Below are 55063 nucleotides of genomic sequence, written 5' to 3' on the forward strand. Positions count from 1 at the left end.
ACTCTAACCCGGTCCCTTCACGACCAGCGGTTTTGCGATCCGTCCCCTTCCGTCCGGTCCGGGGTGGCCACCCCGGACCGGACATCGCATCCTGACCCGAACGGACCACAAAGTCATAAGACAAGCGTTTTTCAGTCAGATGGCATCATCTGACGATTCAGAAATCTCGGTAAAACAAAGAATGAGAGCAGACTATCCGATTCGATCAGATCGAAAACGGCACTAATTTCTCGGCACCGCAAGAGTGACTTCTGAAAGGGCAATGCCATGCTCGACAGATGCTTCCAACGCTGTGCCTTCCGGAATGACAGCGCTACGACCGGTAAAGCCTGGCGAGAGAACAGCCAGACCAATGACAGCGCCAGCTGTAACACTGCCCTTTTCCGAAACCGCGCCTCCCATTCTTACAAAATCGTCCCCCATCCGAATGTAGAGCGGACGGAGCGCTAGCTTACCGTTCATGCCCATGGCGCCTTTGGCGCGAGCCTCAACAACCTGTCCCACCACTTCGGCCCCCTTGGGGATAACGACATGTCCATCGACCATGATGTCTGCAGCAGTTTTAAGCTTTACCAGATCACCTTTTACATGAGTTTTGCTCGATAGCGGCTGCGCAGTAACCAGAGGAATAGATGTTCCGGCACGGAGCAAATATCGCATGGGTTCCTGCGCCAGTGGGACCGTCGGAACAAGCAACATCATGGCGACGGCTATGGCTAAAAAACGGAAAGGCGATTTCATTGCTGGGGCACTTGTGTGGCTTGCAGTGCAGATACACGTTTGATCGGTGCCGATGACAAATCCAGCGATACGTCTTCGGCAATAAAGCCGGTTAAAATTTTTCCGGCCTTGATCTTGGCATTGTTACCACGATGAAAGAAGCCTGCCCAACCCGTGAACAGGATCGCTAATCCAGCCGAACCGGCACCTGTGCCTTTATCACTGGTTTCACCTTCCAGCGGAATCTCCGCATCGCCGAGTTTGAGATAGAGCAGTTTGGCTGTCATGCGGCCTGATTTTCCAAGACCGCCGGAATCTTCTGCAGCCGTTACCATACCATAAGCGAGACTGCCTTTAGGGGCTATGATTTTGCCCGCTACCGTAATCGGTTGGTTGAGCAACAGTTTGAAACGTTTGCCTGGAGCAGAGTCGGCTGTACTGACCTCGCTATAGGCCATCAGTTCAACGGGCGTATCACGCTTGATCGTCACAAGTGATTGTGGCGAGGGAGCAGTGATCTGGTCAGAGCCAGCAACTGTGAGAGCAGCGTCGGAAGGAGTGGTCTGCGCCTCAACACATACACTTAAATTCGCTAGCACAATTGCCAGCACCAATGGTCTTCCCATGTTACACCCCCCCCCGGTTGTAATTCCTGCAGCGTGCATGCTTCCTACAAGCCGCATCGTCAACAGGCACTTTCTTGTCAAATTGACATAGTCAGAATTCTTTGCTCAATCCTTGGCTCCATGTTGGAGGGACCAAAATGAAAACTCTGAAATATTTGCCTCTCGCCGCGATGCTGGCGATCTATCCCGCATCCTCGACCTTCGCCAAAGAAGCGAAAACCTATGCTGTCGTGAATGAGGATGTCGGTGTACCGGTCTTTCCAAACGACATCTCTGATCGCCCCTACACGGTCATCGGAGAGGTGACTGCGGGTGTACGCAAGGCCACTGTGTTCAGCAAGGAAGCTTCGCAAAGCAAAATCTATCGCGAGCTTTGGGAGAGAGCAGAGAAACTTGGCGCCGATGCCGTTATCAATGCAAAATATGGTGATTCCCATATTTCAGCATTTAGCTGGGGCAAGACAAATGCAACCGGAACGGCTATCAAGTTCACGGCTGTGCCAGCGGCTCCTGCGGAGGCCGCTCCGGCATCGACTGCTGCAGCACCAACCGTCCAGTAATTCTACACGGGGGCGGGCTTCACCCGCTCCCGCTTGAATATCCATTACTCTTAGCCCCTCTTGGAGTCAGCCAAGAGTTCCAGCCTCAGCTCCAACCCGCACCACTCTGCTCTTACCAATCGTGCGATATGGCATGGAGAGAAAATCGCGATCCCAGATTATGCCATTAGCTATGTGTATTGAGGCTATCAAGATTACAGGAAGTCGCCAAATCTGTTTCGCAAAGGTGTGTAAACAAGGCTGCTTACGCACACAAAATTGGGTGGACTAAAGGGTGAGCGGGATTTTGAACAACTCGCTAACACCTTGAATTTCTTTGGTGAATTCAAGGGATTGGTGCGGTCGAGAAGACTCGAACTTCCACGGCCTTTCGGCCACAACGACCTCAACGTTGCGCGTCTACCAGTTCCGCCACGACCGCACATCACATAGGAAACCGGCCCTTTAACAATAAGGCGCGGCCCCTGGTAGGCGGTGGCCATTAGCAAAGCGGGGGGGGGCATGCAAGCGCCCTGTTAGGATGTAACTGGAAATTGGCTTTCCCAGCGACTCCGGACGTAGTTTCAGCCTTCCTCGCTCTAGGTACTGTGGGGATTCAGTTCAGATGGAACCACGGCCGCAGGCGACCGCAGAGCAAAAGGGGTTTTCGAGCATCGGAGCGGTGCGTGAGCACCGAAGCACAGAAAATAGCGCTTTGCAGGGCCATATGGGCTGAATCCCCACAGACCTTAGTGCGCAGTGACGAAGGCGAGGGTTATATTCTCAACACTCTTGGGAATATCGAGCCGGCTTTCATTGAGATTGGCTTCTTCGCCCGGCTTCAGCTCAGCCTTGTCGGCACGGGTGGTCCAGCTGAAGACCAGCCGCCCCTGCCTATCGCGCAATTGCACCTCAACTGGCGGAACCGGCTCTACATTTGCACCGCTGTTGAGGATACGCGCACTGAATGCGAAATACTCCGCCCCGTTGGATAGCGTGCGCCACTCGGCAGGCTTGGTCAGACTGAACAACAGCACTGGCTCGTCATTATCGGCCAGCAGCCCGGCACGCACCGCCCACTGCGGAGGGCCGAAATAGCTGAGCGCGCCTGCTGCGGCCGCGATCGACAGCGCGAACAGGATTGCTGCCCATGTCCACAGCTTCGCAGGGTTACGGCGCGGGCGGAATGGCACATCATCGTCGGCGTCGTAACGCGCATCTTCAGCAAGATCAGCAGCCCGCTTACCCGCCATCTGGTCTATCACGCGCGGATTAGTGGGGCCGACATTGGCGACATCCACCTCTTGCACATGGCCCTGCGGGGGGGCACCGGCTGCTCCGTCTGCCACCGCCTCGAAGCCGAACTCATCCGCAACGCTATCGACCGGGATCGCTGTCCCTGCAACGTTCGCGTCGGCCTGAGCGGGAGCGGAAGCCGGAGCGGATACCGGAGCCTGAGCAGGCGCGGCGGGCTTTTCTTCACGCGGGGCGAGGACGACGCCCTCCTGAAACCAGCTATGTTTGCATGATGCGCAGCGCACCTGCCGCCCTTCAACGCCAATTGCCTCGTCCGGCACAAGATAGCGCGTCGCGCAATTGGGGCAGTTCAGGATCATGCCTCTTATTAAGCGCGCATCGGACTGGCGCGCAAGCCATATGAAGAGACGTTAACCATTGTGTGCTCCGGACGCACAGGCTTTACCTCTAACGGGGCTTGTGCGATGGCATAGACGCATAAGGGTTCGGGCGGGGTCGTAGCTGGTTGCACATGGAAAGGATCATCCAGTTCGAGAATATCGGCCTGCGCTATGGCGCGGATGCAGAGGTGTTGTCCGACATCAGTTTTTCCCTCACCACAGGCGGCTTTTATTTTCTCACCGGCGCATCGGGCGCGGGCAAGACCTCGCTCTTGAAATTGCTCTATCTGGCCCAGCGGCCTACGCGCGGCGTACTCCGGCTGTTTGACGAGGATGTGGTGATGATGCCCCGCAGCCGCCTGCCCGGCTTTCGCCGCCGTATTGGGGTGGTGTTTCAGGATTTCCGACTGGTGCCGCATCTGTCCGCCTTTGACAATGTGGCTTTGCCGCTGCGCGTGGCGGGAATGGACGAACGCGAGATCGCCGGGCCGGTGGAGGAGATGTTGACCTGGGTCGGGCTGGGCGGCCGGCAGGGTGCGCTGCCCGCGTCGCTTTCCGGTGGAGAGCAGCAGCGCATCGCCATCGCTCGCGCGGTAATCGGCAGGCCAGACATTTTGGTGGCAGACGAGCCGACGGGCAACGTCGATCCCGATATGGCGAAGCGTCTTATCGAGCTGTTCGAAGCGCTCAACCGGCTGGGAACAACAATCGTCATCGCGACGCATGACATGCCGCTCATTGGCCAGATCAGCCACGCGCAGATGATGCGGCTGGACAAGGGGCGGCTCATAGATCCGACCGGTGCATTGCGCTTTCCCCCCGCTTCTGGCGGGCGTGACGAGCGGGCAGGCCTGCCGCTGGGCAGGCCGCAATGAGCGGCGCCCGCCCTGCCCTGCTGTCCGCCAAGGCCGCCCAGCGCCGCTGGCTGCCGGAAGGGCGTCGCGGGCCGATGCCGTGGATCATCGCGATCATGATGTTCCTGACGGTGCTGGCCGCCGCCTGTGCGCTGGGGCTGGGGCATGCGCTGTGGAAAATGCGGGGCGATATGGCGGGCGGTTATACCGTCCAGATCGTCGAGGCCAACGCGGCGAAGCGGGCGGAGATGGTGCGGCAAGTAGAGGGCTTTTTCCACGCAGAAACGTCTGTGCGATCCTACAGGGTCGTGTTGGAAAGCCGGTTGCGCGAACAGCTCGCCCCGTGGCTGGGCGAAGAGGCGCAATCGGGCGACCTGCCGATCCCCGCGCTGATAGACCTGAGCCTGAAGCCTGACGTAAGCCCTTCAAAAATAGAAGAAATCCGTCGCGAAATCATCACCCGCGCCCCCTCGGCGCGGATCGATGCGCACCAGAGCTACCTCGCCCCGGTGGAGGCGCTGATGCGCGCGCTGATGTGGGCGGCGGCGGCGCTGGTGGCGCTGATGCTGCTGGTGACGGGCGCAGTGGTCGTCCTCGCCGCGCGCAGCACGCATGACGCGCATCGCGGCACCATCGACATCATGCACATGCTCGGCGCGACCGACCTGCAAATCGCCCGGCTGTTTCAGCGCCGCATCGCGCTCGATGCGCTGCTGGGCGCCATTGTCGGCACCATTGCCGCCGCCGCGCTGTTGTGGCTGCTTGACCGCAACCTTGCCGCCGCCGGGTCAGAACTCGCCGCGCTGATCGCCCTGCCCTGGCGCTCTGCCGCCGTGCTGCTCGGCCTGCCGATCTTCGCGATGCTGGTTGCCGCCGTTACCGCACGGATCACGGTGATGCGCGCGCTGGAACGCAGCCTGTGACGGCGCGCCTTTCCGCGCTGATACTGCTGGTGTGGGCGCTCGGCTTTGGCTGGTTCGCGCTGTTGCTGCCCCAGCCGCTCGATGGGCGCACGACCGACGCGATCGTGGTGCTGACAGGCGGGCCGGGACGGCTCGACCGCGGCCTCAAGCTGATGCAGGATGGCGCGGCGCGGCGCATGCTGATCTCCGGCGTCGACCGCGCGGTGAAGCCGCACGAGCTGGCCGTGACCTATCAGGTGCCGGACACGCTGTTCGCCTGCTGCATCACGCTGGGCCGCGAGGCGATAGACACCCGCTCCAACGGCATCGAAACCGCGCAATGGCTGGAGCGGCGCGGTTATGACACGGTGCGCCTCATCACCAGTGACTGGCACATGCGGCGCGCCGCGTTTGAGCTGAGGCTGGCGCTGCCCGCCGATATCGTGCTGGTCTATGATGCGGTGCCGAGCCAGCCGAGCTTTTCGACGCTCTTCATGGAATATAACAAATATGTGCTGCGCCGGGTCGCGGCCCTGATCGGGATTTGAGGCGAATGGCAGGCACAATGCTGGCGGCGGCGCGATCTGCGCTGTTTGCGCTGTTATTTTATCCGCTCACGGCTGTGACGGTAGCGGCATGTGGGGTTGCGGGGCTGTTTTCCGCGCAGCTGCTGCGCCGGGTGGCGCGGCTGTGGGGGTTCATACACCGCTTTTTGTGCCGCTTTGTGCTGGGCCAGACAGTGCGGATCATCGGCACGGTGCCGACCGGGCCGGTGCTGATCGTGTTCAAGCATGAGTCGATGTTCGAGACGATTGACCTGCTCTGCCTGTTTGCCGAGCCGGTGGTGATCGCGAAGCAGGAGCTGCTCGACATTCCCGGCTGGGGCTGGGCCGCGCGGCGGCACGGGGTGATCGGCCTCAAGCGCGACGATGGCGCAAAGGCCATCCGCCACTTGCGCACAGAGATTGCGAAGGCAACCGGCTCTGGCCGCCCGATATGCCTGTTCCCCGAAGGAACCCGCGTGCCGCATGGAGAGCGCCCGGCGATTCGCGCGGGGTTTGCCGCGCTCTATCAGTTGCTCGGCCTGCCGGTGGTGCCGATAGCGGTCGACAGCGGGCTGATCTCGCCGCGCCGCAGCTTTATCAAACGGCCGGGCATCATCACCTACAAGGTGGGCGAGACCATTGCCGCAGGGCTGCCCCGCCACGAGGCGGAGGCGATGGCCCATGCCGCGATCAATGCGCTGAACCCCACAGCCGATTGACCTGAATCAAGGACATTGCGGCCCATCGCCGACATGATCCGCCCTCCAACGAGGAGGGTTATGTATGAACATTCTGCACGAACTGCCGCTGATGGGCGCCATCATTGCCGCCGGAATTTTCATGGCGGTGATGATTTTCGTCTCGGTGGAAGACGCCCTCAAGCACTGAGAGAGGAGGGCCGCCCTCAGCAGCGGCGGCCATCACCCTTGTCTATGGCGTGGCCCGCCACCGCGCCGATAGCCGCGCCTATTACCGTGCCAGTGGTCCGATCTCCACGACCGGCAACCTGATTGCCGAGCAGGCCGCCCGCAACCGCGCCGATCACCGCGCCGCCCTTGCCTTCATCGCGGCAGCGATAGCGGCCCTTGCTGTCATAATATCCACGGTCATAATTGTAATAGCGGCCATCGCGCCGATAGTCCGCGCGGCGATAATCGCGATAATCGCGATCATAGCCGTTCCAGCCATGCCCGCGGTTATACCCGCCATAATAATCGCCGGGGCGATAATCATGACGATCATGACGCGCCATCGCAGGGGTGGCGCTCATGGCGCCCGCGCACACCAGCCCCATAGTGACTGCTGCGATCATCTTTTTGCTGAATATGTGTGCCATCGCGCCGCTCCTTTTCATACTGAACTCTGCCTAGATGCCTTTTGTGCCTGAACCGGCTTGAGCCGATGCTGAATAAGGCTGTCAGCCTATGTTCAGCATTGTACAGGCGATATTTGCGTGAATTCCCCAGATTTATAGCCTATGCCCGCCACACATGCGCTGGTTCCTCAGTCTCTCCGTCCTGCTTATCATGCTGTCTATCGCAGCTTCGTCGATCAATACCAAGCCGGCGACGCCTACGCCCGGCCCGGTTGCCATCGCGATAGAGCCGCTGGTGCTCAACCCGGATGATCCCGCGCAGCTGACGCTCGGCGCGCTGCGCTATCTCGGCGGGTGGCGGCTGACGAGCGGGCGGACGCTGTTCGGCGGCCTTTCTGCGCTGGCGGTAAAGCCTGACGGGCAAATCTGGGCGCTGAGCGATGGCGGTGTGGTGTTCGAGCTGCCCCAGCCCGGCCCGGCGGCCAAGGTGATTGTGCAGGCGCGGCTCTTGCCGATCAACAAGCCCAAGAAGCACTGGATGCCCCGCCCGGAAGACAGCGAATCGATGACGGCGGACGGGGACTTCACCCATGTCTGGGTCGGCTATGAGCTGTTGCAGCTCATCTGCCGCTATGACACCGGCCTCAAGCAGATCGGCCCATGCCGCCGCCCGCACCAGCTCTCCGGCTGGCCGGAGACAGAGAGCATCGAAACGCTCGCGCGGCTGCCCGATGGGCGCTTCATCGCGATATCGGAGGGCGGATCAGGCCCGGCAGGCGGGCGCGACATGCTGGTGTTCGCGGGCGACCCGGTCAACATCGCGACACGGCGGCCGCTGCGCATGAGCTATATGCCGCCCGTGGGGTATGACCCGACGGACGCGGTCTATATCGGCGACGGCAAGCTGATCGTGCTCAACCGCCGCGCGACGCTGTATGACGGTTTCACCGCCGTGCTGAAGCTGATCGATCTGCGCCAGATGCGCGAGGGCGCAGCGCTTAACGGCCCGGAGATCGCCCGCTTCGCGCCGCCGGTGCTGGCCGACAATTTCGAGGGGCTGGCGCTGGAGCGGCACGGGAAACAGCGGATCTTGTGGATGGTGTCTGACGACAACCATCTGTTTTTCCAGCGCACGCTGCTGTTGAAATTCGCGCTGGATGAGGATCTGTAGGGGGGCGGCACCAGTCCTCTCCCCCTCCCAACCTCCCGACAGGGTATCTTATGGGAGGCTGGGAGGGGGAGAGGGCTGGTGCCGCATATCCGAGCGCCGCGCAGCGGACGCGCTCGGATCAAAAAAAGCGGCCCCAAAGGACCGCTCTTTGAAAGCTTATGCTGATTCGCGCGAATCAGGCAGCGGCGGCGCTGGTGCCCTGCTTCTTGACGATGTCGCGCTTCAGGCGGCGCGCCTTCAGCGAGAGCTTGTCGTCAGAGGTCTTGAGCAGCCAGTTGTCCAGCCCGCCATTATGCTCCACAGAGCGCAGGCCCGCAGTCGAAACGCGCAGCTTCACACTGGTTCCCAGCGCCTCGGACATCAAAGTGACGTTCTGGAGGTTGGGCAGGAACACCCGCTTGGTCTTGTTGTTGGCGTGAGACACATTGTGGCCCACCATGCGGCCCTTGCCGGTCAGTTCGCAAATGCGCGACATATCTACAAATCCTGTTGCTCGGAAATTTCCGGGAAGCGGGGCCGATAGCGGGAATGACCGCGCGCGTCAAGCATGGGATCGGTTGCAAGCGGGGCTTTTTCCGTCGATAGGGTGGGCATGAGCCAGCCCTTTCCCTTGCCCCTGCCCATGCAGCGCGCGCTCCAGCTTGCCCGTGCGGCGGAGCAGGCGGGCGAGGTGCCGATCGGCGCGGTGGTGGCGCGCGGGCAGGAGATAGTCGGCGAGGGCGAAAACCGCAACCGGCGCGACAACGACCCCAGCGCCCATGCCGAGATCGTCGCGATTCGCGCGGCGGCGGCTCGGCTCAATGACTTCCGCCTGACGGGCTGCGACCTCTATGTGACGCTGGAACCCTGCGCGATGTGCGCGGGCGCGATCTCCCACGCGCGGATCGAGCGGCTCTATTATGGCGCGAGCGACCCTAAGGGCGGCGCGGTGGAGCACGGCGCGCGCGTCTTCACCCACCCGCAATGCCACCACAGGCCGGAGGTTTACGGCGGACTGGGCGAGGGCGAAGCGGCGGGGTTGCTTAAGGGGTTTTTTGGGGGGAAGAGGTAGGGGTGAGGCGGGGTTGCAGTCCTGCCCACCCCGCTGCGACTAGCCACGCCTGCGGCTTGGCAAGTCTCGCTCCCCTCCCGCTTGCGGGAGGGGCTGGGGGTGGGCCTCATTCAATCCGATACAGCCGATAGGGCAGCGCAAAGCCGCTTTTCAGCTCCACCGGCGTGAGCCACTTGGGCAGGTCGCCCCGCTCGATCCGGTCATACATGCCGCCTTTGCTCCGCGCGCGGTAGATGGTGCCTTCGGGGAAATCCGGGCACAGCAGAAAATAGCGCGCGCCATGCCGCCGGGCGGTGTTTAGGAAGGCGGCTTCGTCGCCATCATAGGCGTGGTGCAGATCGAGGATCGCCGTGCCGTTGCGATGATACGGCCCGGCAATCGCGCTGTGATGCGTCACGGCGATGAGGCGGGGGCCGAGGTCCACCAGCGTCATGATCGTCGCGGGCGGGAGCTGATTGAGCGCGACGAGCGCGGGTTGGGTGCGGCAGCGGCCATTGGCCTGATTGATGCGCTTGAGCCGCTCGGCCCGCGCCTTGGACGCGGGGGTTGCGGGCGCGGGCTTGGCGACGAGGCCTGCATTCTGAAGCTGAGGATAGACCCAGCCGCCGTTGAACGAGAGTGCGACGACGCCGATGCCCGCCAGCGCGGCAATGCGCTCTCCCCATGATCCGCGCACCAGCCATTCGAGCGCGCCATAGCCCACCCACGCCACCGCCGGGATCGCGATGAGCTGTGCCGCCGGGGCGGAGCGGATCTGCCAGAGCATCAGGATGAGCGCGAAGCCGACCATCAGCATCACGCTGGCCCACGCCCACAGCCGCTCCCTGTCTCCGCGCGCGGCGATGCACCCCAGCACCGCCGCCAATAGCCCGCCGATAGGCAGCGCCAGCATCGGGATGGCGGCGGAGAGCGTCTGGCTGGTGATCGGCTTTGCCTCGCGGATGTGCGAGAGCCAGAGCCGGTCCAGCTCCGGCTCGATCTGATAGGCGCTGGTGAGGCATTGCGGCCAGAAATAATAGCTGAACGCCATCACCACGCCGCCGACCACCGCGCCGGCCGCCAGCCGCCGCGGCCAGCCTTTGAGGCCCAGCAGGCTCAGCAGCACCATGCCGCCTGCCGCGAGGCCGAGCGTCGCGACCCAGTTGAGCGAGATGGAATCACACACGATGCCGCGATTGTCATGGCTCGCGAAGGCGACATAGAGCAGGCCGGTGCCGCTGCCCAGCGCCAAGGCATAGGGCGCCATCCGCCGCGCCGCGCCCTCCTTGAACACCCAGCGCAACGCGATGAGGCCGCCTGCACCCGCAAGATAGACCATCATCTCCATGCCGATCGCGACCGAGAGCGCGCTCGCCGCCCCGGCGACGAGGCCACCGCGCAGCCATTTGCGGTCGACGATGCCCGCGAGCATGGCGACGACGAGAGCAAGCTGCCAGCCATGATGATCGACCCGCAGCGGCATATACATGCCCAGCCCCATCGGCGCGCCCAGCGGCCCGAAGGCGGCAATGATCCATGCCGCGCTGCGCGGCGGGGCCAGCCTGCGCGCGATGAAGGCGAGGCCAAGCATCAGCGGCAACAGGGGGAGCAGCGGCGCGACCGCGCACGCCCATTTGTCCGCCAGCGGCGCGCTCATGAACAGCCGGAAGAGCAGCATCAGCGCCGCGATCGGCAGATCGACGATGCGCGACCAGTGGATATTCGCGCCTTCCGGCGGATTCATATGGTGCTGGCGCAGATCGAACCAGCCTTGGCCGTTCAGCCAGTCCCGCACCTGCGCATAGCGCATATTGTCATCGGTATCGCCCAGCGCGAACCAATGCACTGCGTCTGCCCGAAGGCTGAGGTAATATGCGCTCACGCCCATCCAGATGAGGAGGACGATGAATTTCCAGTTGGCATTGGCCCAGCCAAGCGCCGCCGCTCCGCGATTTGCGGCTGGCCCCCGTCCGTACATCATGGCGCTTTCCCTCATGCCTATCAGGGATTAGAGGGCTTGCACCAAAGCGCAATGGGATTGTTGCGCTGCAACTGCGGGGAGCCGCCGTGCATCTGGCCGGACTGTGGAAGAAAGTTGCCCCTGCGCGGCGCGCGCTGATCGCCCAGCTGGTGCGCTATGCGCTTGTGGGCCTTGGCGTAACCAGCGTTCAGGCGCTGGTATACTGGCTATTGGCGGAGCAGGCCCAGCTGCACAGCCAGATTGCGAATTTCGCGGGCTATTTATGCGCGGTGGGCTGCGGCTATGTGCTTCACGGGCGCTATACCTTCTCCGGCGCGGCAATGCCCGAAGGCGGCGCGGCCCATGTTGCGCGCGGCGGGCGGTTCGTCGTCGCTTCGCTGGTGAGCTGGGGGCTGAACGCGCTGTGGGTGTGGCTCTGTGTCTCGTGGCGCGGCTGGCCGACATGGACGCCGATCCCCGCGATGCTTTTGGTTACGCCCGCGCTGGTGTTTGTACTCAACAAGAAATGGGTCTTCAGATAGGGCGGACGAAGTCGCTCTCTGAGCGTACCTAAGGGGCGACAAGCAAATGATCGTCATGCTGAACTTGTTTCAGCATCCATTTGGCCGCAGGCTCGGTTTTATCATAGCGAGAGATAGCTGCCGTCGGCGACCTTCCAAAGCCTGCTCTGGCTTCGCCCCTTTGGGCACGATGGATGCTGAAACAAGTTCAGCATGACGCAGGTAAGCGTAAAGAGAAGCGGGACCCCGGATCAAGTCCGGGGTGACGAAGGTTAGGAATTAAACGGCAATCCCGTTCGCCCAAATACCAGACTGCTTCAATGCACGAACCGGGCGACGACATCGCGGTAAGACCGGCTCACCTTCACCTGCGCGCCCGATTCCAGCACGAGGAAGCACTCGCCATTGGTATGGGGTTTTACCTGTCGCACCTGGCTGAGGTTGACGATGGTGGAGCGGTGGACGCGCTGGAAGTTGCGCGGATCGAGCCGTTTTTCCAGATCCTTCATCGTCTCGCGCAGGATCAGGGAATTGTCCGCCGTGTAGATGCACATATAGTCGCCCGCCGCATCGATCCGCTCGATGCTGTCCACGTCTACCCGGAAAATCTGGCCACGATCCTTGATGTTGATGAGCTTTTCAAAGCGGTTGGCGGCGGGGGCATCATCCTCGCCCGCGTCGAAATGCTGCATGGCATCGGGCGCGACCTCGGCGAGCACTTCGCGCAGGCGCTCTGCCTCCTGCGCCTGCCGCTTGTCCGCAAGGCGCTGGCGCACCCGGTCGAGCGCGTCGGCAAGGCGCTGTTCGTCCACGGGCTTGACGATATAGTCCACCGCCTGCGCCTCGAACGCCTTTAGCGCATGATCCGAATAGGCGGTGACGAACACGAACAGCGGCGGCTCCACATCCATCGTGCCCTGCACCACCGAGAAACCATCAAAGCCGGGCATCTGGATATCGAGGAACACCAGATCCGGCTTGTGCGTCTTGATCGCGCGGATCGCCTCGCGCCCGTTCTGGCAGGTTTCGACGATTTCAACGTCTTCATGCGGTTCAAGGCGCAGCTTAAGCCCCTGTATCGCGAGGCTTTCGTCGTCTACAAGGATGGTGCGGATCGTCATGGCGTCACTCTTGTTGTTGCTTGAGGTGCGGCAGCTCGATCGTCACGACAAAGCCTCCGCCGGGGGTAGAACGCGTTTCGAAGCGATGTCGTTCCCCGAAGGCCTGCGATAATCTGTCGCGGATGTTGGCGAGGCCAACGCCGGTGGACACCACATCGATGGGGAACTCCGCGCCAAAGCCCGGCCCGGTATCCGAGACGGTGATGCGCACATTCTCGCCCGCCGGTTGCGCGACGATGCTGATGTCCGCCCCTTCCTCGCGCGGGGTGACGGCATATTTGATCGCGTTTTCCACCAGAGGCTGGAGCAGGAGCGAGGGCAGATGCGCCTTTTCCACCATCGGATCGATGTCAAAGCTGGGGCGCAGCCGGTCCTCGAACCGCATCTTCTCGATATCGAGATAGAGCTTCAGCGTCTCTATCTCCTGATGCAGCGGCACCAGAGCCGTCGGCTCGTTGATCAGGGTATAGCGCAGGAAGGAGGACAGGCGCGAGAGCATCGCGTTTGCTGGCTCCGTCTGTTTCAGCAGCACCAAAGTCGAGATGCTGTTGAGCGTGTTGAACAGGAAATGGGGATTGAGCTGATACCGCAGCATCGCGAGCTGGGCAGAGGAGGCCTGGCTTTCGAGATGCTGGAGCTGGTCCGCCTGCTCCTCCACCGTGAGGTAGAAGTTGATCGCGTAATAGAGCGCAGACCATGCGAACAGCAACGTCACCGTCAGATAATAAGCGCCAAGCAGCAATTGCAGGCTGGCAAGGCCGCCGCCCCGGTTCTGCATCGTGAACACCCATGCGTCGATAAAGGCGCCGATCGCGGCGGCGACGAGCACCACGAGGATCGAGACCGTCCAAGTCACCAGCGGGCGCTGGTTGAGCAGTACGCGGAAGATCACCGCCATCACCAATGTGAGCGAATAGCCGGTGATCGTGGAAATCAGCACCGGGGCCAGAAACGAGATCGGCTGGCCATTGGCGAGGCCGGAAATGCCGCGCAGGATGAACGCGCCCGCCCACCCGGCAAGCTGAAGGTTCCAGAACGCACGGTTCTTGTCCTGAAAGAAAGGCTTGGGCTGAAACGGGTTCACGGACATCGCCGTTTGTTCATAACCGCGAAAATCCGATATGCGAACCCGTTTCGGTACATTGCCAGATTTACGGCACAGGTAGCGGATTATTATGGGAAATCGGCGCATCGCGGGATTTTTTTGTTGCGTCGCAACGGCATGAGGCCGCATCCTCGCGCGATATGTTGCGCCAGTATGAACTTGTCGAAAAAGTAAAACGCTATGATCCGCAAGCGGACGAGGCGATGATCAACCGCGCCTATGTCTTTTCGGTGCAAAAGCACGGCAGCCAGAAACGCGCGAGCGGCGACCCCTATTTCAGCCACCCGATCGAGGTGGCGGGCATCCTCACCGACTTTTACATGGACGACAAGACGATCGTCACCGCGCTGCTGCACGACACGATCGAGGATACGCTCGTTACCTACGAGGAGATCGAGGCGCTGTTTGGCGAGGAGGTCGGCCGGCTGGTCGATGGCGTGACCAAGCTCTCCAAGATCGAGGCGCAATCGGAAAACGAGCGCGCGGCGGAAAATCTGCGCAAGTTCCTGCTCGCCATGTCTGACGACATCCGCGTGCTGCTGGTGAAGCTGGCGGACCGGCTGCACAACATGCGCACGCTGCACTTCATCGCCAACCCGGACAAGCGCCGCCGCATCGCGCGCGAGACGATGGAAATCTATGCGCCGCTGGCCGAGCGGATCGGCATGTATGACTTCATGCGCGAGATGCAGCTCCTTGCCTTCAAGGAGCTGGAACCCGAAGCCTATGACAGCATCACCCGCCGCCTGACTCAGTTGCAGGAGGGCGGGGGAGACAAGGTGGCGCGCATCGCATCCGGCCTGCAATTGCTGCTGGGCAGCGCGGGCCTCAAGGTAACGGTATCAGGGCGAGAGAAGCACCCCTACTCCATCTGGCGCAAGATGCAGGAACGCCACATCAGCTTCGAGCAGCTGACCGACGTGATGGCCTTTCGCGTCATCACCGCCAATACCGACGATTGCTATCGCGCGCTTGGGGTCATCCATGGGCGCTACAAGATGGTGCCGGGCCGCTTCAAGGACTATATCTCCACCGCCAAGCGCAACGGCTATCGCTCGCTTCACACCACGGTGATCCATGGCGAAAATGCGCGCATCGAAATCCAGATCCGCAGCGCGGAGATGCACCGAGAGAGCGAATTCGGCCTTGCGGCGCACTGGGCCTACAAGACTGGCGGCACCGCCACGCCCGATGGGCAAGCCGGGTGGCTGCGCGATCTGATCGAGATCCTCGACCAGAGCCATGATGCCGAGGAGCTGCTGGAGCATACGCGCCTTGCGATGTATCAGGACCGCATCTTCGCCTTCACCCCCAAGGGCGAGCTGCATCAGCTGCCCAAAGGCGCGACGACCGTCGATTTTGCCTATGCGATCCACACCAGCCTTGGCGATCAGACCGTAGGCGCCAAGGTCAATGGCCGGGTGGTGCCGCTGCGCACGGTGCTGGAAAATGGCGATCAGGTCGAAATCCTCAAAAGCGAGGGGCAGGAGCCTCAGCCCGGTTGGCTTACCTTCGCAATCACCGCCAAGGCGCGCGCCGCCATCCGCCGCTATATCCGCCACAAGCAGCGCGACGAGACGGTGGCGCTGGGCGAAAAGCTGTATGAAGATATTCTCGAACGCCTGCCGGTGGAGGTGGGCGACAAGGCCGTGAAGGCGGCATTGAAGCGGCTGAAGCTGGAAGATCGGCCTGCACTGATGATCGCCATCGCCACCCACCGCGTGACCGACGGCGAGGTGATGGAGGCGCTGATCCCCGGCTCTACCCAGAGCGAGGGCGTGGACCCGCATGGCCAGCACAAGCCGGTCTCGATCCGCGGCCTGACGCCCGGCATCGCCTATCAGCTGGGCGATTGCTGCCACCCGGTGCCGGGCGACCGGATTGTGGGCATCCGCCAGACCGGCGAGCCGATCGAGGTGCATACCATAGACTGCCTGGCTTTAGAGAGCGGGCAGGACGCGGACTGGGTGGACCTCGCGTGGGACAGCAAATCCAAGGGCGGCACGGCACGGTTGCAGGTGATCGTCAAGAACCAGCCGGGCGCGCTCGCCGCCGTCACCAATATCTTCGGCGTCAACAAGGCGAACATCCTCAACCTGCAACTGGTGAATCGCGAGGGGCCGTTTCACACCGACATCATCGACCTAGAAGTGGCCGACGCCCAGCACCTGATGCGGATCGTCTCGGCGCTCCGCGCGCTGGAGTGCGTGGCGCAGGCGGACAGGGTTTAGGGGGGCTGTCTGGAAGGGCGACCACGCCCGCTATCCTTAGCGTCACCCTGAACTTGTTTCAGGGTCCATTTCTCCAGATTAGACAAGGCTTTGTGGTGCGCGATGTGTTGTCGAGGCACGTGACTCGACAGCACTGAAACAAGTTCAGCATGACGAATGAGGCAACGTCTCCTTCCCCCAACAAAGCAGACCTGAACCCCCTTCAAAAACTATCCTTCGCGCTCCTTAGTCGCGCCAGTTCTTCCACGGTGCCTGCGCGCATGAACGGGTTGGTGGCGCGCTCCTGCGCGATTGTGGTGGGCACGGTCGGTTCGCCGCGTTCGCGCATGGCGGTGACTTCCGCCACGCGGGCCGCGATCTCCGCATTGTCCGGCTCCATCGCGGCCGCGAATTTGGCGTTGGAGAGCGTATATTCGTGCGCGCAATAGACGCGGGTTGCGCCATCGAGCGTGGCGAAGCGCTGCATATTGGCGAACATCTGATCCGCCGTCCCCTCAAACAGCCGCCCGCAACCCATGGCGAACAGCGTGTCACCGACGAAAATCACCCCCGCGCTCGGCAGATAATACGCGATGTGGCCGGCGGTGTGCGCGGGCACATCCCACACTTCGGCGCGCAGGCCTCCGATGGTCGCGATGTCGTTGCCCTTCACGGTCGCGTCGAGCGTGTCGATCTTCGCCGCCTCGTCTGCCGGGCCTGTGATCCGGCATCCCGTCGCCGCCTTAATCTGCGCGTTGCCGCCGACATGATCGGGGTGCCAGTGGGTGTTCCAGATCTGGCTGATGCGCCAGCCGCGCGCATCCGCCTCCGCCAGCACCGGCTCAGCCACGGCAGGGTCTATCACCACCGTTTCGCCGGTCACTTCCTCGTGCATCAACCAGACATAATTGTCATTGAGCACCGGTACGCCCACGATCTCGATCGTCATCACCATTCCCCTGTATTGGGCATCGACGCCCACGGCTCTTGCGGCGCCAGCGCGCCTCCCCCCTGCAACAGCTCCACAGAAATACCGTCAGGCGAGCGCACGAACGCCATATGCCCATCGCGCGGCGGGCGATTGATCAGGACTCCCCCGTCCATCAGGCGCTGGCAGGTCTCGTATATATTCTCAACCCTGTAGGCGAGATGGCCGAAATTGCGCCCGCCGGTATAGACCTCTCCCACGCCGCCTTCGGGTGGCCAGTTATACGTCAGCTCCACCTGCGCATCTTCATCGCCCGGCGCGGCGAGGAAGATAAGCGTGAAGCGGCCTTGCGCGCTGTCCACGCGGCGCACTTCGCGCAGGCCGATAAGCTCGAAGAAGCGGACGGTGGCATCGGGATCCGACACACGGATCATGGTGTGGAGATATTTGGGCATGGCCAGCATTTAGCAAAGCTGCCACGCAGATACCATGCCCTTACGACTAAAGCGTTTTGCCTTTAGCGCCCCTGATTGCGCCAGCGGTGGATAGTGCGGCTGAGAATATCCTCTTCACCGCCGCACTGCTTCCACAGGTCAGAGAAGCTGGGATCGGCCGACGCCGGGCGCTTGCGCTCCTCCAGATCATCGAGCGAGACGCGGATCGGGATAGACACACCCTCGCCGCAGATAATGCACTCACGGTTGCGCAGCGCGGGGATCGAATCGAGGAAGCCGCGCGCGCCTTCGGGCATGGCTGCGCGGACGAACGCCTGGTCGCGGTCGTTGTTGAGGCGCAGCGAGATGATGGTGCCGCATTGCGAGAGGACGCCCTCGGCAAGGTCTGACGGGCGCTGGGTGATGAGGCCCAATGACACGCCATATTTGCGGCCCTCCTTGGCGATGCGCTCCAGAATCTTGCGCACGGATTGCCCCACGCCGATGGTCGAATTGGGGATATAGCGGTGCGCCTCCTCACAGACGAGCAGAATCGGCCGCTTCGGCTCGTTGCGCGCCCAGATCGCGTAATCGAAGATCAGGCGCGATAGCACCGATACGACCACCGAGGTGATCTCAGACGGCATAGCCGAAGTATCGACAATCGAGATCGGCTTGCCATCCGCCGGCATGCGAAACAGCTTGGCGATGAAATCCTGCATCGTATCCGCCACCAGCATGCCGGAGAACATGAAGCTGTAGCGCGGATCGGTCTTGATCTCGTCGATCCGGCCCTTGAGGCGCATATAAGGCAGCGAGTTGGTGCCCTTGTCGAGCTTGCCCATCTCGTTGGAGATGATGGTGGTGAGGTCCGAGAGCAGATAGGGCACCGGCGAATCGACGGTGAGGCGGGCCATGCCCTCCGCCGCGCGGTTCTTGGCGCGGGCGGCGAGCAGGCACTTGGCGAGGATCTCGCTGTCGCGCGCGTGGTCGTCTCCGGTCGAGGTGACGAACACCTCGCAATGCTCCTCGAAGTTCATCAGCCAATAGGGTAGCGCGAGGTTGCTGGCGTCATACAGCGCGCCGTTCTGGGTGAAGGCGGCGGAATATTCGCCGTGCGGGTCGATCATCACGATATGCCCCTTGGGGGACTGTTCGCAGATCTTGTGGAGTATCAGCGCGGCCGATGTCGATTTACCGGTGCCGGTGGAGCCCAGCAGCGCGAAATGCTTGCCCAGCAGCGCATCGACATACAGCGCGGCGCGGGTGTGGGTGGTGGGATAGACGGTGCCGATCTGCACATGCGACCGCCCGGTGGCGGCGTAGATCTGGTCCATATCCGCGCTGGAAACCGGGAAAATCGGTGTGCCGGGCGTGGGATAGCGCGTTACGCCCCTGCGGAAATTGACGATGACGCCAGTGCCGAATTCCTCGTTACCTTCGCCCAGAAAGTCTATGTCCGCCACGACGCGGGTGGAATCGCGCCGGTCCAGCACCATCGATCGGATGTTGGCGATGATCCACATATGCCCCAGCCGCATCTTCACCTGGCTGCCAACCTGGCCGGTCATGGCGATGCAGGGATCCGGATGATGGCCGAGTGCGTCGATGCTCTTGAGGTCGATCAGTATCTGGGAGCTGCTGCCCGCCACCTGAAAGACGAAGCCGATATCCTCCAGCGGGGTGTTGTCGCTCCGCTGCTCCGGTGCGTCTGCCTTCGCCGCACGAAGCTGCGAAGCCAGCGAAAAAGTACCGGTCATGTCATTCATACATCATTCCATCGCCCACGGCGCCGCTCTGGGCGACCGCAAAGCAATAGACAATCAAGGTAAAGAAGTGTTTTAGACGACGAGAAATAGTTGGTGGCACCAGATGGTGCGAAGACGCGTCTACGCCAGATGGGTGCGAAACCAGTCCGCCAGTTCTTCTTCGCTCAGTTCTCCGGCGGCGAGGGCGAGGAACACCACGACCAGCTCGGCATCGGATGCGGAAAGTGCGTAGCCATTCAGCACCAGAAACGTTTCGCTGACCACTGCAGCCGTACGCTTGTTGCCGTCTACGAACGGATGATTGCGGGCAATTCCAAAAGCATAGGCCGCGGCAAGAGCGGCGGCATCTGGTTCCCCATAAACCGCCAGGTTGCGCGGACGCGCCATGGCGCTCTCCAGCGCTCCTGGGTCGCGGACACCCTCACCGCCGCCATGCTCCGCCAATTGCTCGGCATGCGCCGCCATCGCCACCGCATCGGCGACCCAGATCCAGTCCTGCGCCATGATCTTACTTTGCGAGTTCGCGCAAAGCGCGCTTGCGCCGCGCCATAACATCGCGCGCAGCAGCCATCTGCTGATCGAAATCGGGATCGGCAGCGCTCAGCTCTATACCGCGCGTGGTGAACACCACGGTCAGGTTCTCACCAACGGCAGCGTTGAGATGCGCAAGCACCTCCTTGGGCAGGATAAGACCGGCGCTGTTGCCGACTTTGGTGATCTTGAGCGGCGCGTTCATACGGATGTTATAACAGAAGGCAGCGCCGGAGGCAATGGGGCGACAGGATGGCGTCGCCCCGTGCCGTGGTGCTTATTGCACCGTGACCGTCACCGCGCGGCGGTTTTGCGCCCAGGCGGCTTCATCTGACCCCAGCGCGGCGGGGCGTTCCTTGCCATAGCTGATGGTAGTGATGCGCGCGGGGTCCACACCCAGCGAGGCGAGATAGTTCTTGGCGGCGTTGGCGCGGCGCTCACCCAGCGCGAGGTTATAGTCGCGCGTGCCGCGCTCGTCTGCGTGGCCCTCGACCGTCACTTTTGCCGCAGGGTTGGCGGCGAGCCATTGTGCCTGACTGCGCAAAACGTCCTGATCCTGCGCATCGACATCATATTTGTCGGTATCGAAATAGATTTTGTCCGCTGCCACGCTCGCGAGGAAATCTTCCTGGCTGCCCTTCACCGGTCCTGTCGGCGTCGTTGCCACGGGCGCCGTTTCCGCCGGGCGGGCGGTTTCGACGGGCGCGGGAGGAAGCTCCTCAGGCGCTTTTTTGGAGCAGGCAGAGAGCGCGATGAAGGCGGATGCCATCATCAAAGTGCGGGCGAGCGGAGTCGCGATAAGGGTCATGGGGCGTTTCTCCTTCTTTTACAGTAACTAACATAACGGCATTCGGTTTCAGGGCAAGAGCGGGCCCCAGGCGGGGTCGGAGCCGCTCAGGGGTGTGGGGATGCGCCGCTCGTTGACGCCGGTGAGATCGACCTGCCAGACCTGGGCCACGCCTGATGACCCCTGGCTGGTGCGGAAGAATTGCAGCACCCGGCCATTGGGTGACCATGTCGGCGCTTCGTCCTGCCAGCCGCGCGTGAGCACGCGCTCGTTGCCGCCATCGGGGGTCATCACCGCGATATTGAAATCTCCCGCCATTTTGGTGAAGGCGATCAGGTCTCCGCGCGGCGACCATTCTGGCGTGGCATAGCGCCCGCCGCCATGGCTGATCCGCTGCTGGCCGGAACCATCGGCGTTCATCACATAGATTTGCTGGCTGCCCGAACGATCGCTCTCGAACACGATCTTCGAGCCATCGGGCGAATAGCTGCCCCCCACGTCGATGCCGGGAGAGCTGGTGAGCCGCACCGGCACGCCGCCACCCGCTGGCACACGGTAAATGTCTGTATTCCCGGCAATTGCCATCGAAAACAAAATAGAGCGGCCATCGGGCGACCATCTGGGCGCGAAGGTGGGGTTGGTGCTTTCCGTCACCAGCCGCTGTTTGCCGGTGCCGATGTCGTAAACGAATATCCGCACCCGATCCTGAACATAGCTCACATAGAGCAGAGAGCCGTAATCGGGCGAGAAGCGCGGGCTGAGCGCAATCGCCTGGCCGTTGGTGATGAAGCGGTGATTGGCGCCGTCTGAATCCATGATGGCAAGGCGCTTGACGCGGCGCTCCTTCGATCCGCTCTCGGCGATATAGGCGATGCGGCTGTCGAAGAACGGACTCTCGCCGGAAAGGCGGGCGTAGATGGCGTCGGCGCATTTGTGCGCGGCGCGGCGCCAGTCACGCGGGGCGACGACATAGCCCTTGCGATCCAGCTCGGTTGTGAGGGCGATGTCATAGAGATAGCAGCCGACCGTGATGTCGCTCTCTCCGCCCGCCGAACGGACAAAGCCCTGCACCAGCGCCTCATAGCCGCCCCAAGAGGGATAATTCGGCGCCATCACCTCGGTCATGGCGATGGTGCGCGTGCCTTCTGGCCCGGTGGGGGCGAACAGGCCGGAATTGCGCAGATCATCCGCGATCACCTGCGCGATCTTGACGCCCAGCTCGTCGGTCGTGCCGGCGGGGGTCGAGACGCTCTGGCTGGTGGGCAGGGCAGGCACGGCGATCTTGAGCGAGGCTGAGCCGCTATCGTCCGTCACGTCGACGGAGAGCTGCGCGGCGGCAGGCGCGGCGAAGGCCAGCAGGACGAGGGTAAGGAACGATGCAAACCGGATCATTGCGAGAGCTTCCTGTCCACGGTGACACTGAGCGACTTCCAGCCCTCATACAGGTCTGGCGGCAAACGGAAAGGCGCGGCGAGGCGCACCGCCTTGATTGCCTGCTCCTGATGCAGCCGCACCTGCCCCCTGTTGCTGGCGGTCTGGCCGGTGGTGCTGATGATCTGCGGATCGCCCACCAGTGCGCCATCGCGCGCAAGGCGGACGGCGAGGGTGGTACGCAGCAGGTCGGCATCCGCGCCGGTGGGGGCTTTCCAGAAGGGCTTGATCTGACGGCGGATCTCGGCGGCGAGCGCGCTTTGCTGGGCCGGGCCTATGCTGGAGGCAGGCGCTCCATCCGTGGGTTTGGCCTGCGGGTTCGCGCCTGCGGAGGGCTTGAGCCAGTCGCTCGTATCCAGCTTGAGGCCACCCGCTTTCGGCTTGGGCGGCGCGGCGGGCGTAGCCGGTTTGGCGGGCTGGCGCGGGGCAGCCACCGGCTTTGGCGTAGGAACGGGGGTTGGCTCCGGCACGGCATCTCGCGCGGCGGGAGCGGGCGGGGCGGGGTCTGGCTCTGTCACCGCCTGATCCGCGCCGGAAGGCGGCGGCGGTGCGTCGGCAATCCTGGGCGCAGCGGATTGCAATGCCACTTCGTCCGCGATGCTGATCTCGATCGGCGCGGAATCGAGCGTCAGCGGGTCTGCCGCCAGCCAGCCAGCCGAGAGCGCCGCGAACAGCAGAACATGGCCCGCCCCCGCTATCCCCAGCCCGATTGTGTCCGCGCGTTGCATGCCGCCTACCCTAGCAGCCTATTCTGAACGCGGGCTGACAGGAGGAGCAGCGGGCGCGGAAGCGCCGCCCGCCTGCGCCGTGCTGACCAGCGCGATGCGGTTCAGCCCCTCGGCATTGAGCGCGCCCATCACCCGCATCACCCGGCCATAATCGAGCCGCGCGTCTGCCCGCAGGAAGATTTGCGGAGGCTCCAGACCGGCGTTGGCGGCGGCGATCTCGGCGATGCGATCATCCAGCTCAGCCTCGTCCACGCGCGCATCGTTGATATAGGCCTCGCCCGCCGCGTTGAGCGAAATGACGGTAGGCTTGTCGTTCGTTTCCAGCGCCTTGGCCCGGTTCTGCGGCAGCTTTACCGCAACGCCCGTCACCAGCAGCGGCGCCGTCACCATGAAGATGATCAGCAGCACCAGCATCACATCGACCAGCGGCGTGACGTTGATCTCCGACATCGGCGGGCGGCGTCTGCCCCGCCGCGCGGAGGGAGGCGCGCCGATCATCAGGCGCGCTCCAGCTCACGGCTCAGCGTGGCGTAGAGGCCATCGGCAAAGCGGCTAAGGCTGGCCTCCAGCCGGTTGATGCGGTGCGAAAAGCGGTTGTAGGCGATCACCGCCGGGATGGCGGCGAACAGGCCGATGGCGGTGGCGAACAAAGCCTCGGCAATACCCGGCGCGACGACGGCGAGCGAGCTGTTCTGCTGCGCCGCAATCGCGGTGAAGCTGCGCATGATGCCCCAGACCGTGCCGAACAGCCCGACGAACGGCGCCACCGCGCCCACCGTCGCCAATATGTTGAGCCGGTCCGCCAGCGCATCGACCTCCATGCTCACCGCGCTCGCCATCGCGGTGGAGAGGCGGTCGCGCGTGCCTTCGCGGTCGACCGAGCGGCTGCGGGTAGAGCGCCGCCATTCGCTCACCGCCGCCGCAAACACCCGCGCGCTGGGCACGGCTTCCTTGCCGCGCTTGTCGTAAAAACCGTCTATGTCCTCGCTGCGCCAGAAGTCCTTTTCATAAGCGGCGCATTTGCGCGCCAGCCCGCCCGCGCCGAGCCAGAAGGCGATGATGACGCCCCAGACCCAGATGCTCGCCAGCAGCAGGCCGACCATTACGGCCTTGACGACGATATCCGCCTGAAGGAACAGAGCGAGCGGCGAGAGGGTGGCGGCGTCTGTGGCCAGAGCGAGCGCGGGCATGGTCATTGCGGGCTGAGTTCCCCTGTTGTGATGCTGGTGAAGCGCGCAACCCAGTCTTTGGGCTGGCGTTTGGGTCGGCCCTGGGCCGAGAGAAAGGCGACGGTGACAGCGCCGTCTGTGAGCAGCGTCTCGCCCCGCATCACTTGCTGGGCGATGGAAACGGTCGCGCCGCCCACCCCTGTCATGCGGCTGATGACAAGCAGCTCATCGTCCAGCCGAGCTGGCGCGCGATAGTTTATGCTGAGGCTGGATACGGCATAAGCGCCCTCGCCCGCATCCAGCGCGCCGCGCTGGCTGATGCCGAGCAGCCGCAGCATGTCAGATCGAGCGCGCTCCATGAAGCGCAGGTAATTGGCGTGATAGACGATGCCGCCCGCATCCGTATCCTCGAAATAGACGCGCACCGGAAAATGATGCGCCCCGCCCGCGAAAACGCCGGAGCCGGGCAACAGATTTGCGGGGGCGGGTTGCGGCGCGGACATGCGCGCCTGTGTAACCGAGGGGCGACTCACGGTCAAAGCCGGAAATACGCGCCCAGCCTATCCATCGAACAGCCCGTCTTGGCTTTCGGCCGGCGGATTGAGGCCGAGATGCTTCCAGCCGCCCGCATTGAGGCAGCGCCCACGCGCCGTGCGCGCCACGAGGCCGAGCTGGATGAGATACGGCTCGATCACCTCCTCGATCGTGTCGCGCGGCTCGGAAAGCCCGGCCGCCAGCGTCTCCACGCCGACCGGGCCGCCTTTATAAATGTCCGCGATCATCAAGAGGTAGCGCCTGTCCATCGCATCGAGGCCGAGCGCGTCCACCTCCAGCCGGTTGAGCGCGGAGTCCGCCGTGCGCGCGTCAACTTCCGCCACGCCCGCGACATCGGCGAAATCGCGCACGCGGCGCAGCAGCCGCCCGGCGATGCGCGGTGTGCCGCGCGAGCGCCGCGCCACTTCGACCGCGCCATCGGCCGTGATGCCAAGGCCCAGCAACCGCGCCGCGCGGCTCACCACCTGCACCAGCTCCTCGACACTATAGAATTGCAGCCGCACCGGGATGCCGAAGCGGTCCCGCAACGGCGTCGTCAGCAGGCCTTGCCGCGTGGTGGCGCCGACGAGCGTGAATTTCGGCAGGTCGATCCTCACCGAGCGCGCGGACGGGCCCTCGCCGATCATGATATCAAGCGCGCGGTCCTCCATCGCGGGGTAGAGGATTTCCTCGACCGCGGGATTGAGGCGGTGGATCTCGTCCACGAACAGCACATCGCCCTCATCGAGATTGGTGAGCAGCGCGGCAAGATCGCCCGCCTTCGCAATCACCGGGCCGGAGGTGGCGCGAAAGCCGACGCCCATCTCCTTGGCGACGATCTGCGCCAGTGTGGTCTTGCCGAGGCCGGGTGGGCCGAAGAACAGCACATGATCGAGCGCCTCGCCGCGATTGCGGGCGGCCTCGATGAAGATGCGCAGATTCTCGCGCGCGGCCTTCTGGCCCACGAATTCGTCGAGGGTTTTCGGGCGCAAGGCGGCGTCTATGTCTTCAGGCTTGCGTGACGCGGAGAGGAGGGGGGAGGAGGTCATTTTAAATATACCCCCATTGCGATTGCTCCGACTAAGAAACAAATCGCTGAAATCCATCCGACAAAGCTAGATGCCAAGTTGTAATGCCTCGTAGCAGAAACAAATTGCTTTTTTCGCTGCTGTAATAGTTCCTCGTCAAATTCACCGCTCCACATAGTATCAACCCAGAATCCTGCGATTTCTCCTGTAGGCTTAACGCCTTTTTCGCAGGACTTCATTGTGAAATAAGCGAGCAAAAGCGCAAAAAAAATTCCCGTCACGAAGCTAACACCAGAAACCAACTTTCCACATTTTGTAATATTATCTGAAGAAAACCCCGCCAAGGCGGCACCGCCATTGACCGTCAACAATGAAGCAAAAATCCAACGAAATGCAGCGCTGTTTTCATCGAGAAGGCGATTGCGCGCTTCGAGCGAAGAGGACAACTCTAATTCTGCGACCTTTACGATCAACTCGGATGGAATAGAGCCCTTTCCGTCTTCCATCACTTCGCCGCCTTCCTCAGCGCCAGCCGCACCAGCGCGTCGAGGGTCGCGCCCTCGCCCAGCTCCGCCTCCGCCGCCGCCACTGCCGCGCTCGCCTCATAGGGCTTGAAGCCAAGGCCGGTGAGCGCGCTCAGCGCGTCTGCGGCGATGCCGCCCGCAGGCGCTACGCCGCCCGCGCCCGGCGCCATGCCCGCCCCGCCGATTGCCATCGGGCCGGTGAGGATTGTGCCGGTCTTGTCCTTCAGCTCGCGCACGATCCGCTCGGCAAGCTTCGGCCCCACGCCGTTCGCGCGCGCGACCATCGCCTTGTCCTGCGCCGCAATCGCGCGGTGCAGCTCCGCGCCATCCAGCGCCGACAATATCGCCAAAGCCACCCGCGCGCCGACGCCCTGCACCCCGGTGAGCAGGCGAAACCAGTCCCGCTCCTCCGCGGAAGCGAAGCCGACCAGCCGGATGAAATCCTCGCCCACCAGCATCTCGGTGTACACCGTCACCGCATCACCCACCACGCCCAGCGCCGAGAGCGTGCGGCCCGAAGCGCCAAAGGCATAGCCGACGCCATTCACGTCCACCACCGCGCCATCCGCCCCCGTCGACGCCAAAATCCCTTTGAGATGCGCGATCATCATATGACCTTAACGATGTTCCCGGTTCGTTTCCATCACAAAGTGAGTCGGCGGGCGTTCGCTGAATGATGGGCATGGGTGATGGCGACGGCGAGCGCATCCGCCGCGTCCGGCCCGCTGATCGCCGTGCCGGGCAGCAGCCGCAGGATCATTGCGTGGACCTGGTCCTTGGATGCATTGCCGATGCCGACAACGGACTTTTTCACCAGCCGCGCGGCATATTCGCCCACTTCTATTCCCGCCCGCGCGGCATTGAGCAGCACGACGCCGCGCGCCTGCCCTAATTTGAGCGTCGATTGCGGGTTGGCATTGACGAACACCTCCTCCACCGCCGCGCCGTCTGGCTTGTAGGCGAGGATGAGGTCGGTCAGCGCGGCATCGAGCGCGAGCAGGCGGGATGCCAGCGGCGCCTTCGCGTCTGTCTTGATCTGGCCGTTGGCGATGTGGGACAGGCGGTTGCCATCGGCCATGATCAGCCCCCAGCCGGTGGTGCCGAGGCCGGGATCGAGGCCGAGGATCAGACTTATCCCAGCTTCTCCATCACCGCGTCAGAGATGTCGTAATTGCCCCACACGGTCTGGACGTCGTCGTCATCCTCCAGCGTGTCTATCAGCTTCATCAGCGTGGCGGCGGTGCCTTCGTCTACTTCGACCGAGGTCTGCGGCTTCCACGCGAGCTTGGCGGCCTCCGCCGGGCCAAGGCTGGCTTCCAGCGCCTTCGCGACCTCGTGCAGCGCGTCCATCGCGGTCCAGATGCTGTGGCCGTCTTCCGACGACTCCACATCCTCCGCGCCCGCCTCGATCGCGGCTTCCAGCACCTTTTCCTCGTCCCCCACAGAGGCGGGATATTCGATAAGGCCCATGCGATCGAACCCGTGGCTCACCGCGCCGGATGCGCCAAGGTTGCCGCCATTCTTCGAGAAAGCGGTGCGCACATTGGTGGCGGTGCGGTTGCGATTGTCGGTCAGCGCCTCGACGATGATGGCGATGCCCGCCGGGCCATAGCCCTCATAGCGCACTTCCTCATAATTCTCGCCATCGTTTTTGCTCGCCTTGTCGATGGCGCGCTGGATATTGTCCTTGGGCATGGACTGCGCCTTGGCGGCGTTGACCGCGAGGCGCAGGCGCGGGTTCATGTCCGGGTCTGGCATGCCCATCTTCGCCGCGACGGTGATCTCGCGCGAGAGCTTGGAAAACATGGCAGAGCGCTTTTTGTCCTGCGCGCCCTTGCGGTGCATGATGTTCTTGAATTTGCTATGGCCTGCCACGGCCTGCTCCCTTGCCTGATTGTCTCTATGGTGCGCCCTACTAGCGGGCGAAGTGGCAAGCCGCAACCATCAGACGCGCACCGCCGTGCCGGTGGCCGACACCATCAGCATAGAGCCGTTGGAGCCGAGCACCTCATAATCGAGGTCTACGCCCACGACAGCGTTCGCGCCCAGCTCTGCCGCGCGCATCCGCATCTCTCCCAGCGCCTGCTCGCGCGCGCTTTGGAGCACATTCTCATAGGATGAGGCCCGGCCCCCTACGATGTCCCGGATGCCGGCGAACAGGTCACGAAAGATATTCGCGCCGACAATCACCTCGCCGGTGACGATGCCCAGATAGTGTTGCGCCGGGCGGCCCTCCACCGTGGGAGTGGTGGTGACGATCATCTCGCCGCCGCTGCCTGCGGGGGTTGCGCCCCAGGGGGAACTCGCCATATCTGTCTCCTGTCTTTAGGCGCCAGTCATACCGGACCGAGCGCATCGGCTTTGTGAATGATCCCCCGGATCATTCGATTCCCAAGGCCGATTTATATGTCTCCAGCAGCGCCTCTGCCTCCTGCCGTACGTGGCTCTCCAGTTTGCGCAGGCGCACGATAGCGCGCATCGTCTTCACATCATAGCCGGTGGCCTTGGCCTCGGAATAGACATCCTTGATGTCATCCGCGATGCCCTTTTTCTCTTCTTCCAGCCGCTCGATACGCTCGATAAACAGGCGCAGCTGGTCTGCGGCTACGTTGCCCTCGCTCATGGGGTCTCCTTATGGTGAATCGGGTCGGCGTGACCCTTAATGACTCGCTTTGTTCTTTGCCACGCTTTCTTCCATGCGGGTGAGCTGTTCTGGCGTTGCCTCGGCCTGGTGGGCCTTTTTCCACTCGGCATAGGGCATGCCGTAGATCGCCTCGCGCGCGGCATCCTTGCTCATCGCGCCGTCCGCCTCGGCCAGCCAGTCGGCAAGACAGTTGCGGCAGAAGCCCGCCAGCCCCATCAGATCCACGTTCTGTGCGTCTGTTCTGTGTTGCAAATGGCTGACCAGCCTGCGGAAAGCCGCCGCAGCCGCCGTGTCGTTGATCTTCGGTTCGTTCATGGTTAACACTTTCTTGGTAGCACCCCTGCGGGGCGGCGTTGTTCGCCATAGAATAGCAATATAGCCATCGTCATACAAAGCCGGGAAAGCATTTTGAAAACTCTCTCTCCACGCGCACGCAAGGTTCGTATTCTCGCCACTCTTGGTCCGGCCAGCAGCAGTGCGGAGATGATTCGCGAGCTGTTTCTCGCGGGCGCGGACGCCTTCCGCCTCAACATGAGTCACGGCGCGCACGAGGATCACGCCCGCAACATCATCCATATCCGCGCGCTGGAAAAGGAATTTGGCCGCCCCACCACAATCCTTGCGGATTTACAGGGGCCGAAGCTGCGCGTCGGCACCATCGTCGACAATATGGTGATGCTGAAAGCCGGCCAGGCCTTCGTGCTGGATCGCAACGAGGCGCCAGGCAACACCAAGCGCGTCAACCTGCCTCACCCGGAAATCTATGCCGCGCTCCAGCCCGAAACCCGCCTGCTGATTGACGATGGCAAGCTTGTCCTGCGCGTGAAAAACGTGGAGCCGGAGCGGGTCGAGACGATCGTCGAGATCGGCGGGCCGCTCTCCAACCGCAAGGGCGTCAATGTGCCGGATGTCGTGGTGCCGATGGCGGCGATGACCGAGAAAGACCGGCGCGACCTCGCCTTCGCCGTGGAGCAGGGGGCAGACTGGATCGCGCTGTCTTTCGTGCAGCGGCCGGAGGATCTGGCCGAGGCACGTCGGCTGATGGGCGGCTATGGCGCGCTGATGGCGAAGATCGAGAAGCCCGCCGCCATTCAGCGGCTGGACGAGATACTGGAGCTGGCCGATGGTGTGATGGTCGCGCGCGGAGATCTGGGTGTGGAGCTGCCGCCGCAGGATGTGCCGCCGCTGCAAAAGCATATTGTCGCTTGCGCTCGCCGATTGGGCCGCCCGGTCGTGGTGGCGACGCAGATGCTCGAATCGATGATCAAGGCGCCCACGCCCACCCGCGCCGAAGTCTCCGACGTCGCGACAGCGGTGTATGATGGCGCCGACGCGATCATGCTCTCGGCCGAGACGGCGGCAGGAGACTGGCCGCGCGAGGCGGTGGCGATGATGGACAGCATCGCGAAAAGCGTGGAGGGCGACCCCGGCTACCTCGCTCGGCTGCACTTCACCGAAACCAAGCCTGACGCCACCACGGCAGATGCACTCGCGGAGGCAGCGGGCAGCATCACCCGCACGGTCGATGCCAAGGCCATCGTCTGCTTCACCTCATCGGGCAGCACGGTGCGCCGCGTCTCGCGCGAACGGTCACAGACGCCGATCCTTGCGCTCACGCCCAAGATGGAGACGGCGCGGCGCATGGGCCTGCTCTGGGGCGCGCACGCGGTGCGCACCAAGGACATCGGCAGCTTTGAGGAAATGATCGGCAAGGCCCGGCGCATGGCGTTGCGCCACAAGATGGCAGATGCGAGCGACAAGATTATCGTGCTGGCCGGCGTCCCCTTCGGCACGCCCGGCTCCACCAACGTGATCCATGTCGCGCATGTGCATGGAGACGAGCTTAAGGGCCGGGAGGAGTAAAGACTACTCCTGCCCCTCTTCCTGATGGGACAATATCTCCGCCCTGATCCGCACCACGGACGAGCCGAGCCGCGTTTCGACTATAAACAGCGCGAAGGCGATGCCGACAGACAACATTGCACCCACGAACATCAGCGCGATCGGGGTATCCAGCCGGTTGGAAAAGAGCTGGTTGGCGAACAGCAGCGTCACCACCATACACACGAGGCAGGCGCTCACCACCGCCAGCGAGATGCTGGCGTTACAAACCCCTATCCGCCTGTCGAGCGTACGGATTTCATGCAGCAGGCGGTCATGCTCCGGCCCGTGCGCGCGGGTCAGCCGGTCTTCCACCACACGAGCGCGGTCCACCACCCGCGCCAGCCGCGCCGCGCAGACATTGAGCAGGCCGCCTATACCCGCGAGCAGAAACACCGGCGCGACCGAGAGCTGGATCGCCTGCACGACATGCGAGACATGGGGCACAGCCTGTATCATCGGTGTCGCGCCAATGCTCAACCGTCTGTACCCGTGGTGGCCGGCCCGTTGATGCCCATGCTCTGCAGATATTTCCTCACGTTGCGGGCGGCCTGGCGCAGACGTTGCTCATTCTCGACCATCGCGATGCGCACAAAGCCTTCGCCGTCCTCGCCATAACCGACGCCGGGCGCGACCGCGACCTTGGCGTGGCTGAGCAACTGCTTCGAGAATTCGAGGCTGCCCATGTCCCTCAAGGCGGGCGGCAATGGCGCCCAGCAGAACATGCTCGCTCTGGCAGGCGGAATATCCCATCCCGCGCGACCAAAGCTCTCTACCAAAACATCGCGCCGCTTGTGATACAACTCGCGGTTCTTCTGCACGATATCCTGCGGCCCGTTCAGCGCCGCGCAGGCCGCCGCCTGTATCGGCGTGAAGGCCCCATAATCGAGATAAGATTTCACCCGCGTCATCGCCGCGATCAGCTTTTTGTTGCCCACCGCAAAGCCCATGCGCCAACCCGCCATTGAATAGGTCTTGGACATGGAGGTGAATTCAATCGCCACGTCCTTCGCGCCCGGCACCTGCAGGATCGATGGCGTGGGGTTGCCATCGAAATAGAGCTCGGAATAGGCAAGGTCTGACAATACCCAGACCTTGTTCTCCTTCGCCCACGCCACCAGCCGCTCGTAGAAGGCGAGATCGACCGTCTCCGCCGTGGGGTTGGAGGGATAGTTCACCACAAGGATCGACGGGCGCGGCACGGTGAAGGCCATCGCCCGGTCCAGCGAGCGCCAGTAATTCTCATCCGGCGTGGTCGGCACGGAACGGATCGTCGCCCCGGCGATGATGAAGCCGAAGGTGTGGATCGGATAGCTGGGGTTGGGCGCGAGCACGACATCGCCCGGCGCTGTGATCGCGGTGGCGAGGCTCGCCAGCCCTTCCTTGGACCCCATGGTGACGACGACTTCCGTCTCAGGATCGACATCGACACCAAAGCGGCGCGCATAATAATTTGCCTGTGCCTTGCGCAGGCCGGGGATGCCCTTGGACTGGGAATAGCCATGCGCATCGGGCTTCATCGCCACTTCGCACAGCTTCTCGATCACGTGCGGCGGTGGCGGCAGATCGGGGTTGCCCATGCCGAGGTCGATAATGTCCTCTCCGGCCGCACGCGCTGCGGCCCGCATCGCGTTCACTTCCGCGATGACATAGGGGGGCAGGCGCTTGATGCGGTAGAATTCCTCGGACATGGGTGTGACTTTCCTTAATTGCTGCACTGCAACATCCTATTGTTGCACGGTGCGCCCACAGCTATATACTGCGATTGCGCCGGTCGCCAGACCCGGCCAAGGATTTTAGATGAATTGCGGGAGTGCGGCGGTGAGCGATGGGATAGTCAAGAGCGAAACCGGCCCGCTGCCTGCGCTGCCCACGCTGGATGACATGCAGCACTGGACCCGCTCGATCGGCCAGGCGCAGCAGCTTCTCCTTGAATATGCCGCCGGAGCGATGACCAGCCAGAAGCCGCTCGAAGCAGCGCAAACCGCGACACAATCCGCATTGACCTCCGCCCCGCTGATGTTTCAGCCGGAGCTGCTGGCGAAGGTCCAGAGCGATTTCGCCAAGGAGTCCATCGCGCTGTGGCAGCGTTTTCTCGATGCAGACCCCTCCAACAACGCTCCGCCTGAGAACAGCCCGGCAGCCCGCAAGGACCGCCGCTTTGCCGATCCCAAATGGAGCGACAACCCCTTCTTCGACCTCATGCGCCAGAGCTATCTATTGCTGTCGGACTATATGCTGCGCCTGTCGGATAGCGTCGATGGACTGGATACGCAGCACAAGAACCAGCTCAAATTCGCGACACAGGGGCTGATCGATGCGCTCTCCCCCAGCAATTTCCCGCTCACCAACCCGGTGGTGCTGGAAAAGACGCTGGAAAGCCGGGGCGAAAATCTCGTGCGCGGCCTGCACCATATGCTGGCAGACATGAGCAAGGGCCAACTCACCCACACCGATGGCAGCAAGTTCGAGCTGGGCGTCAATATCGCCAACACGCCGGGCAAGGTCATCAAGGAAACGCCGCTCTATCAGCTTATCCAGTATGAGCCGACGACCAAGAAGGTGCTGGAGACGCCGCTGGTCATCTTCCCGCCGTGGATCAACCGGTTCTACATCCTCGATCTTGCCCCGCACAAAAGCTTCGTCAAATGGGCGGTGGATCAGGGCATCAGCGTTTTCATCGTCAGCTGGAAATCTGCCGACGCCAGCATGAAAGATCTGGAGTGGGCCGATTATATCGTGCGCGGTCAGGTAGACGCGATCGACACGATACGCGAGTTGCTGGACGTAAAGAGTGTCCACACCATCGGCTATTGCGTGGCGGGGACGACTCTGGCGGCCACCCTTGCATGGCTTGCGGCGCGGGGCGAGGCGGACAAGGTGAAGAGCGCAACCTTCTTTACCGCGCAGGTCGATTTTCAGGACGCGGGCGATCTCAAGCTGTTTGTCGATGACGAGCAGTTGAAACTGGTCGATCAGCTCGCGGCACCCGGCTATCTCGACGGGCGCTATATGGCCGCGACGTTCAACCTGCTGCGCGGGCGTGACCTCATCTGGAACTATGTCGTCAATAATTATCTGCTCGGCGCCGATTATCCGCCGTTCGATCTGCTCTACTGGAACGGCGACACCACCAACCTGCCCGCCAAATGGCACCGGCAGTATCTCACCGATCTGTATCGCGACAACAAGCTGGCGACGCCGGGCGCGATCAGCATCGAGGGCGTCCCTATAGACCTGCGAAAGGTTACGACGCCTGCTTATATACAGGCAGGCCGGGAAGATCATATCGCGCCACTGAAGAGCGTATGGAAGCTGATGGAGCATTTCTCCGGCCCGGCGCGCTTCCTGCTCGCCGGGTCCGGCCATATCGCGGGGGTGGTGAATCCGCCCGCTGACAATAAATATCAATACTGGACCTGCGCAAAAACCGCATCCACTTTGGACGAATTCATCGCATCCGCGAACGAAACCAAAGGAAGCTGGTGGCCAGACTGGGTAGAATGGCTCAAGACTCAGGACGATGCGACTGTTCCCGCAAAGGGCGCCAGAATCCCTGGAAAAGGGGCATTAAAGGCGCTGGAACCGGCCCCCGGACGCTATGTGAAAAGCCGCTGACGCGCCGCGCGCGATTAGCTGTGTTTCATTTATGTTGCGCTGCACAAAATCCACTTGACAGCGGTCACGAATTTTCCTATGTTGCAATGCAGCATAAGGGAGTTCGTGATGACTGGCAAATCCAAAACGCCGCGACGCCCGAAGATGGCCAATACCGGGACTGTCGCCGCAAAGACACCCAGAACCGTCACCCGGAAACGTGCGGCGGTTACACCAGAGGCTCCGGCGCCCAAGCCGGTCGCGATGGCCGAACCGGCCCCCGCGCCCGAACCGACGCCTGAACTCACCGCGGCGGATCTCGCCCCGGCCGAGGACATAATAACAGAAACAGAACACGTTATAGAACCAACAGTTGAGCACATTGAAATTACGGCTCCACCCCCTCCAGCGGTTGAGGCGGCCACCGAAGAGGTGAGCCAGGCCCTGACCGAAACCGAGGAACGAGCCGACCAGAAAGGAACGAAAATCATGACTGACGTACTCGAATCCACCAAAAAGTTCGCCGAAGAAGCCAAGGGCCGCTTTGAAGCCGCCTTCGCCGAGATGAGCGAAAAGACCAAGGCCGGCGTGGAAAAGTCCAGCAAGGCGATGGAAGAACTGAGCGCGCTGGCGAAGGGCAATGTCGAGGCGCTGGTCGAATCCGGCAAGATCGCCACCAAGGGCGTTGAAACAATGGGTCAGGACGCCGCCGAATATGGCCGCGTGACCTTCGAGAAGGCGTCTGCCGCATTGAAGAGCCTCGCGGCGGTGAAGACCCCGGCCGAGTTCTTCCAGCTGCAGAGCGAGCTGCTCTCCAGCAGCTTCGATGCTTTCGCCAAGGAAGCCGCCAAGAACAGCGAAGCGATGCTCAAGCTGGCTGGCGACGTGGCCCAGCCGATCAGCACCCGCGTATCGATCGTGACCGAGAAGGTGCGTTCGATCGCCGCCTGATCTTTCCGGCGCACAGTAAGAAAAGACCCTGCCTCCAGCCCGGAGGTAGGGTTTTTTTCATGACTTGGCGCGCTATAATGGCTGAATATGATTTTACAGCCTCGATTAGTCTCGCCACCCCTTGCCGAAATTGCTCTCTCCCGCCATATTTGGCCCGATGAGAGATGAGCGCGGAATCTACGGGCAGATGCTGAGCATTACGATGGCCGCCGATCGTGGCGAAGACGACGGAGGCGCGTCTGGCCCCGGCGTCAGTGTTGCGACCCGCACGCGCACACGCACCAAACGGCCATCGCATTACAAAGTATTGATGCTCAACGACGATTATACCCCGATGGAGTTTGTCGTCCATGTGCTCCAGCGGTTCTTCAAGATGGACATGGAGGAGGCGACCCGCGTGATGCTGCATGTCCATCAGCGCGGGGTCGGCATCTGTGGCGTGTTCAGCTATGAAGTGGCCGAAACCAAGGTGAACCAGGTGATGGACTTCGCCCGGCAAAACCAGCACCCGCTGCAATGCACGCTGGAGAAGGCCTGAGCGCCTGATCCGATCCCCCCGGCTGCGCTGGATTTCTGACCCGTTATGAGTTTGCGTAGGGGATTCGGCCCATATGCAATCATATGCTTGGCGAACCCTCTGGCCTGCGTTATGAGCGGAGCCATGCTGTTCAAACTCCCCCGCCCCTTCGGCCTCGCCCTTGGCGCACTTGCCGCCGCTACCCTGCTCTCCGCCTGCTCCACGGGCAAGAACAAGGGCGATACCCATTATGTCGCGCGCGATGTTTCGACGCTCTATAACAGCGCGAAATATCGGCTCGACTCCGGGCAATATAAGCTGGCCGCGCAGTTGTTTGACGAGGTGGAGCGCCAGCATCCCTATTCGCCATGGGCGCGCCGCGCGCAGCTGATGAGCGCTTTTTCCTATTATATGAACCGCGATTTCACCGAGGCGGTTTCGGGTGCGCAGCGTTTCCTTGCCATTCACCCCGGCAACAAGGACGCGTCCTACGCCTTTTACCTGATCGGCATCAGCTATTATGAGCAGATCGCCGACGTAACCCGCGACCAGAAGGTGACGGAGCAGGCGCGCGATGCACTGGGCGAGCTGATCCGCCGCTATCCGCAGACCGAATATGCCGCCGATGCGCGCCTGAAGCTCGACCTCGTAAACGATCACCTTGCCGGCAAGGAAATGGAGATCGGCCGTTTCTATCAGCGCCGTGGCCAGTGGCTGGCCGCCACCACCCGCTTTCGCAACGTGATCGACATCTATCAGACGACGACCCACACGCCCGAAGCACTGGAGCGTCTGGTAGAAAGCTATCTCGCGCTGGGTATCCCCGAAGAGGCGAAGAAAGCCGCGGCTGTGCTGGGCGCCAACTATCCAGGCACCAAATGGTATGAGCATAGCTACAAGCTCATCCGGGAATATGGCGCCGGGGTTTGAATTAGCGCGGCGATGCTGACCGCGCTTTCCATCCGCAACGTGGTGCTGATCGAGGCGCTGGATCTTGAGTTCGCGCCAGGCCTTGGCGTTCTGACCGGCGAAACGGGGGCCGGCAAATCCATCCTGCTCGATTCTCTTGGCCTTGCGCTCGGCATGCGCGCGGACAGCGGGCTGGTGCGCAATGGCGAGGCGCAGGCCAGCGTCACCGCCAGCTTTGAGCCGGGCGGCGCGGGTGCGCGCATCGCTGCGCTGGCCGAAGAGAGCGGGCTGGAGGTGGAGCCGGGAGAGCCGATCCTCATTCGCCGCACCCTGAAGGCCGATGGCGGCAGCCGCGCCTTCCTTAACGATCAACCCTGTTCCGTTGCGCTGCTGCGGGAAATCGGCGCGATGCTGGTCGAGATCCATGGCCAGCATGATGATCGCGGCCTGCTCAATCCCGCCGGGCACCGCGCCCTGCTGGACAGCTTTGGCCGGTGCGACAGCGCGGGCGTGGCGCAGGCCTATGCCGCATGGCGCGCGGCGGCGGACGCGCTGGAGGCAGCGCGCATCGATATCGCCAATGCCGCGCGAGACCGGGACTATCTCACCCATGTCGTTGCAGAGTTGCAGGCGTTCGATCCGCAACCGGGCGAGGAGGCGCAGCTCGCCGAAGAGCGCGCGATGATGCAAAAGGGCGCGCGCCTGCTCGATGATCTGTCCGCAATAGAAACGCTGTTCGGCGGCTCGGAAGGCGGCCTTGCCCAACTGCGGCAGGCGGCGCGGCGGCTGGACCGGATCGGCGCGGAGCATCCGCTGCTCCAACAGGCGCTTGCCCTTCTCGACCGCGCGCTGATTGACGCCAGCGAGGCGGAGGACGTGCTCACACAAGCCGCAGAGGCGCTGAACGCCGATCCGGCGCGGCTGGAGGCGGTGGAGGCGCGGTTGTTCGATCTGCGCGCGCTGGCGCGGAAGCATCAGGTTCAGGCGGATGACCTTGCCGCGCTGGCCGAGGAGCTGGCGGCAAAGCTGGCACGGATCGAAGCGGGCGAGGAAGGGCTGGCCGCGCTGGAGGCATCCGAGCGAGCGACGCGCGCGGCTTATGAGGAGACAGCGCGCACCTTGTCTGAGCGGCGCACCGAGGCGGCGGCGCGGCTGGATAGGGCAGTGGCAGGAGAACTGGCCCCGCTGAAGCTCGACGCCGCGAAGTTTCGCACCAGCGTCGAGCCGCTGCCGACAAGCCAGTGGGGCGCGGGCGGCGCGGACCGGGTCGAGTTCCTCATTTCCACCAACCCCGGCGCGCCCTTCGCCCCGCTTACAAAGATCGCGTCCGGCGGAGAGCTGTCGCGCTTCATCCTCGCGCTGAAAGTCGCGCTGGCAGAGCAGGGGGCTGTGCAGACGATGATCTTTGACGAGATCGACCGCGGCGTCGGCGGCGCGGTGGCATCCGCAATCGGTGATCGGTTGGCGCGGCTGGCGGAGGCCAAAGGGGGCAATGAAAGTCAGGTGGTTGTCGTCACACATAGCCCGCAGGTCGCGGCGCGGGGGGGCAGCCATATGCTGATCGCTAAAAGCTCGGAAGGCACCGTGACCCGTACCGATGTGAAACCGCTCGATGAGGCGGGCCGACGCGAGGAAATCGCGCGCATGCTCTCTGGCGCAGACATCACAGCCGAGGCCCGCGCACAGGCGGACAGATTGCTGGAGCGGGTGTGATAACAGAACTATAGCGTTAGGCACAAGACAAACGCCAGAATATTTGACGCAAGTCCTTGTGTGGCAAAATTGCCACATTACCTCTGATCCCGAAAGGTTGGAGGACAGCATATGAACCTCGAAAAATTCACGGACCGGGCGAAAGGCTTTTTGCAGAGCGCGCAGACGGTCGCGATCCGCATGAGCCATCAACGCATCGCGCCAGAGCATTTGTTGAAAGCCCTGCTGGAAGACAGCGAGGGCATGGCCGCCGGGCTGATCAAGGCTGCTGGCGGCGACGCCAATGTGGCGGTGCGGGAGACGGACGCGGCGCTGGCCAAGGTTCCGGCGGTGTCGGGTTCCGGCGCGCAAGCTTCGCCCGGCCTCGATAATGACGCGGTGCGCGTGCTCGATAGCGCCGAGCAGATCGCGCAAAAGGCGGGGGACAGCTTCGTGACTGTAGAGCGCATGCTGCTCGCGCTGGTGCTCGCCTCCACCACGGCGGCGGGCAAGGCGCTCTCTGCCGCAGGTGTGAAGGCGGAAGCTTTGAACGGTGCGATCAACCAGCTACGCGGCGGGCGCACGGCGGACACCGCCACCGCCGAAGACCGCTATGACGCCTTGAAGAAATTCGCCCGCGACCTGACGCAAGCGGCGCGCGACGGAAAGCTCGACCCCGTGATCGGGCGCGACGAGGAAATCCGCCGCACGATCCAGATCCTTGCGCGCCGAACCAAGAACAATCCCGTCCTGATCGGTGAGCCGGGCGTGGGCAAGACCGCGATCGCCGAAGGCCTTGCGCTGCGCATCGCCAATGGTGACGTGCCCGATACGCTGAAGGACCGCGCGCTGATGGCCCTCGATATGGGCAGCCTGATCGCAGGCGCCAAATATCGCGGCGAGTTCGAGGAGCGGCTGAAGGGCGTGCTCGATGAGGTGAAGGGTGCGGAAGGGCACATCATCCTGTTTATCGACGAGATGCACACGCTGATCGGCGCAGGCAAATCCGAAGGCGCGATGGACGCTGGCAATTTGCTCAAACCCGCCCTTGCGCGCGGTGAGTTGCACTGCATCGGCGCGACCACGCTCGATGAATATCAGAAATATGTCGAGAAGGACGCCGCGTTGCAGCGCCGGTTCCAGCCAGTGTTCGTCGGCGAACCTACGGTGGAGGACACGATCTCGATCCTGCGCGGATTGAAGGAGAAGTATGAGCTGCACCACGGCGTGCGCATCACCGACGGCGCGCTGGTGTCTGCCGCGACGCTTTCCAATCGCTATATCTCGGACCGTTTCCTGCCGGACAAGGCGATCGACCTGATGGACGAGGCCGCGAGCCGCCTGCGCATGGAGGTGGAGAGCAAGCCGGAGGAGATCGAGACGCTGGACCGGCGCATCATCCAGATGAAGATCGAGCGCGAGGCGCTGAAGAAGGAGAGCGATCAGGCATCGAAGGACCGGCTCGCCACTCTGGAGGAAGACCTAGCCAATTTCGAGCAGCAATCGGCGGAACTCACCGCGCGCTGGCAGGGTGAGAAAGACAAGATCGCCGGAGAACAACGCCTCAAGGAGGAACTGGACGCCGCGCGGCTGGAGGTGGAGCAGGCGCAGCGTTCTGGCGATTACTCACGAGCGGGCGAGCTGCAATATGGCCGCATCCCCGATCTGGAGCGCCAGCTGGCCGAGGCACAGGCTGCGTCTGCGGGCGCGATGCTGCGCGAGGAGGTGACGGCGGAAGACATTGCGGGCGTCGTCAGCCGCTGGACCGGTATTCCCGTCGACAAGATGATGGAGGGCGAGCGGGAAAAGCTGCTCAGCATGGAGGCCGAGATCGGCAGGCGCGTGATCGGGCAGGCAGATGCGGTCAAGGCCGTCTCCACCGCCGTGCGCCGCAGTCGCGCAGGCCTGCAAGACCCCAACCGCCCGCTGGGCAGCTTCCTGTTCCTCGGCCCTACGGGTGTGGGCAAGACCGAGTTGACCAAGGCGCTCGCTGGCTTTTTGTTTGACGATGATAGCGCGATGGTGCGCATCGACATGAGCGAGTTCATGGAGAAGCACTCAGTCGCGCGGCTGATCGGCGCGCCTCCCGGCTATGTCGGCTATGAGGAGGGCGGCGTGCTCACCGAGGCGGTGCGGCGGCGGCCTTATCAGGTCGTGCTGTTCGACGAGGTGGAAAAGGCACATGGCGACGTGTTCAACGTGCTGCTCCAGGTACTCGACGACGGGCGCCTGACCGACGGGCAGGGCCGCACGGTCGACTTCACCAATACGATCATCGTGCTCACCTCCAATCTCGGCAGCCAGTTTATCGCGAACCTGAGCGAGGGCGAGGATGTCGAGAAGGTAGAGCCGCAGGTGATGGACGTGGTGCGCGCGCATTTCCGGCCTGAGTTCCTGAACCGGCTGGATGAGATCATCCTGTTCCATCGGCTGGGGGCTGAGCATATGGCGCCGATAGTCGATATTCAGGTTAGCCGCGTGGCGAAGCTGCTGAAGGATCGCAAGGTGACGCTGGACCTGAGCGAAGGCGCGCGCGGCTGGCTGGGGCGGGTAGGCTATGATCCGGTCTATGGCGCGCGTCCCTTGAAGCGGGCGGTACAGAAATATCTGCAGGACCCGCTCGCCGAGCTGATCCTCTCCGGCCAGGTGCCGGATGGATCGACCGTGCATGTCGGCGAGGGCGATGGCCAGCTGTTGCTGAGCGTGGGGTAGATATTTCAGGCGGAAAGGCGTTTCAGCGCCTCGTCCCGCCCGATGAGCGGCAACAAAGCGGCCATATCAGGCCCGTGATCGAGACCGGTGAGCGCGCGGCGCAGGGGCAGGAACAGCGCCTTGCCCTTGCGCCCGGTCTCGGCCTTCAGCCGCTCGGTGAGGGCTGGCCACACGCCTGCGTCAAACGGCAGGCTGGCGAGCGCATCGGCAGCGGCGGCAAGATAGGGCGCATCCTCCGCCTCCGCCACGGGGGCAATAATCGGCCCGGTGACGATCCGCCACCAATTCGTAATGTCCGCTACAATTTCGAGATTGGGGCGCAACGCGAGCCAACCCGCCTCGCTCACGCCGTCAGGCAGGCGGTCCTTGACCGCATCATAATCCAGCAGATGCACGATCTTCTGGTTGAGCAGCTTCAGCTCGCCCTCATCAAACCGGGCGGGTGCGCGGCCGAAATGGGCGAAGTCGAACGCGGCGATCAGCGGCGCGGGGTCCGCCACCGGGATGACCGGGTCCGAGGTGCCGATACGCGCCAGCAGCGCGATCAGCGCTTGTCGCTCCAGCCCCTGCTCGCGAAATGTGCCCACGCCCAGCGAGCCGAGCCGCTTGGAGAGCTTGCCCTCGCTCCCCACCAGCAGCGCCTCATGCGCGAAGGCGGGGGGCGTTGCACCCAGCGCGGCGAACATCTGAATCTGCGCGGCGGTGTTGGTAACATGGTCCTCACCGCGCACGACATGGGTGATGCCCATATCGACATCGTCGATCACCGAGGGCAGCATATAGAGCCAGCTGCCGTCCGCGCGGCGGATGACGGGATCGGACAGTAGCTTCGGGTCAAAATGCTGTGACCCGCGCACCATGTCTTCCCACGCGATCGGCGCGTCATGATCCAAGCGGAAGCGCCAGTGGGGCGTGCGTCCTTCTGCTTCATAGGCCGCGATCTGATCGGGCGTGAGATTGAGCGCAGCGCGGTCATAAACCGGGGGCAGGCCGCGCCCCAGTTGCACCTTGCGTTTGAGGTCCAGCTCTTGCGCGGTTTCGTAACAAGGATAGACCCTTCCTGCCGCGCGCAGCTCTGAAAAGCGCGCTTCATACAGGGCGAAACGGTCTGACTGCTTCACCTCGTCGTCCGGCGTGAGGCCGAGCCAGGCAAGATCGGCCCGGATGCCATCGGCATATTCGGGACGGGACCGCTCGATGTCGGTATCGTCGAGCCGCAGCAGGAAGCGGCCATTATGACGACGCGCCCACATCCAGTTGTGGATTGCCGTGCGCAGATTGCCGACATGCAGATGCCCGGTGGGCGAGGGCGCGAAACGGGTGATGACGGTCATGGCGGCCTTAGCTCGTCCGGAAGGCGTTGGTGATGGGATAGCGGCGGTCGCGGCCGAAGTTGCGGCTGCCGAGCTTGACTCCAGGAGGCGCCTGCCGCCTTTTGTACTCCGCGATATAGAGCAGCCGCTCGATCCGCGCGACCGTTTCCCGGTCAAACCCACGCGCGACGACCTGTTCGACGGACAACTCGCTCTCCACCAGCCCATGCAATATGGGGTCCAGCACCTCATAGGGCGGCAGGCTGTCTTCGTCCTTCTGGTTCTCGCGCAGTTCCGCCGTGGGCGGCTTGGTGATGACGCGCTCCGGCATTACCGGGCCGGAAGGGCCGAGGCCGATGGCGGGGGTGTGCGCGTTTCTCCAGCGCGAGAGATCGAACACCGTCGTCTTGTACGCGTCTTTCAGCACCGAATAGCCGCCCGCCATGTCGCCGTAGATGGTGGCGTAACCGACCGACATTTCGCTCTTGTTGCCGGTGGTGAGCAGCATGTGTCCGAACTTGTTCGACAGCGCCATCAGCGTGACGCCACGGATGCGGGACTGGATATTCTCCTCGGTGAGGTCTTTGCCCCGCCCCTCAAACACGCCCGCCAGCATCGCGTCAAAGGATTTCATAGCGTCTGCTATAAAAATACTGTCAAGCCGGACGCCGAGCATTTCCGCGCAGCTTGCCGCGTCATCGAGGCTGTCCTGGCTGGTAAATGGCGAGGGCATCATCACGCACCACACCCGGTCCGGCCCCAGCGCATCGACGGCAACGGCGGCGCTCAAGGCGCTGTCGATCCCGCCCGAAAGCCCCAGCACCACGCCGGTGAAGCGGTTGCGGTTCACATAATCGCGCAAGGATACGATCATCGCGCAATAGACATCCTCAGGATAGGGCGCGAGCGGGGCGATATCACCCGGCGCGCAGGCCCAGCGGCCATCTGCTTGCGCCTCCCAGCGCGTGAGCCGCATCTCTTCTCGCCAGTCGGCCAGCTGATGCGCGAGGCTGCCGTCGCCATTGAGGACGAACGATGCGCCATCGAACGCCAGCTCGTCCTGCCCGCCAACGCGGTTGAGATAGGCGATGGGCAAGCCCGTTTCCTGCACCCGCGCCGCGCACACCTGCGCCACGCGGCGCTCATCCTTATCGATCTCGTAAGGGCTGCCATTGGGCGAGATGAGGAGCTGAGCGCCCTGAGCCTTCAGGTGTGCGCAGACGAACGGATACCAGACATCCTCGCATATCGGCACACCGATCTTCACACCCCGGAACTCGATAGGCTCCGGCAGCGGCCCCGGCGCGAACAGGCGCTTTTCATCGAACGTGCCGTAATTGGGAAGCTCGCGCTTCTGCCGCACCGCTGCGATCTCTCCACCATCAAGCAGCACCACGCAGTTGAACAGCGCGCCCTGATTGGCGATCACAGTGCCGACCAGCATCGCCGGGCCGCCATCCGCGCTCGCCCGCATCAGGCGCAGCAGCTCATCGCCCGCGCGCTCAACCAGGGCGGGTTTCAGCACCAGATCCTCCGGCGGATAGCCGATGAGCTGGAGTTCCGGGAACACGACCATATCCGCGCCCTGCTCCGCTGCGCGAACGCGCCATTCCAGCATGGCATCTGCATTGCCCACCAGATCGCCCACTGACTGTGTGGACTGGACAAGCGCTATGTTCAGTGAATCCGTCATCGCTCCGGCCCTAGAGTATTTTTGTTCACGGCAAAAGCCTTGCCCTTTGCGTGTGCGCCGCTAAAGGGCTGGCTTGTCGAGCGTCACAGGATCGTAACGAGGGGCATTCCATGAAATTGATGACGGGTAACAGCAATCGGCCACTCGCGCAGGCCATCGCCGATTATCTTGAAATGCCGCTCACCAATGCCTCTGTGCGCCGCTTTGCCGACGAGGAAGTGTTTGTCGAGGTGCATGAGAATGTCCGCGGCGAGGATGTGTTCCTGATCCAGTCGACCAGCTTCCCGACCAACGACAATCTGATGGAGCTGCTGATCTGCATCGACGCGCTCCGCCGCGCGTCTGCCAAGCGGATCACCGCCGTGGTGCCTTATTTCGGCTATGCCCGGCAGGACCGCAAACCCGGCCCCCGTACGCCGATCTCGGCCAAGCTGGTGGCGAACCTCATCACCGTGGCCGGGGCGGACCGCGTGCTGTGCGTAGATCTGCATGCAGGCCAGATCCAGGGCTTCTTCGATATCCCGACCGACAACCTGTTCGCCGCGCCGGTGATGTCTGCCGATATTCAGGCGCGCTTTGGGGCTAAGAACATCATGGTCGTCTCGCCGGACGTGGGCGGCGTGGTGCGCGCGCGCGCGCTCGCCAAGCGGCTGGACAACGCCCCCCTCGCCATCGTCGATAAACGGCGCGAGCGCGCGGGCGAATCGGAGGTGATGAACATCATCGGCGATGTATCCGGGCGCTTTTGTGTGCTGATCGACGATATCGTCGATTCGGCGGGCACGCTGTGCAACGCGGCGGCGGCGCTCAAGGCCGCGGGTGCCGAGGATGTGGTCGCCTATGTCAGCCACGGTGTGCTGTCTGGCGGCGCGGTGGCGCGGGTCGAGGCGTCGCAACTGCTGGAGCTGGTGATTACCGACTCGATCCTCGGCAATGAGGTGGTGCAATCCTCCAAGAAGGTGCGCCAGATGCCGATTGCGCCGCTGCTGGGCGAGGCGATCAAGCGCATTTCCGACGAAAGCTCGGTGTCCAGTCTGTTTGATTGATCCGCTCACGCGGATAGTCGGCACCAGCCCTCTCCCCCGCCCAACCTCCCGATATTTTACCGTGTCGGGAGGTTGGGCGGGGGAGAGGGCTGGTGCCGTACATCCGAAACGCAGCGCAGCTGCTTGTTTCGGATCAAATCACGCCGGCCCGACCAGTACCAGCGGCAGAGCCAGCATCAGCGCGATGCAGGCCGCCGCGCGTTGTTTGCCGTTGAGGAAGTCAGAAAGCGGATATAGCCGCCACAGGGCCGGACAGGAAAAGAAGCTCGCCACGAATAGCCCGGTCGAGATCGTCTCGCCCAGATGGCGCGGCAAATCCATCTGCGCGGCGAGGGCGCCGAGGAAGCTTCCGATACAGATGAGCCATCCGAGCATGGTGTTGCCAGTCTCCGTCCACGCATAAGAACGGCGCAGGCGGCGCGGGGTTTAACCCGTCAGTCGTAACCTTCGCCTAAGTGCTGCGAAATCCACCACAGATTGCCCCACGCATCGCGCACGCCGCCCTGCCGATCGCCATACGGTTGATCCGCCACCGGCATGATCTCGGTCGCACCTGCGGCAAGGGCGCGCTGTTGCGCCGTGTCGGCATCGGCAACATAGATATAGTAGGATGCAGGCATGGCGGGCCAGTCGTTAGTCGCCTCGCTGACCATGACCGTGGTGGTGCCCAGGCGCACCCGCGCATTGGCGATGCGGCTCCCGGCCATCGTGCGGCCGATTTCTTCGCCACCCAGCCCAGTGACGAGGAAAGCACAGAAATCTTCTGCATTGCTCGCGAAAAAATAGGGGAAGACGGAGCTGTAACCCGGGGGAATATTCGTCATAGTACGCTCCGCACGTTTGCTCTTGCCATAAGCTAGCTGAAACAAGAGAAGGCGTCCATGAGCCTGTCCGACGATCTTGCCCTCGCCCATGCCCTCGCCGATGCGGCGGGCGCCGCCATTCGCCCCTTTTTCCGCGCGCGTTTCGATACGGATTATAAGGCCGACACTTCGCCTGTGACCGAGGCAGACCGTGCCGCCGAGGCCGCCATACGCGCGATTCTGGAGCGCGAGCGGCCCGCTGACGGCATCATAGGTGAGGAATATGGCGCGGTGCGCGAGGAGGCGGAGCGGGTGTGGATCCTCGATCCGATCGACGGCACCAAGAGCTTCATTGCCGGGCGGCCGATCTTCGGTTCGCTGATCGCGCTTACTACCGGCGGCTGGCCGGTGCTTGGCATCATCGACCAACCGATCGCCAAGGAACGCTGGGCAGGCGCGGCGGGCCAGGCGACCACGCATAACGGCCATGTGGTAAAGACCCGCGCCTGCCGCGAACTGTCGCAGGCAATTCTTGCTTCCACCGGGCCGCAATATTTCCCGCATCCCACCGGCGAAGCCTTCGCCCATCTCGCGCGCGATTGCCGCGACACGGTGTGGGGCGGGGACTGCTATAATTATGGGCTGGTGGCGAGCGGCCATATCGACATCGTGGTCGAGGCCGGGCTGAAGCTGCATGACATCGCGGCGCTGGTGCCTGTGGTGGAGGGCGCGGGTGGGCGCATGTGCGACTGGCAGGGCGATCCCTTGACCGACACCAGCGACGGCAAGGTCATCGCACTGGGCGACCCCGCGCGGCTCGATGATGTGCTGGAGGCGCTGCACGAGGGGCACCATCACCACCACTGAACGCTTGCCAAAGCGGGGCTTGGCCCCTATAGGCGCGCCTTCGTCCAGCGTGCTGGATGATTCTTGATGGGACGAGCAGGCTGATAGGGCTGCCTTGTTTGTCCGCAAACGTCAAAGGCTTATGGCCTCAACGAAGGAGACGAAAATGCCCAAGCTCAAGACCAAGAGCGGTGTGAAGAAGCGCTTCAAATTCACCGCGACCGGCAAGGTGAAGCATGGCGTCGCTGGCAAGCGGCACCGCCTCATCAGCCACAATGCCAAGTATATCCGCCAGAACCGTGGCACTTCCGTGCTCGCCGATGCCGACGTGGCTCACGTCCGCCTCTGGGCGCCCTACGGCCTCAAGTAAGGAGTAGAGAGAGATGGCACGCGTCAAACGGGGCACCACCACCCGCGCCAAGCACAAGAATATCTTGGAGCAGGCAAAAGGCTATTATGGCCGCCGCAAGAACACGATCCGCATCGCCCGTCAGGCCGTCGAGAAGGCCGGGCAATATGCCTATCGCGATCGCAAGGTTAAGAAGCGCAGTTTCCGCGCCCTGTGGATCCAGCGCATCAACGCCGCCGTGCGCATGGAAGGCCTGACCTACGGCCAGTTCATGCACGGCCTCAAGCTCGCAGGAGTCGAACTGGACCGGAAGGTCCTCGCCGACATCGCGATGCACGAGGGCGAGGCGTTTAAGGGCATCGTGGCGCAGGCCAAGAGCGCCCTTCCGGCCTGATAGATGCAGAAGCAGGTTATAGAGCGCCGGGGGTTATCCTTCGGCGCTTTTTTTGCCCAGATGTTACTCTGGGATTTATCGAGACATTGCGCTCGACGCCGCCTGAATCGCTTCATTGTCCCAGAAGGCCTTGCCGCACGCCGGTCCCCGCGCGGCAATGCCCGCGGCGGCTTCTGTCGCACGCTGGGCAAAATCCTCGCCGTCGAGTGCAACGATGGACCGCTTGCCCAGGCGTTTTTCGCTCATCACGATCCGCCCGCGGTCCATACGGACGAACTGCATGGCTTCTTCCTGCAGCGAGGCAGCAAGAGCAGTAGAAATCTTGCAAAGCGTGGCGGCGTCGCGAATTTTTCCGCTGGCGGCGGCGGGTAACGCCTCGGTGGGTGCGGGCGGCGAGCCGCCATCGGGCTTCAGCACGCCCATCTTGTCCAACGCGTCGCAATCATTCTGGGTCAGCGTCGCGGGCGGCAGCCACACTACCGTGGGAATCGCGCCCGTGCGCACGACGATTCGGCCGGTACGTGGATCGCGGACATTATAGGCCGGGCTTTGCATATCGGGCGGTCCGATATACCCCGCACGGACATTCACGAAGCAGGTCAACACCTTACCGTCCGAGAGCTGCACCCTGCCGCGCACCTTCGGGTTGAGGCCCGCCTGCGCGGCTGCTTTCATCTCGTCAAGAAATTTCGGCCCCGCCATCGCCGGTGCGGCGGTGCTCATGATCAGACACGCGACAATAAAACGCATTGCTCGTCCCCCACGGTCTCAGCATCATAATGCAAAGGCTTCTTTTCGTCGCGGGCAAAATCCGCTACCCGCGCGCCATGACTGAAGTAAAAGCATTGCAAGCAGGCCTGCTGGCCGAAATCGAACGGGCCGACACGCTGGCGCAGGTCGAGGAATTGCGCGTCGGCGCGCTGGGCAAGTCTGGCGTGGTGACGGCACTGTTGAAGACTTTGGGCGGCATGTCTCCCGAAGAGCGGCTCGAAAAAGGCCCGCCGATCCAGGATTTGCGCGAGAGTGTGACCGCAGCCATCGCAGCGCGCAAGGCCGCGCTGGAGGCAGAGGAGCTGAACGCCCGCCTAGCGTCCGAGCGGCTGGACATGACGCTCCCCGCAGAGACCGCGCCGCAGGGCAGCGTGCATCCCGTCTCTCAGGTGATGGACGAGCTGGCGGAAATCTTCGCGGACCTGGGCTTTGCCGTCGCCACCGGGCCGGAGATAGAGGACGACTGGCAGAATTTCACCGCGCTCAACATCCCGGAGACGCACCCGGCGCGCGCGATGCACGACACCTTCTATTTCCCGGACAAGGACGCGCAAGGCCGCGCCATGTTGTTGCGTACGCATACCTCGCCGGTCCAGATCCGCACCATGACGTCAAACCCGCCGCCGATCCGCATCATCGCGCCGGGGCGGGTTTATCGCTCTGACTCGGATGCGACACATACGCCGATGTTCCACCAGATCGAGGGACTGGTGATCGACAAGGGTATTCACTTGGGCCACCTCAAATGGACGCTGGAGACATTCCTCAAGGCCTTCTTCGAGCGCGATGACATCACGCTGCGGCTACGCCCCAGCTATTTCCCGTTCACCGAGCCTTCGGTGGAGGTCGATGTGGGCTATACCATCGAGAAAGGCCAGCGCGTGATCGGCGGCAGCGGCGACGCGCCCGGCGGCGGCTGGATGGAGGTACTCGGCAGTGGCATGGTTCACCGCAAAGTCATCGAGAATTGCGGGCTGGACCCGGACGAGTGGCAGGGCTTTGCCTTCGGCACCGGGGTCGATCGGCTCGCAATGCTGAAATATGGCATGAACGACCTGCGCGCCTTTTTTGACGGCGATTTGAGGTGGCTGAGGCATTATGGGTTCAGTGCCTTGGATGTGCCCACGCTTTCGGGGGGAGTAGGCGCATGACAGCTTTTCGGGTGCCTTTCTGTGTTCCTGCGGAGGCAGGAACCCAGGATTCGGAGTGCGGCGCTTGGGGCTCTGGGCTCCTGCTTGCGCAGGAGCACGGGTTACTCGCGAGGGAGATACACGCATGAAATTCTCCCTCTCCTGGCTCACATATTATCTCGATACACAGGCCGATCTCGATACGATCCTCAAGACGCTCAATGCCATTGGCCTTGAGGTAGAGGGTGTCGAGAACCCGGCGGAGAAGCTCAGCGGCTTCAAGGTCGCGAAAGTGCTCACCGCCGCGCCGCACCCGCAGGCCGACAAGCTTCAGGTGCTGACCGTCGATCAGGGCGACGGAAACCCGCTGCAGGTCGTGTGCGGCGCGCCCAATGCGCGGGCGGGCCTCGTCGGCGTGTTCGGCGTCGAGGGCGCGGTGGTGCCCGCGAATGGCATGGTGCTGCGTAAGGCGGCGATTCGCGGCGTCGAGTCGAACGGCATGATGTGCTCCACACGCGAGCTGGAGCTGGGCGATGACCATGATGGCATCATAGAGCTGCCCGCTGACGCGCCCGTCGGCGCGGCGTTTGCGGACTATGCCAAGCTCGACGACCCGGTGATCGACATTTCGGTGACGCCCAACCGTCAGGATTGCATGGGCGTGATGGGCATCGCGCGGGATCTGGCGGCGGCGGGCCTTGGGGTTTTCAAGCCGGTCGATGTGCCTGCCATCGCGGGCGACTATCCCTGCCCGGTCGAGATTCGCACCGACGATCCGGCGGGCTGCCCGGCTTTTTATGGCCGCGTGATCCGGGGCGTGAAAAACGGCCCGTCACCCGAATGGATGCAGGCGCGCCTCAAGGCGATCGGCCAGCGGCCGATCTCCGCGCTCGTCGATTGCACCAACTATCTGATGTTCGCCTGCGGGCGGCCGGCGCACGCCTATGATCTGGCGAAGCTTTCCGGCCCGGTCGTCGCGCGCCGCGCCCTTGAAGGCGAGCGCATGACCGCGCTCAACGGCAAGGACTATGCCCTCACCCCGGATATGACGGTGATTGCCGATGACGCAGGCGTGCATGACATCGCCGGGATCATGGGCGGCGAACATTCGGGCTGCGCGGATGGCACGACCGACGTGCTGCTCGAAATCGCCTATTTCACGCCGGAACACATCGCCCGCACGGGGCAGGCGTTGCAGCTCACGTCTGATGCGCGCACCCGCTTCGAGCGGGGTGTGGACCCGGCGTTTCTCGATGATGCGCTCAATCTGTTGACGGACCTGATCCTGCAGACCTGCGGCGGCAGCGCCAGCGAAGTGGTGCGCGCGGGCGAACCGCCGGTTGCGCGGCGCAACTTTTCCTATGATCCGGCGCAAACCCTGAAGATTGCGGGCGTTGACCTCGCGGCGGATGCGCAACATGCAATCCTTGAAAAGCTGGGCTTTGAGGTAAGTGCGGACTGGGCGATCGCCGTGCCAACCTGGCGGCGCGATATCGATGGCGCGGCGGATATCGTCGAGGAGGTGGTGCGCATCCACGGCCTTGGCAATGTGCCCTCTACGCCACTGCCGCGCGCGCCCGGCGTGGCGAAGCCCACGGCAACGCCCGACCAACTGACCGAGCGCCGCGCCCGCCGCGCCGCCGCCGCGCGGGGGCTGAGCGAGGCGATCAACTGGAGCTTCATTTCCGAGAAGGAGGCGGCGTCTGTGGGCGGGGGCGACTGGACGCTCGCCAACCCGATCAGCGAAGACCTAAAGGTCATGCGCCCCTCGCTGCTCCCCGGCCTGCTCTCGGCCGCGCGGCGCAACATGGACCGGGGTGCGGCATCCGTGCGTTTGTTCGAGATCGGGCGGCGCTATTTCCGCGCGGAGGATGGCAGCAGCATCGAGAAGCTGACGCTGGGCATAGTGATGGCGGGCGAGAAAAGCCCGCGCGGCTGGCAAACAGGCAAGGCGCGCAGCTTCGATGCGTTCGATGCGAAGGCCGAGGCGCTGGCGCTGCTCGGCGCTGCGGGCGCGCCGGTGGCAAATCTGCAAATGTTTGGCGAGGCTGGCGGCAACTATCATCCCGGCCAGTCCGGCACCTTGCGGCTGGGGCCAAAGACGGTGCTGGCGGAATATGGCGTGCTGCACCCAGCGCTCACCAAGGCGTTTGACCTTGGCGGCACGGTGGTTGTGGCGCAGCTTTTCCTCGATGCGATACCGGCGAAACGCAGGACCGGGTTCATGCGCGCGCCCTATGCGCCGCCCGCATTGCAGGCGATAACGCGCGACTTCGCGTTCCTTGTGCCCGAAGCGCTGGAGGCCGATGCACTGGTGCGCGCCGTGAAAGGCGCCGACAAGAAGAGCATCGTCGATGCGCGGTTATTCGATCTGTTCACCGGCGCGGGCGTGGAGCCGGGGATGAAATCGCTGGCGGTGGAGATCACGCTGCAACCCGGTGAGAAAAGCTTCACCGAGGAAGAGCTTGCCGGGATCAGCGCTGCGGTGGTGAAGGCGGCGGAGAAGCTGGGCGGGGTTTTGCGGGGCTAATCCCCACCAGCGGCTCGTGCGGCTCATAACGTTCCATCGCATCGAGCAGCGTGGGCAGGCTGTCCCGCGCGATGATGATGCCTGTATGAGCCGGGCGGATGAAGCCGCTAGTCGCCATCTGACCGTAAAAGGCGATCAGCGCATCATAAAAGCCGCCCATATTGAGCAGGCCGACCGGCTTGTCATGATAGCCGAGCTGCGCCCAACTCACCGCCTCCCATAGTTCGTCCATCGTGCCCACCCCGCCGGGCAGCGTGAGAAACCCGTCCGCCAGCGTGGTGAACAGCGCCTTGCGGCTGTGCATATCGGGCACGATATGCAGCGCACTCAAGCCCTGATGCGCTAGCTCTGCATGGACCAGCGCTTCAGGGATCACGCCCGTCACCTCGCCCCCAGCGCCCAGCGCGCCATCGGCCAGCGCGCCCATCATCCCGACATTTCCGCCACCATAGACGATCGCGACACCCCAGCGCGCCAGCTGCGCGCCCACATCACGCGCGCATTCCAGAAACTCCGGGCTATTGCCCGTTGATGAGCCGCAATAGACCGCCAGACTCGTCAGTTTCCTCAAAGGCTTTCCTCCATCATCGCCTGCGCCGCCAGCCGCGCCCCGCCCAGCACGCAGGGGATGCCAGCGCCAGGGTGCGCGCCCGCCCCGACCAGATACAGGTTGCGCACCACCGCGTCGCGTGCCTGTGGGCGCAGCCTCAGGCTCTGGCTGTTCAAGGGTGCGAGCGAGAAGGCGCTGCCCAGATGCGCGCGCATATCCGCCGCGAAATCATTGGGCGCGACGTGAAATTGCGTGACGATGCGCGTATGAATATCGGGGATAAGCCGCTGCCCGATCTCGTCCAAGATCCGCCGGGCATAGAGCGGCGCCATATGACCCCAGTCGATCGGCAGCTTGCCGGTGTGCGGCACGGGGACCAGCGCGCTGAACACCGAGCAGCCTTCGGGCGCCAGGCTGGGGTCTGTCACGCTGGCATGGTTGAGGATGATCATCTGATCAGCGGGCAGTACGCCATGCTGGAAAACATCAGTCAGCCACTCTTGATAGTGTGGCCCAAACAGCACGCTGCGATGCGGGATGCCGGGCCAGCTACCGCGTATGCCGAAATGCACCGCAAAGAGCGCGGGCGACCACTGCTTGCGCGCCAGCTTCTCCGTCTTGCGCGGCCCGCGCGGATGCTGGCCCAGCAGATCACGATAGCTGTGCATCAGGTCCGCATTGCTCGCGACGAGATCGGCGTCGCCGCGCCATCCGCCCTGCGTGACGACGCCGGTGGCCTGATCGCCCCTCATCTCTATGCGCGATACCGGATCGCCCAGCCGGATCACGCCGCCGATCCGCTCGAACAGCGCGACCATCGCCATCACCAGCTTGTTGAACCCGCCGCGCGGATGCCACAGGCCGGTGTCCCGCTCCAACCGGTGCCGCCACCCGTGCAGCGCGCTAACCTCCAGCGGGTTGCCGCCCGCGAGCAGCGTATGAAAAGAAAAGGCCTGCCGCAGCCTGTCGTTGCCGATCTGGCTCGCCACCAGCCCATATACGGAGCGCCAGCCCTGATGATGCGCCAGCGGGGGAAGCGCCTTCAGCATCGACCGCATATCCGGGAAGGCCATGCGCCCCAGCCGCCCCGGCCCCTCGCGGAGGGCCTCGCCGCCATAGTCGAGCAGCCGCTGCGCGCCCGCCAGATCCCGGCCGTCGAGCTGCGCTATGGCCTGCCGCATCGCCGCGTCGTCTGCGCTCAGGTCCAGCTGCGCACCATCGGGCCAGCTCAAGCGCCAGAGTGGGGCGACCGGCTCCAGCGTGACATCCGCCGCCATATCCTGCCCCGAAAGGCGCCACAGCTCGGCGAAACTGTCAGGGTCCGTGATCGTGACCGGCCCGGCATCGAATACAAACCCCTCGCGCGCTTGCCAGCTGGCGCAGCCGCCGGGGCGCTCCCGCGCTTCGAGGATGGTGGTGGAAACACCCGCCGATTGCAGACGGATGCCCAGCGCCAGCCCGCCCAGCCCCGCGCCGATGACGATGGCGCGCTTGCCCGGCGGGCGCGGTTCCAGGGGCGCTGTCATGCGCGGGCCGGTCTCACCACAGCTTGCATGGCGCCCTTATGCGCATACCGGCGCGCCGAGACAAGCCCGCGCGAGAGATTGACGTCAATGCGGCAGGAGGCGTAGTCAACGCCCATGAGCACCGCCCCACCCGAACATACCCATTATTACGACCATATCTATCTGCCGCACACGCATGAGCGCAACGCGCGGCGCACCAACTGGGTTATCGGCCTCACCATGGTGACGATGGCGGTGGAAATTGCGGCGGGATGGCTCACCGGCTCGATGGCGCTGCTGGCCGATGGCTTTCACATGGCGACCCACGCGGGCGCGCTGGCGATAGCGGCGCTGGCCTATGGCTTTGCCCGCCGCCACGCACGCAACGCCCGCTTTACCTTCGGCACCGGCAAGGTGGGAGATCTGGCGGGGTTCGCCTCCGCGATATTGCTGGCGGTGGCGGCGCTGGGGATTGCGGCGGAATCGACGGCGCGGCTTTTTCATCTGCGAAGAATTGATTTTGACGAGGCGTTGCTGGTGGCGGCCATCGGGCTGGCGGTGAACCTCATCAGCGCATGGATGCTGATGGATCGCCATGACCACAGCCATAATCATGCCCACGACCATCATCATGCCCACGCCGATACCAATTTGCGTGCCGCCTATCTCCATGTGCTCGCCGATGCGCTGACCTCGGTTGCGGCGATCGCAGCCTTGCTGGGTGGGCGCTATCTCGGATGGCTGTGGCTCGATCCGCTGATCGGCATTGCCGGCGCGCTGATCATTTTGCGCTGGGCATGGGGGCTGATGCGCGATGCGGCCGCCATATTGCTGGACACCGCCGAGCCGGAACATGCCGCCGCAATCGAGCGGATCGTGACGGAAGCAGGCGGTGGGATAGCGGACCTGCATGTCTGGCGTTTGGGGCCGCATGCACACGCCGCCATCGTCAGCCTTGTGGGGGAGGCGGGCGATGCGCAGGCGATCCGCCACGCCATCCATGCCCTGCCGCACTTCGTGCATGTGACGGTGGAGCGCCAACCGGGAACAAGCCTTGCCAGCCGTTAACCTCGGACAAAGACCGGAATTTTAACGATATGCGCGCAGCATT

59 protein-coding genes and 1 tRNA gene are annotated in these 55063 nt (G+C 63.3%); 23 read left to right on the forward strand and 37 right to left on the reverse strand.

Annotation, left to right across the window (positions count from 1 at the left end; translation table 11 throughout):
* Positions 1-222: 222 nt before the first annotated feature.
* Both EQG66_RS11555 and EQG66_RS11560 read right to left on the reverse strand, forming a co-directional pair.
* Positions 223-741: a hypothetical protein gene (locus EQG66_RS11555; protein WP_129404751.1), complete on the reverse strand. Its 519-nt coding sequence runs from the start codon at positions 739-741 to the stop codon at positions 223-225.
* Positions 738-1331: a hypothetical protein gene (locus EQG66_RS11560; RefSeq protein WP_164975669.1), complete on the reverse strand. Its 594-nt coding sequence runs from the start codon at positions 1329-1331 to the stop codon at positions 738-740. Before EQG66_RS11560 ends, EQG66_RS11555 begins: the two co-directional genes overlap by 4 nt.
* A gap of 152 nt (positions 1332-1483) precedes the next feature.
* Here EQG66_RS11560 and EQG66_RS11565 point away from each other — a divergent pair, with 152 nt between their 5' ends.
* Positions 1484-1906, forward strand: a complete 423-nt coding sequence (locus EQG66_RS11565) for a heavy metal-binding domain-containing protein (RefSeq protein ID WP_129404753.1) — start codon at positions 1484-1486, stop codon at positions 1904-1906.
* Between the two features lie 334 nt (positions 1907-2240).
* Here EQG66_RS11565 and EQG66_RS11570 read toward each other — a convergent pair.
* Positions 2241-2327 (reverse strand) — tRNA-Leu (locus EQG66_RS11570).
* A 307-nt stretch (positions 2328-2634) separates the two neighbouring features.
* Positions 2635-3501: an MJ0042-type zinc finger domain-containing protein gene (locus EQG66_RS11575; RefSeq protein ID WP_129404754.1), complete on the reverse strand. Its 867-nt coding sequence runs from the start codon at positions 3499-3501 to the stop codon at positions 2635-2637.
* Between the two features lie 152 nt (positions 3502-3653).
* On the opposite strand from EQG66_RS11575, the gene ftsE reads away from it, so the two are divergent.
* Genes ftsE through EQG66_RS11595 form a run of 4 tightly spaced genes read left to right on the forward strand, consistent with a single transcriptional unit; the run spans position 3654 to position 6542 of the window.
* Complete coding sequence (gene ftsE, locus EQG66_RS11580; protein ID WP_129404755.1) at positions 3654-4397, forward strand: cell division ATP-binding protein FtsE; 744 nt, start codon at positions 3654-3656, stop codon at positions 4395-4397.
* Positions 4394-5299 carry a cell division protein FtsX gene (locus EQG66_RS11585; RefSeq protein ID WP_129404756.1) on the forward strand — a complete coding sequence of 302 codons (906 nt, stop codon included), beginning with the start codon at positions 4394-4396 and terminating at the stop codon, positions 5297-5299. The genes ftsE and EQG66_RS11585 overlap by 4 nt, the downstream gene beginning before the upstream one ends.
* Complete coding sequence (locus EQG66_RS11590) at positions 5296-5826, forward strand: YdcF family protein (RefSeq protein ID WP_129404757.1); 531 nt, start codon at positions 5296-5298, stop codon at positions 5824-5826. The genes EQG66_RS11585 and EQG66_RS11590 overlap by 4 nt, the downstream gene beginning before the upstream one ends.
* Positions 5827-5843: 17 nt before the next feature.
* Positions 5844-6542, forward strand: coding sequence for a lysophospholipid acyltransferase family protein (locus EQG66_RS11595; protein ID WP_129404830.1), 699 nt, complete (start codon positions 5844-5846; stop codon positions 6540-6542).
* A gap of 185 nt (positions 6543-6727) precedes the next feature.
* Here EQG66_RS11595 and EQG66_RS11600 read toward each other — a convergent pair whose 3' ends face one another.
* Positions 6728-7159 carry a glycine zipper 2TM domain-containing protein gene (locus tag EQG66_RS11600; RefSeq protein ID WP_129404758.1) on the reverse strand — a complete coding sequence of 144 codons (432 nt, stop codon included), beginning with the start codon at positions 7157-7159 and terminating at the stop codon, positions 6728-6730.
* Between the two features lie 154 nt (positions 7160-7313).
* Here EQG66_RS11600 and EQG66_RS11605 point away from each other — a divergent pair, with 154 nt between their 5' ends.
* Entirely contained in the window at positions 7314-8309 is a 996-nt protein-coding gene (locus EQG66_RS11605) for an esterase-like activity of phytase family protein (protein ID WP_129404759.1), read from the forward strand.
* A 175-nt stretch (positions 8310-8484) separates the two neighbouring features.
* Here the strand turns inward: EQG66_RS11605 and rpmB are convergent, their stop codons facing one another.
* Positions 8485-8784, reverse strand: coding sequence for a 50S ribosomal protein L28 (rpmB, locus tag EQG66_RS11610; protein ID WP_129404760.1), 300 nt, complete (start codon positions 8782-8784; stop codon positions 8485-8487).
* 117 nt (positions 8785-8901) lie between these two features.
* Between rpmB and EQG66_RS11615 the strand changes: the two genes are divergently transcribed.
* Positions 8902-9360, forward strand: coding sequence for a nucleoside deaminase (locus EQG66_RS11615; protein ID WP_129404761.1), 459 nt, complete (start codon positions 8902-8904; stop codon positions 9358-9360).
* A 106-nt stretch (positions 9361-9466) separates the two neighbouring features.
* Here the strand turns inward: EQG66_RS11615 and EQG66_RS11620 are convergent, their stop codons facing one another.
* Positions 9467-11320, reverse strand: coding sequence for a hypothetical protein (locus tag EQG66_RS11620; RefSeq protein WP_181951804.1), 1854 nt, complete (start codon positions 11318-11320; stop codon positions 9467-9469).
* 86 nt (positions 11321-11406) lie between these two features.
* Here EQG66_RS11620 and EQG66_RS11625 point away from each other — a divergent pair, with 86 nt between their 5' ends.
* Complete coding sequence (locus EQG66_RS11625) at positions 11407-11841, forward strand: GtrA family protein (RefSeq protein WP_245988069.1); 435 nt, start codon at positions 11407-11409, stop codon at positions 11839-11841.
* 296 nt (positions 11842-12137) lie between these two features.
* Here EQG66_RS11625 and EQG66_RS11630 read toward each other — a convergent pair whose 3' ends face one another.
* On the reverse strand, positions 12138-12941 hold the full coding sequence (locus EQG66_RS11630; protein ID WP_129404763.1) for a LytR/AlgR family response regulator transcription factor: 804 nt from the start codon (positions 12939-12941) through the stop codon (positions 12138-12140).
* A gap of 4 nt (positions 12942-12945) precedes the next feature.
* Entirely contained in the window at positions 12946-14031 is a 1086-nt protein-coding gene (locus EQG66_RS11635) for a sensor histidine kinase (protein ID WP_129404764.1), read from the reverse strand.
* 155 nt (positions 14032-14186) lie between these two features.
* Between EQG66_RS11635 and EQG66_RS11640 the strand changes: the two genes are divergently transcribed.
* Positions 14187-16277 carry a RelA/SpoT family protein gene (locus tag EQG66_RS11640; protein ID WP_129404765.1) on the forward strand — a complete coding sequence of 697 codons (2091 nt, stop codon included), beginning with the start codon at positions 14187-14189 and terminating at the stop codon, positions 16275-16277.
* Between the two features lie 202 nt (positions 16278-16479).
* On the opposite strand, the gene gloB is transcribed toward EQG66_RS11640, so the two are convergent.
* The 19 genes from gloB to EQG66_RS11735 form a co-directional block, all read right to left on the reverse strand.
* On the reverse strand, positions 16480-17205 hold the full coding sequence (gene gloB / locus EQG66_RS11645) for a hydroxyacylglutathione hydrolase (RefSeq protein ID WP_129404766.1): 726 nt from the start codon (positions 17203-17205) through the stop codon (positions 16480-16482).
* Positions 17205-17639 (reverse strand): VOC family protein, encoded by a 435-nt coding sequence (locus EQG66_RS11650; RefSeq protein WP_129404767.1) that lies wholly within the window; start codon positions 17637-17639, stop codon positions 17205-17207. Before EQG66_RS11650 ends, gloB begins: the two co-directional genes overlap by 1 nt.
* A gap of 62 nt (positions 17640-17701) precedes the next feature.
* Positions 17702-19387: an ATP-binding protein gene (locus EQG66_RS11655; protein ID WP_245988070.1), complete on the reverse strand. Its 1686-nt coding sequence runs from the start codon at positions 19385-19387 to the stop codon at positions 17702-17704.
* Positions 19388-19507: 120 nt separating this feature from the next.
* A complete protein-coding gene (locus EQG66_RS11660) occupies positions 19508-19891 on the reverse strand; it encodes a type II toxin-antitoxin system death-on-curing family toxin (RefSeq protein ID WP_129404768.1) in 384 nt (127 codons plus the stop codon).
* 4 nt (positions 19892-19895) lie between these two features.
* Complete coding sequence (locus tag EQG66_RS11665; RefSeq protein ID WP_129404769.1) at positions 19896-20123, reverse strand: AbrB/MazE/SpoVT family DNA-binding domain-containing protein; 228 nt, start codon at positions 20121-20123, stop codon at positions 19896-19898.
* A 72-nt stretch (positions 20124-20195) separates the two neighbouring features.
* The gene (gene pal / locus EQG66_RS11670; protein WP_245988071.1) at positions 20196-20726 is read right to left on the reverse strand and encodes a peptidoglycan-associated lipoprotein Pal; all 531 of its coding nucleotides are present in this window, start codon (positions 20724-20726) and stop codon (positions 20196-20198) included.
* A gap of 48 nt (positions 20727-20774) precedes the next feature.
* Complete coding sequence (gene tolB, locus EQG66_RS11675; protein WP_181951809.1) at positions 20775-22094, reverse strand: Tol-Pal system beta propeller repeat protein TolB; 1320 nt, start codon at positions 22092-22094, stop codon at positions 20775-20777.
* The gene (locus tag EQG66_RS11680) at positions 22094-22864 is read right to left on the reverse strand and encodes a cell envelope biogenesis protein TolA (RefSeq protein ID WP_129404771.1); all 771 of its coding nucleotides are present in this window, start codon (positions 22862-22864) and stop codon (positions 22094-22096) included. The genes tolB and EQG66_RS11680 overlap by 1 nt, the downstream gene beginning before the upstream one ends.
* A gap of 18 nt (positions 22865-22882) precedes the next feature.
* Positions 22883-23365, reverse strand: coding sequence for an ExbD/TolR family protein (locus EQG66_RS11685; RefSeq protein ID WP_129404772.1), 483 nt, complete (start codon positions 23363-23365; stop codon positions 22883-22885).
* A complete protein-coding gene (tolQ, locus tag EQG66_RS11690) occupies positions 23362-24054 on the reverse strand; it encodes a protein TolQ (RefSeq protein ID WP_129404834.1) in 693 nt (230 codons plus the stop codon). The genes EQG66_RS11685 and tolQ overlap by 4 nt, the downstream gene beginning before the upstream one ends.
* A 2-nt stretch (positions 24055-24056) precedes the next feature.
* Positions 24057-24536 carry a tol-pal system-associated acyl-CoA thioesterase gene (ybgC, locus tag EQG66_RS11695; protein WP_129404773.1) on the reverse strand — a complete coding sequence of 160 codons (480 nt, stop codon included), beginning with the start codon at positions 24534-24536 and terminating at the stop codon, positions 24057-24059.
* 57 nt (positions 24537-24593) lie between these two features.
* Positions 24594-25616 (reverse strand): Holliday junction branch migration DNA helicase RuvB, encoded by a 1023-nt coding sequence (ruvB, locus tag EQG66_RS11700; RefSeq protein WP_129404774.1) that lies wholly within the window; start codon positions 25614-25616, stop codon positions 24594-24596.
* On the reverse strand, positions 25613-26101 hold the full coding sequence (locus EQG66_RS11705) for a hypothetical protein (protein ID WP_129404775.1): 489 nt from the start codon (positions 26099-26101) through the stop codon (positions 25613-25615). Before EQG66_RS11705 ends, ruvB begins: the two co-directional genes overlap by 4 nt.
* Entirely contained in the window at positions 26101-26727 is a 627-nt protein-coding gene (gene ruvA, locus EQG66_RS11710) for a Holliday junction branch migration protein RuvA (RefSeq protein WP_129404835.1), read from the reverse strand. The genes EQG66_RS11705 and ruvA overlap by 1 nt, the downstream gene beginning before the upstream one ends.
* 35 nt (positions 26728-26762) lie before the next feature.
* Positions 26763-27248 carry a crossover junction endodeoxyribonuclease RuvC gene (gene ruvC, locus EQG66_RS11715; protein WP_129404776.1) on the reverse strand — a complete coding sequence of 162 codons (486 nt, stop codon included), beginning with the start codon at positions 27246-27248 and terminating at the stop codon, positions 26763-26765.
* Between the two features lie 2 nt (positions 27249-27250).
* A complete protein-coding gene (locus EQG66_RS11720; RefSeq protein WP_129404777.1) occupies positions 27251-27994 on the reverse strand; it encodes a YebC/PmpR family DNA-binding transcriptional regulator in 744 nt (247 codons plus the stop codon).
* 69 nt (positions 27995-28063) lie between these two features.
* Positions 28064-28381 carry a heavy metal-binding domain-containing protein gene (locus tag EQG66_RS11725; RefSeq protein ID WP_129404836.1) on the reverse strand — a complete coding sequence of 106 codons (318 nt, stop codon included), beginning with the start codon at positions 28379-28381 and terminating at the stop codon, positions 28064-28066.
* Between the two features lie 118 nt (positions 28382-28499).
* Positions 28500-28742, reverse strand: a complete 243-nt coding sequence (locus EQG66_RS11730) for a DUF2312 domain-containing protein (protein ID WP_129404778.1) — start codon at positions 28740-28742, stop codon at positions 28500-28502.
* Between the two features lie 36 nt (positions 28743-28778).
* Positions 28779-29078, reverse strand: coding sequence for a DUF1244 domain-containing protein (locus EQG66_RS11735; RefSeq protein ID WP_129404779.1), 300 nt, complete (start codon positions 29076-29078; stop codon positions 28779-28781).
* 93 nt (positions 29079-29171) lie between these two features.
* On the opposite strand from EQG66_RS11735, the gene pyk reads away from it, so the two are divergent.
* On the forward strand, positions 29172-30626 hold the full coding sequence (gene pyk, locus EQG66_RS11740) for a pyruvate kinase (protein WP_181951805.1): 1455 nt from the start codon (positions 29172-29174) through the stop codon (positions 30624-30626).
* Positions 30627-30629: 3 nt separating this feature from the next.
* On the opposite strand, the gene EQG66_RS11745 is transcribed toward pyk, so the two are convergent.
* Positions 30630-31103, reverse strand: a complete 474-nt coding sequence (locus tag EQG66_RS11745) for a DUF2721 domain-containing protein (RefSeq protein ID WP_425470243.1) — start codon at positions 31101-31103, stop codon at positions 30630-30632.
* A gap of 17 nt (positions 31104-31120) precedes the next feature.
* Complete coding sequence (locus EQG66_RS11750) at positions 31121-32335, reverse strand: LL-diaminopimelate aminotransferase (RefSeq protein ID WP_129404781.1); 1215 nt, start codon at positions 32333-32335, stop codon at positions 31121-31123.
* Positions 32336-32528: 193 nt separating this feature from the next.
* On the opposite strand from EQG66_RS11750, the gene EQG66_RS11755 reads away from it, so the two are divergent.
* From EQG66_RS11755 to clpB, 6 genes are all read left to right on the forward strand, one after another.
* Entirely contained in the window at positions 32529-34262 is a 1734-nt protein-coding gene (locus EQG66_RS11755; RefSeq protein ID WP_245988075.1) for a PHA/PHB synthase family protein, read from the forward strand.
* Between the two features lie 108 nt (positions 34263-34370).
* Positions 34371-35192 carry a phasin family protein gene (locus EQG66_RS11760; RefSeq protein WP_129404783.1) on the forward strand — a complete coding sequence of 274 codons (822 nt, stop codon included), beginning with the start codon at positions 34371-34373 and terminating at the stop codon, positions 35190-35192.
* Between the two features lie 202 nt (positions 35193-35394).
* On the forward strand, positions 35395-35730 hold the full coding sequence (gene clpS / locus EQG66_RS11765; RefSeq protein WP_129404838.1) for an ATP-dependent Clp protease adapter ClpS: 336 nt from the start codon (positions 35395-35397) through the stop codon (positions 35728-35730).
* Positions 35731-35853: 123 nt separating this feature from the next.
* Positions 35854-36639 (forward strand): outer membrane protein assembly factor BamD, encoded by a 786-nt coding sequence (locus tag EQG66_RS11770; RefSeq protein WP_129404784.1) that lies wholly within the window; start codon positions 35854-35856, stop codon positions 36637-36639.
* A 12-nt stretch (positions 36640-36651) separates the two neighbouring features.
* On the forward strand, positions 36652-38331 hold the full coding sequence (recN, locus tag EQG66_RS11775; RefSeq protein ID WP_129404785.1) for a DNA repair protein RecN: 1680 nt from the start codon (positions 36652-36654) through the stop codon (positions 38329-38331).
* Positions 38332-38442: 111 nt separating this feature from the next.
* Positions 38443-41022, forward strand: coding sequence for an ATP-dependent chaperone ClpB (clpB, locus tag EQG66_RS11780; protein ID WP_129404786.1), 2580 nt, complete (start codon positions 38443-38445; stop codon positions 41020-41022).
* A gap of 5 nt (positions 41023-41027) precedes the next feature.
* Here clpB and gltX read toward each other — a convergent pair whose 3' ends face one another.
* Positions 41028-42356, reverse strand: coding sequence for a glutamate--tRNA ligase (gene gltX, locus EQG66_RS11785; protein WP_129404787.1), 1329 nt, complete (start codon positions 42354-42356; stop codon positions 41028-41030).
* A gap of 7 nt (positions 42357-42363) precedes the next feature.
* Positions 42364-44028: an NAD+ synthase gene (locus EQG66_RS11790; RefSeq protein ID WP_129404788.1), complete on the reverse strand. Its 1665-nt coding sequence runs from the start codon at positions 44026-44028 to the stop codon at positions 42364-42366.
* Positions 44029-44138: 110 nt separating this feature from the next.
* Between EQG66_RS11790 and EQG66_RS11795 the strand changes: the two genes are divergently transcribed.
* Complete coding sequence (locus EQG66_RS11795; protein ID WP_129404789.1) at positions 44139-45074, forward strand: ribose-phosphate pyrophosphokinase; 936 nt, start codon at positions 44139-44141, stop codon at positions 45072-45074.
* Between the two features lie 138 nt (positions 45075-45212).
* Here EQG66_RS11795 and EQG66_RS15365 read toward each other — a convergent pair whose 3' ends face one another.
* Both EQG66_RS15365 and EQG66_RS11805 read right to left on the reverse strand, forming a co-directional pair.
* Positions 45213-45449: a hypothetical protein gene (locus EQG66_RS15365; protein WP_164975670.1), complete on the reverse strand. Its 237-nt coding sequence runs from the start codon at positions 45447-45449 to the stop codon at positions 45213-45215.
* A 59-nt stretch (positions 45450-45508) separates the two neighbouring features.
* On the reverse strand, positions 45509-45898 hold the full coding sequence (locus EQG66_RS11805) for a VOC family protein (RefSeq protein WP_129404791.1): 390 nt from the start codon (positions 45896-45898) through the stop codon (positions 45509-45511).
* Between the two features lie 57 nt (positions 45899-45955).
* Between EQG66_RS11805 and hisN the strand changes: the two genes are divergently transcribed.
* From hisN to rplT, 3 genes are all read left to right on the forward strand, one after another.
* The gene (gene hisN / locus EQG66_RS11810) at positions 45956-46744 is read left to right on the forward strand and encodes a histidinol-phosphatase (protein ID WP_129404792.1); all 789 of its coding nucleotides are present in this window, start codon (positions 45956-45958) and stop codon (positions 46742-46744) included.
* A gap of 145 nt (positions 46745-46889) precedes the next feature.
* On the forward strand, positions 46890-47093 hold the full coding sequence (gene rpmI, locus EQG66_RS11815) for a 50S ribosomal protein L35 (RefSeq protein ID WP_129404793.1): 204 nt from the start codon (positions 46890-46892) through the stop codon (positions 47091-47093).
* Between the two features lie 13 nt (positions 47094-47106).
* A complete protein-coding gene (rplT, locus tag EQG66_RS11820; RefSeq protein ID WP_129404794.1) occupies positions 47107-47466 on the forward strand; it encodes a 50S ribosomal protein L20 in 360 nt (119 codons plus the stop codon).
* A gap of 75 nt (positions 47467-47541) precedes the next feature.
* Here the strand turns inward: rplT and EQG66_RS11825 are convergent, their stop codons facing one another.
* A complete protein-coding gene (locus EQG66_RS11825) occupies positions 47542-48216 on the reverse strand; it encodes a hypothetical protein (protein ID WP_164975671.1) in 675 nt (224 codons plus the stop codon).
* 77 nt (positions 48217-48293) lie between these two features.
* On the opposite strand from EQG66_RS11825, the gene pheS reads away from it, so the two are divergent.
* Both pheS and pheT read left to right on the forward strand, forming a co-directional pair.
* Entirely contained in the window at positions 48294-49388 is a 1095-nt protein-coding gene (gene pheS / locus EQG66_RS11830; RefSeq protein WP_129404839.1) for a phenylalanine--tRNA ligase subunit alpha, read from the forward strand.
* A gap of 124 nt (positions 49389-49512) precedes the next feature.
* Positions 49513-51897 carry a phenylalanine--tRNA ligase subunit beta gene (pheT, locus tag EQG66_RS11835; protein WP_129404796.1) on the forward strand — a complete coding sequence of 795 codons (2385 nt, stop codon included), beginning with the start codon at positions 49513-49515 and terminating at the stop codon, positions 51895-51897.
* On the opposite strand, the gene EQG66_RS11840 is transcribed toward pheT, so the two are convergent.
* Both EQG66_RS11840 and crtI read right to left on the reverse strand, forming a co-directional pair.
* Positions 51842-52459, reverse strand: coding sequence for an LOG family protein (locus EQG66_RS11840; protein WP_129404840.1), 618 nt, complete (start codon positions 52457-52459; stop codon positions 51842-51844). The two genes, pheT and EQG66_RS11840, sit on opposite strands and share 56 nt — an antisense overlap.
* Before the next feature lie 5 nt (positions 52460-52464).
* Positions 52465-53973, reverse strand: coding sequence for a phytoene desaturase family protein (gene crtI, locus EQG66_RS11845; RefSeq protein ID WP_129404797.1), 1509 nt, complete (start codon positions 53971-53973; stop codon positions 52465-52467).
* A gap of 114 nt (positions 53974-54087) precedes the next feature.
* On the opposite strand from crtI, the gene dmeF reads away from it, so the two are divergent.
* On the forward strand, positions 54088-55020 hold the full coding sequence (dmeF, locus tag EQG66_RS11850) for a CDF family Co(II)/Ni(II) efflux transporter DmeF (RefSeq protein ID WP_129404798.1): 933 nt from the start codon (positions 54088-54090) through the stop codon (positions 55018-55020).
* The last annotated feature ends 43 nt before the right edge of the window (positions 55021-55063 follow it).

Origin of the sequence: Sphingobium fluviale, assembly GCF_004122115.1 — a bacterium.
Taxonomy (GTDB): Bacteria; Pseudomonadota; Alphaproteobacteria; order Sphingomonadales; family Sphingomonadaceae; genus Sphingobium; species Sphingobium fluviale.

Bases quoted from the DNA above. Each gene is read 5' to 3' on its own strand.
- EQG66_RS11555 (WP_129404751.1), bottom strand. From the start codon at position 741: ATGAAATCGCCTTTCCGTTTTTTAGCCATAGCCGTCGCCATGATGTTG.
- EQG66_RS11565 (WP_129404753.1), top strand. From the start codon at position 1,484: ATGAAAACTCTGAAATATTTGCCTCTCGCCGCGATGCTGGCGATCTAT.
- EQG66_RS11575 (WP_129404754.1), bottom strand. From the start codon at position 3,501: ATGATCCTGAACTGCCCCAATTGCGCGACGCGCTATCTTGTGCCGGAC.
- ftsE (WP_129404755.1), top strand. From the start codon at position 3,654: ATGGAAAGGATCATCCAGTTCGAGAATATCGGCCTGCGCTATGGCGCG.
- EQG66_RS11585 (WP_129404756.1), top strand. From the start codon at position 4,394: ATGAGCGGCGCCCGCCCTGCCCTGCTGTCCGCCAAGGCCGCCCAGCGC.
- EQG66_RS11595 (WP_129404830.1), top strand. From the start codon at position 5,844: ATGCTGGCGGCGGCGCGATCTGCGCTGTTTGCGCTGTTATTTTATCCG.
- EQG66_RS11600 (WP_129404758.1), bottom strand. From the start codon at position 7,159: ATGGCACACATATTCAGCAAAAAGATGATCGCAGCAGTCACTATGGGG.
- EQG66_RS11605 (WP_129404759.1), top strand. From the start codon at position 7,314: ATGCGCTGGTTCCTCAGTCTCTCCGTCCTGCTTATCATGCTGTCTATC.
- rpmB (WP_129404760.1), bottom strand. From the start codon at position 8,784: ATGTCGCGCATTTGCGAACTGACCGGCAAGGGCCGCATGGTGGGCCAC.
- EQG66_RS11615 (WP_129404761.1), top strand. From the start codon at position 8,902: ATGAGCCAGCCCTTTCCCTTGCCCCTGCCCATGCAGCGCGCGCTCCAG.
- EQG66_RS11620 (WP_181951804.1), bottom strand. From the start codon at position 11,320: ATGATGTACGGACGGGGGCCAGCCGCAAATCGCGGAGCGGCGGCGCTT.
- EQG66_RS11630 (WP_129404763.1), bottom strand. From the start codon at position 12,941: ATGACGATCCGCACCATCCTTGTAGACGACGAAAGCCTCGCGATACAG.
- EQG66_RS11635 (WP_129404764.1), bottom strand. From the start codon at position 14,031: ATGTCCGTGAACCCGTTTCAGCCCAAGCCTTTCTTTCAGGACAAGAAC.
- EQG66_RS11640 (WP_129404765.1), top strand. From the start codon at position 14,187: ATGTTGCGCCAGTATGAACTTGTCGAAAAAGTAAAACGCTATGATCCG.
- gloB (WP_129404766.1), bottom strand. From the start codon at position 17,205: ATGACGATCGAGATCGTGGGCGTACCGGTGCTCAATGACAATTATGTC.
- EQG66_RS11650 (WP_129404767.1), bottom strand. From the start codon at position 17,639: ATGCCCAAATATCTCCACACCATGATCCGTGTGTCGGATCCCGATGCC.
- EQG66_RS11655 (WP_245988070.1), bottom strand. From the start codon at position 19,387: ATGAATGACATGACCGGTACTTTTTCGCTGGCTTCGCAGCTTCGTGCG.
- EQG66_RS11660 (WP_129404768.1), bottom strand. From the start codon at position 19,891: ATGGCGCAGGACTGGATCTGGGTCGCCGATGCGGTGGCGATGGCGGCG.
- EQG66_RS11665 (WP_129404769.1), bottom strand. From the start codon at position 20,123: ATGAACGCGCCGCTCAAGATCACCAAAGTCGGCAACAGCGCCGGTCTT.
- pal (WP_245988071.1), bottom strand. From the start codon at position 20,726: ATGACCCTTATCGCGACTCCGCTCGCCCGCACTTTGATGATGGCATCC.
- EQG66_RS11680 (WP_129404771.1), bottom strand. From the start codon at position 22,864: ATGCAACGCGCGGACACAATCGGGCTGGGGATAGCGGGGGCGGGCCAT.
- tolQ (WP_129404834.1), bottom strand. From the start codon at position 24,054: ATGCCCGCGCTCGCTCTGGCCACAGACGCCGCCACCCTCTCGCCGCTC.
- ybgC (WP_129404773.1), bottom strand. From the start codon at position 24,536: ATGTCCGCGCCGCAACCCGCCCCCGCAAATCTGTTGCCCGGCTCCGGC.
- ruvB (WP_129404774.1), bottom strand. From the start codon at position 25,616: ATGACCTCCTCCCCCCTCCTCTCCGCGTCACGCAAGCCTGAAGACATA.
- EQG66_RS11705 (WP_129404775.1), bottom strand. From the start codon at position 26,101: ATGGAAGACGGAAAGGGCTCTATTCCATCCGAGTTGATCGTAAAGGTC.
- ruvA (WP_129404835.1), bottom strand. From the start codon at position 26,727: ATGATCGCGCATCTCAAAGGGATTTTGGCGTCGACGGGGGCGGATGGC.
- EQG66_RS11725 (WP_129404836.1), bottom strand. From the start codon at position 28,381: ATGATCGTCACCACCACTCCCACGGTGGAGGGCCGCCCGGCGCAACAC.
- EQG66_RS11730 (WP_129404778.1), bottom strand. From the start codon at position 28,742: ATGAGCGAGGGCAACGTAGCCGCAGACCAGCTGCGCCTGTTTATCGAG.
- EQG66_RS11735 (WP_129404779.1), bottom strand. From the start codon at position 29,078: ATGAACGAACCGAAGATCAACGACACGGCGGCTGCGGCGGCTTTCCGC.
- EQG66_RS11745 (WP_425470243.1), bottom strand. From the start codon at position 31,103: ATGATACAGGCTGTGCCCCATGTCTCGCATGTCGTGCAGGCGATCCAG.
- EQG66_RS11750 (WP_129404781.1), bottom strand. From the start codon at position 32,335: ATGTCCGAGGAATTCTACCGCATCAAGCGCCTGCCCCCCTATGTCATC.
- EQG66_RS11755 (WP_245988075.1), top strand. From the start codon at position 32,529: ATGCAGCACTGGACCCGCTCGATCGGCCAGGCGCAGCAGCTTCTCCTT.
- EQG66_RS11760 (WP_129404783.1), top strand. From the start codon at position 34,371: ATGACTGGCAAATCCAAAACGCCGCGACGCCCGAAGATGGCCAATACC.
- clpS (WP_129404838.1), top strand. From the start codon at position 35,395: ATGGCCGCCGATCGTGGCGAAGACGACGGAGGCGCGTCTGGCCCCGGC.
- EQG66_RS11770 (WP_129404784.1), top strand. From the start codon at position 35,854: ATGCTGTTCAAACTCCCCCGCCCCTTCGGCCTCGCCCTTGGCGCACTT.
- recN (WP_129404785.1), top strand. From the start codon at position 36,652: ATGCTGACCGCGCTTTCCATCCGCAACGTGGTGCTGATCGAGGCGCTG.
- clpB (WP_129404786.1), top strand. From the start codon at position 38,443: ATGAACCTCGAAAAATTCACGGACCGGGCGAAAGGCTTTTTGCAGAGC.
- gltX (WP_129404787.1), bottom strand. From the start codon at position 42,356: ATGACCGTCATCACCCGTTTCGCGCCCTCGCCCACCGGGCATCTGCAT.
- EQG66_RS11790 (WP_129404788.1), bottom strand. From the start codon at position 44,028: ATGACGGATTCACTGAACATAGCGCTTGTCCAGTCCACACAGTCAGTG.
- EQG66_RS11795 (WP_129404789.1), top strand. From the start codon at position 44,139: ATGAAATTGATGACGGGTAACAGCAATCGGCCACTCGCGCAGGCCATC.
- EQG66_RS15365 (WP_164975670.1), bottom strand. From the start codon at position 45,449: ATGCTCGGATGGCTCATCTGTATCGGAAGCTTCCTCGGCGCCCTCGCC.
- EQG66_RS11805 (WP_129404791.1), bottom strand. From the start codon at position 45,898: ATGACGAATATTCCCCCGGGTTACAGCTCCGTCTTCCCCTATTTTTTC.
- hisN (WP_129404792.1), top strand. From the start codon at position 45,956: ATGAGCCTGTCCGACGATCTTGCCCTCGCCCATGCCCTCGCCGATGCG.
- rpmI (WP_129404793.1), top strand. From the start codon at position 46,890: ATGCCCAAGCTCAAGACCAAGAGCGGTGTGAAGAAGCGCTTCAAATTC.
- rplT (WP_129404794.1), top strand. From the start codon at position 47,107: ATGGCACGCGTCAAACGGGGCACCACCACCCGCGCCAAGCACAAGAAT.
- EQG66_RS11825 (WP_164975671.1), bottom strand. From the start codon at position 48,216: ATGCGTTTTATTGTCGCGTGTCTGATCATGAGCACCGCCGCACCGGCG.
- pheS (WP_129404839.1), top strand. From the start codon at position 48,294: ATGACTGAAGTAAAAGCATTGCAAGCAGGCCTGCTGGCCGAAATCGAA.
- pheT (WP_129404796.1), top strand. From the start codon at position 49,513: ATGAAATTCTCCCTCTCCTGGCTCACATATTATCTCGATACACAGGCC.
- crtI (WP_129404797.1), bottom strand. From the start codon at position 53,973: ATGACAGCGCCCCTGGAACCGCGCCCGCCGGGCAAGCGCGCCATCGTC.
- dmeF (WP_129404798.1), top strand. From the start codon at position 54,088: ATGAGCACCGCCCCACCCGAACATACCCATTATTACGACCATATCTAT.